Source organism: Paraburkholderia sp. BR10937 (assembly GCF_040965695.1).
Classification (GTDB): Bacteria; Pseudomonadota; Gammaproteobacteria; order Burkholderiales; family Burkholderiaceae; genus Paraburkholderia.
Genome location: NZ_JBFRCL010000014.1, coordinates 115,343 through 171,340 on the forward strand (window position 1 = coordinate 115,343; position 55,998 = coordinate 171,340).

The 55,998-nt window shown below is 60.0% G+C and carries 45 protein-coding genes and 5 pseudogenes (1 of these 50 running past the window's edge); 32 read left to right on the forward strand and 18 right to left on the reverse strand.

Annotated elements, in window-relative coordinates:
• The 3 genes from AB4Y44_RS14130 to AB4Y44_RS14140 form a co-directional block, all read left to right on the forward strand.
• On the forward strand, positions 1–547 hold the 3' portion of the coding sequence (locus AB4Y44_RS14130) for a chloride channel protein (RefSeq protein WP_368699942.1). 797 nt of this gene lie to the left of the window's left edge; 547 of the gene's 1,344 nt are visible here — the last part of the coding sequence; its start codon lies off the left edge, out of view; the stop codon is at positions 545–547.
• A gap of 210 nt (positions 548–757) precedes the next feature.
• On the forward strand, positions 758–1,687 hold the full coding sequence (locus tag AB4Y44_RS14135) for an NAD(P)-dependent oxidoreductase (RefSeq protein ID WP_368699943.1): 930 nt from the start codon (positions 758–760) through the stop codon (positions 1,685–1,687).
• Between the two features lie 163 nt (positions 1,688–1,850).
• Positions 1,851–2,009, forward strand: a complete 159-nt coding sequence (locus tag AB4Y44_RS14140) for a hypothetical protein (protein ID WP_368699944.1) — start codon at positions 1,851–1,853, stop codon at positions 2,007–2,009.
• Positions 2,010–2,038: 29 nt separating this feature from the next.
• On the opposite strand, the gene AB4Y44_RS14145 is transcribed toward AB4Y44_RS14140, so the two are convergent.
• Together AB4Y44_RS14145 and AB4Y44_RS14150 are read right to left on the reverse strand one after the other, a co-directional pair.
• Positions 2,039–2,233: a hypothetical protein gene (locus AB4Y44_RS14145; RefSeq protein ID WP_368699945.1), complete on the reverse strand. Its 195-nt coding sequence runs from the start codon at positions 2,231–2,233 to the stop codon at positions 2,039–2,041.
• A gap of 150 nt (positions 2,234–2,383) precedes the next feature.
• Positions 2,384–3,037, reverse strand: a complete 654-nt coding sequence (locus AB4Y44_RS14150; protein WP_368699946.1) for a hypothetical protein — start codon at positions 3,035–3,037, stop codon at positions 2,384–2,386.
• Between the two features lie 439 nt (positions 3,038–3,476).
• On the opposite strand from AB4Y44_RS14150, the gene AB4Y44_RS14155 reads away from it, so the two are divergent.
• The 8 genes and pseudogenes from AB4Y44_RS14155 (at position 3,477) to AB4Y44_RS14190 (ending at position 9,660) form a co-directional block, all read left to right on the forward strand.
• Positions 3,477–3,974 (forward strand): transposase, encoded by a 498-nt coding sequence (locus tag AB4Y44_RS14155; RefSeq protein ID WP_368699947.1) that lies wholly within the window; start codon positions 3,477–3,479, stop codon positions 3,972–3,974.
• A complete protein-coding gene (gene tnpB, locus AB4Y44_RS14160) occupies positions 3,950–4,306 on the forward strand; it encodes an IS66 family insertion sequence element accessory protein TnpB (protein ID WP_368699948.1) in 357 nt (118 codons plus the stop codon). Before AB4Y44_RS14155 ends, tnpB begins: the two co-directional genes overlap by 25 nt.
• A gap of 81 nt (positions 4,307–4,387) precedes the next feature.
• A pseudogene (locus AB4Y44_RS14165) lies at positions 4,388–5,697 on the forward strand (IS66 family transposase); the annotation flags it as partial.
• Positions 5,698–5,778: 81 nt separating this feature from the next.
• Positions 5,779–5,916 carry a transposase domain-containing protein gene (locus AB4Y44_RS14170; protein WP_368699981.1) on the forward strand — a complete coding sequence of 46 codons (138 nt, stop codon included), beginning with the start codon at positions 5,779–5,781 and terminating at the stop codon, positions 5,914–5,916.
• A gap of 114 nt (positions 5,917–6,030) precedes the next feature.
• A pseudogene (locus tag AB4Y44_RS14175) lies at positions 6,031–6,339 on the forward strand (DDE-type integrase/transposase/recombinase); the annotation flags it as partial.
• Positions 6,340–6,912: 573 nt separating this feature from the next.
• Positions 6,913–7,656: an acetoacetyl-CoA reductase gene (gene phbB, locus AB4Y44_RS14180; protein ID WP_368685496.1), complete on the forward strand. Its 744-nt coding sequence runs from the start codon at positions 6,913–6,915 to the stop codon at positions 7,654–7,656.
• 1,046 nt (positions 7,657–8,702) lie between these two features.
• Positions 8,703–9,425: an OmpW family protein gene (locus AB4Y44_RS14185; RefSeq protein WP_368699949.1), complete on the forward strand. Its 723-nt coding sequence runs from the start codon at positions 8,703–8,705 to the stop codon at positions 9,423–9,425.
• Positions 9,426–9,498: 73 nt separating this feature from the next.
• Positions 9,499–9,660 (forward strand): hypothetical protein, encoded by a 162-nt coding sequence (locus AB4Y44_RS14190; protein WP_368699950.1) that lies wholly within the window; start codon positions 9,499–9,501, stop codon positions 9,658–9,660.
• A gap of 436 nt (positions 9,661–10,096) precedes the next feature.
• Here the strand turns inward: AB4Y44_RS14190 and AB4Y44_RS14195 are convergent.
• Positions 10,097–10,524, reverse strand: a pseudogene (locus tag AB4Y44_RS14195) (molybdopterin-binding protein).
• Between the two features lie 189 nt (positions 10,525–10,713).
• On the opposite strand from AB4Y44_RS14195, the gene AB4Y44_RS14200 reads away from it, so the two are divergent.
• From AB4Y44_RS14200 to AB4Y44_RS14210, 3 genes are all read left to right on the forward strand, one after another.
• Positions 10,714–11,607, forward strand: a complete 894-nt coding sequence (locus AB4Y44_RS14200) for an extracellular solute-binding protein (RefSeq protein ID WP_368699951.1) — start codon at positions 10,714–10,716, stop codon at positions 11,605–11,607.
• Positions 11,608–12,224: 617 nt separating this feature from the next.
• Positions 12,225–13,121 carry a LysR family transcriptional regulator gene (locus AB4Y44_RS14205; RefSeq protein WP_368699952.1) on the forward strand — a complete coding sequence of 299 codons (897 nt, stop codon included), beginning with the start codon at positions 12,225–12,227 and terminating at the stop codon, positions 13,119–13,121.
• A 195-nt stretch (positions 13,122–13,316) separates the two neighbouring features.
• Entirely contained in the window at positions 13,317–14,462 is a 1,146-nt protein-coding gene (locus tag AB4Y44_RS14210) for a porin (protein ID WP_368685493.1), read from the forward strand.
• A 431-nt stretch (positions 14,463–14,893) separates the two neighbouring features.
• Here the strand turns inward: AB4Y44_RS14210 and AB4Y44_RS14215 are convergent, their stop codons facing one another.
• The 4 genes from AB4Y44_RS14215 to AB4Y44_RS14230 form a co-directional block, all read right to left on the reverse strand.
• On the reverse strand, positions 14,894–16,381 hold the full coding sequence (locus AB4Y44_RS14215) for an MdtP family multidrug efflux transporter outer membrane subunit (RefSeq protein WP_368699953.1): 1,488 nt from the start codon (positions 16,379–16,381) through the stop codon (positions 14,894–14,896).
• On the reverse strand, positions 16,378–18,330 hold the full coding sequence (locus AB4Y44_RS14220; RefSeq protein ID WP_368699954.1) for an FUSC family protein: 1,953 nt from the start codon (positions 18,328–18,330) through the stop codon (positions 16,378–16,380). Before AB4Y44_RS14220 ends, AB4Y44_RS14215 begins: the two co-directional genes overlap by 4 nt.
• Positions 18,331–18,443: 113 nt before the next feature.
• Positions 18,444–19,502, reverse strand: coding sequence for a multidrug transporter subunit MdtN (gene mdtN / locus AB4Y44_RS14225; protein ID WP_368699955.1), 1,059 nt, complete (start codon positions 19,500–19,502; stop codon positions 18,444–18,446).
• Positions 19,503–19,690: 188 nt separating this feature from the next.
• Entirely contained in the window at positions 19,691–20,026 is a 336-nt protein-coding gene (locus AB4Y44_RS14230) for a YtcA family lipoprotein (RefSeq protein ID WP_368685488.1), read from the reverse strand.
• Positions 20,027–20,237: 211 nt separating this feature from the next.
• Here AB4Y44_RS14230 and AB4Y44_RS14235 point away from each other — a divergent pair, with 211 nt between their 5' ends.
• The 4 genes from AB4Y44_RS14235 (at position 20,238) to AB4Y44_RS14250 (ending at position 24,411) form a co-directional block, all read left to right on the forward strand.
• Positions 20,238–21,500, forward strand: a complete 1,263-nt coding sequence (locus AB4Y44_RS14235; RefSeq protein WP_368699956.1) for a PucR family transcriptional regulator — start codon at positions 20,238–20,240, stop codon at positions 21,498–21,500.
• A gap of 444 nt (positions 21,501–21,944) precedes the next feature.
• Complete coding sequence (locus tag AB4Y44_RS14240) at positions 21,945–22,961, forward strand: YncE family protein (RefSeq protein WP_368699957.1); 1,017 nt, start codon at positions 21,945–21,947, stop codon at positions 22,959–22,961.
• 8 nt (positions 22,962–22,969) lie between these two features.
• Positions 22,970–23,932 (forward strand): sterol desaturase family protein, encoded by a 963-nt coding sequence (locus AB4Y44_RS14245; RefSeq protein ID WP_368685485.1) that lies wholly within the window; start codon positions 22,970–22,972, stop codon positions 23,930–23,932.
• Positions 23,933–24,183: 251 nt separating this feature from the next.
• The gene (locus tag AB4Y44_RS14250) at positions 24,184–24,411 is read left to right on the forward strand and encodes a hypothetical protein (RefSeq protein WP_368699982.1); all 228 of its coding nucleotides are present in this window, start codon (positions 24,184–24,186) and stop codon (positions 24,409–24,411) included.
• On the opposite strand, the pseudogene AB4Y44_RS14255 reads toward AB4Y44_RS14250, so the two are convergent.
• A pseudogene (locus tag AB4Y44_RS14255) lies at positions 24,392–24,601 on the reverse strand (IS630 family transposase); the annotation flags it as partial. The gene AB4Y44_RS14250 and the pseudogene AB4Y44_RS14255 sit on opposite strands and share 20 nt — an antisense overlap.
• Positions 24,602–25,510: 909 nt before the next feature.
• Between AB4Y44_RS14255 and glcD the strand changes: the two are divergent.
• The 4 genes from glcD to AB4Y44_RS14275 all read left to right on the forward strand — a co-directional run bounded on the left by glcD (position 25,511) and on the right by AB4Y44_RS14275 (position 31,150).
• Entirely contained in the window at positions 25,511–27,010 is a 1,500-nt protein-coding gene (gene glcD, locus AB4Y44_RS14260; RefSeq protein WP_368699958.1) for a glycolate oxidase subunit GlcD, read from the forward strand.
• Positions 27,010–28,065: a glycolate oxidase subunit GlcE gene (gene glcE, locus AB4Y44_RS14265; RefSeq protein WP_368699959.1), complete on the forward strand. Its 1,056-nt coding sequence runs from the start codon at positions 27,010–27,012 to the stop codon at positions 28,063–28,065. Before glcD ends, glcE begins: the two co-directional genes overlap by 1 nt.
• Positions 28,066–28,084: 19 nt before the next feature.
• On the forward strand, positions 28,085–29,320 hold the full coding sequence (gene glcF / locus AB4Y44_RS14270) for a glycolate oxidase subunit GlcF (RefSeq protein WP_368699983.1): 1,236 nt from the start codon (positions 28,085–28,087) through the stop codon (positions 29,318–29,320).
• A 189-nt stretch (positions 29,321–29,509) separates the two neighbouring features.
• Entirely contained in the window at positions 29,510–31,150 is a 1,641-nt protein-coding gene (locus AB4Y44_RS14275; RefSeq protein WP_368699960.1) for an L-lactate permease, read from the forward strand.
• Between the two features lie 33 nt (positions 31,151–31,183).
• Here the strand turns inward: AB4Y44_RS14275 and AB4Y44_RS14280 are convergent, their stop codons facing one another.
• Positions 31,184–31,918 (reverse strand): FadR/GntR family transcriptional regulator, encoded by a 735-nt coding sequence (locus tag AB4Y44_RS14280; RefSeq protein WP_368685481.1) that lies wholly within the window; start codon positions 31,916–31,918, stop codon positions 31,184–31,186.
• A gap of 285 nt (positions 31,919–32,203) precedes the next feature.
• On the opposite strand from AB4Y44_RS14280, the gene AB4Y44_RS14285 reads away from it, so the two are divergent.
• From AB4Y44_RS14285 to pyk, 3 genes and pseudogenes are all read left to right on the forward strand, one after another.
• Positions 32,204–32,515 carry a hypothetical protein gene (locus AB4Y44_RS14285; protein ID WP_368699961.1) on the forward strand — a complete coding sequence of 104 codons (312 nt, stop codon included), beginning with the start codon at positions 32,204–32,206 and terminating at the stop codon, positions 32,513–32,515.
• A 282-nt stretch (positions 32,516–32,797) separates the two neighbouring features.
• Positions 32,798–33,043 (forward strand): annotated as a pseudogene (locus AB4Y44_RS14290) (MOFRL family protein); the annotation flags it as partial.
• Positions 33,027–34,493 carry a pyruvate kinase gene (gene pyk / locus AB4Y44_RS14295; RefSeq protein WP_368699962.1) on the forward strand — a complete coding sequence of 489 codons (1,467 nt, stop codon included), beginning with the start codon at positions 33,027–33,029 and terminating at the stop codon, positions 34,491–34,493. The pseudogene AB4Y44_RS14290 and the gene pyk, both read left to right, overlap by 17 nt.
• 137 nt (positions 34,494–34,630) lie before the next feature.
• On the opposite strand, the gene AB4Y44_RS14300 is transcribed toward pyk, so the two are convergent.
• Together AB4Y44_RS14300 and AB4Y44_RS14305 are read right to left on the reverse strand one after the other, a co-directional pair.
• Complete coding sequence (locus AB4Y44_RS14300) at positions 34,631–35,299, reverse strand: hypothetical protein (protein ID WP_368699963.1); 669 nt, start codon at positions 35,297–35,299, stop codon at positions 34,631–34,633.
• Positions 35,300–35,622: 323 nt separating this feature from the next.
• On the reverse strand, positions 35,623–37,647 hold the full coding sequence (locus tag AB4Y44_RS14305; protein WP_368699964.1) for an FUSC family protein: 2,025 nt from the start codon (positions 37,645–37,647) through the stop codon (positions 35,623–35,625).
• A gap of 511 nt (positions 37,648–38,158) precedes the next feature.
• On the opposite strand from AB4Y44_RS14305, the gene AB4Y44_RS14310 reads away from it, so the two are divergent.
• The 5 genes from AB4Y44_RS14310 (at position 38,159) to AB4Y44_RS14330 (ending at position 44,073) form a co-directional block, all read left to right on the forward strand.
• Entirely contained in the window at positions 38,159–39,106 is a 948-nt protein-coding gene (locus AB4Y44_RS14310) for an NAD(P)-dependent oxidoreductase (RefSeq protein WP_368685475.1), read from the forward strand.
• Positions 39,103–39,336, forward strand: coding sequence for a rubredoxin (locus AB4Y44_RS14315; protein WP_368699965.1), 234 nt, complete (start codon positions 39,103–39,105; stop codon positions 39,334–39,336). The genes AB4Y44_RS14310 and AB4Y44_RS14315 overlap by 4 nt, the downstream gene beginning before the upstream one ends.
• Before the next feature lie 236 nt (positions 39,337–39,572).
• Complete coding sequence (locus AB4Y44_RS14320) at positions 39,573–40,493, forward strand: LysR substrate-binding domain-containing protein (RefSeq protein ID WP_368699966.1); 921 nt, start codon at positions 39,573–39,575, stop codon at positions 40,491–40,493.
• Between the two features lie 259 nt (positions 40,494–40,752).
• Positions 40,753–41,700 carry a cupin domain-containing protein gene (locus AB4Y44_RS14325; protein WP_368699967.1) on the forward strand — a complete coding sequence of 316 codons (948 nt, stop codon included), beginning with the start codon at positions 40,753–40,755 and terminating at the stop codon, positions 41,698–41,700.
• Between the two features lie 693 nt (positions 41,701–42,393).
• Positions 42,394–44,073, forward strand: a complete 1,680-nt coding sequence (locus AB4Y44_RS14330) for a peptidoglycan D,D-transpeptidase FtsI family protein (protein ID WP_368699984.1) — start codon at positions 42,394–42,396, stop codon at positions 44,071–44,073.
• A 19-nt stretch (positions 44,074–44,092) separates the two neighbouring features.
• Here AB4Y44_RS14330 and AB4Y44_RS14335 read toward each other — a convergent pair whose 3' ends face one another.
• The 6 genes from AB4Y44_RS14335 to AB4Y44_RS14360 form a co-directional block, all read right to left on the reverse strand.
• A complete protein-coding gene (locus tag AB4Y44_RS14335; RefSeq protein WP_368699968.1) occupies positions 44,093–44,350 on the reverse strand; it encodes a MoaD/ThiS family protein in 258 nt (85 codons plus the stop codon).
• Positions 44,351–44,389: 39 nt separating this feature from the next.
• Positions 44,390–44,941: a molybdenum cofactor biosynthesis protein MoaE gene (locus AB4Y44_RS14340; RefSeq protein WP_368699969.1), complete on the reverse strand. Its 552-nt coding sequence runs from the start codon at positions 44,939–44,941 to the stop codon at positions 44,390–44,392.
• Positions 44,942–44,983: 42 nt separating this feature from the next.
• Complete coding sequence (gene moaA, locus AB4Y44_RS14345; protein WP_368699970.1) at positions 44,984–46,087, reverse strand: GTP 3',8-cyclase MoaA; 1,104 nt, start codon at positions 46,085–46,087, stop codon at positions 44,984–44,986.
• A gap of 436 nt (positions 46,088–46,523) precedes the next feature.
• Positions 46,524–47,510 (reverse strand): cytochrome d ubiquinol oxidase subunit II, encoded by a 987-nt coding sequence (locus tag AB4Y44_RS14350; protein WP_368699971.1) that lies wholly within the window; start codon positions 47,508–47,510, stop codon positions 46,524–46,526.
• Positions 47,511–47,555: 45 nt separating this feature from the next.
• Positions 47,556–48,950 (reverse strand): cytochrome ubiquinol oxidase subunit I, encoded by a 1,395-nt coding sequence (locus tag AB4Y44_RS14355; protein ID WP_368699972.1) that lies wholly within the window; start codon positions 48,948–48,950, stop codon positions 47,556–47,558.
• Between the two features lie 71 nt (positions 48,951–49,021).
• Positions 49,022–51,349, reverse strand: a complete 2,328-nt coding sequence (locus AB4Y44_RS14360; RefSeq protein ID WP_368699973.1) for an FdhF/YdeP family oxidoreductase — start codon at positions 51,347–51,349, stop codon at positions 49,022–49,024.
• Positions 51,350–51,546: 197 nt separating this feature from the next.
• Here AB4Y44_RS14360 and AB4Y44_RS14365 point away from each other — a divergent pair, with 197 nt between their 5' ends.
• Positions 51,547–52,971, forward strand: coding sequence for a PLP-dependent aminotransferase family protein (locus AB4Y44_RS14365; protein ID WP_368699974.1), 1,425 nt, complete (start codon positions 51,547–51,549; stop codon positions 52,969–52,971).
• Between the two features lie 74 nt (positions 52,972–53,045).
• Positions 53,046–53,393 carry an ArsR family transcriptional regulator gene (locus AB4Y44_RS14370; RefSeq protein WP_368699975.1) on the forward strand — a complete coding sequence of 116 codons (348 nt, stop codon included), beginning with the start codon at positions 53,046–53,048 and terminating at the stop codon, positions 53,391–53,393.
• A 675-nt stretch (positions 53,394–54,068) separates the two neighbouring features.
• On the opposite strand, the gene AB4Y44_RS14375 is transcribed toward AB4Y44_RS14370, so the two are convergent.
• Positions 54,069–54,998 (reverse strand): LysR family transcriptional regulator, encoded by a 930-nt coding sequence (locus AB4Y44_RS14375; protein WP_368699976.1) that lies wholly within the window; start codon positions 54,996–54,998, stop codon positions 54,069–54,071.
• Between the last annotated feature and the right edge of the window lie 1,000 nt (positions 54,999–55,998).

Below are 55,998 nucleotides of genomic sequence, written 5' to 3' on the forward strand. Positions count from 1 at the left end.
GCGTCTGCCTGCTCTCTCGGTGCTCAATTTCGCGGTGATCGGTGTTCTCGTCATCTACTACCCGCAGTTGGCGGGCAATGGCAAGGGCCCGGCAGCCCTCGCGTTCGACAGCCATCTCACCATCGGACTGGCAGCCACGCTGCTCGTGCTGAAAGTGGCAATCGAAGCGTCGAGTCTGCGCGCGGGCGCCGAGGGCGGCCTGCTCACGCCTGGGCTTGCGAATGGCGCGTTGCTTGCCATCGTGCTGGGCGGACTGTGGAACATGCTCTGGCCGGGAACCTCCGCAGGCAGTTTCGCCATGGTCGGAGCGAGCGCCTTTCTCGCCGCCTCCATGCAAATGCCGCTTACGGCAATCGTGCTCATGCTCGAGTTCACTCGCGTGAATCAAGATGCGCTGGTTCCGATGCTCCTGTGCATCGTGGGCTCGGTATCGACATTCAGACTGATGTCGAAAGCGCTGGCCGGGAGCGCGAGTCCGGCGTCTAAGAGCCAGGGTGCGAGCGCGAAGTCCGCGCTCGAAAAGGCGCCTGTGCTTCACAACGAATGAGCAGGGCGACGCATATGCGCATCCGCTCGGGGGGCGCCGGTTCTCCCATGCCTGCAAAACAGTCTTGTCGGGCCGGACTTTCGGACGCGGCCTGCCTTTGACAACATATTCCGTAGCGGCACGATGCGGCTGACATTCGCGCGAACGGGCGGTGGAGTTCAGGGCGAATCCCGCGGGACGAGCCGACCTCAATTTGTTTTGGAGTATGAAATGATTATGGTTTCAAAGCATGATTCCCAAGACGGAAACGTCGAGTCCGCAGCGAGCGCACCGGCCACGGTGGGCGTGGTGGGCGCCGGGAGGATGGGCGCGGCGTTCGCCGGCAATCTGATCGAGGACGGCTTGTCCGTGGTGGTGTTCGACCGCAACCGGGCATGCGCCGAGGCGGCGGTGCGCGGCAATGCTGTGGCGACTGACGACTGGGCAGCGCTCGCGGCATGCGACGTGATCATCAGCATGGTGCCTGACGACGATGCGGCGAAGGAAGTGGCGGCGCATCTCTCGACGGTGCTCGCCAAGGGAGCCGTGCACATTTCGATGAGCACGATCAGCCCCGACGCGGCGGGCGCGCTTTTTGACCTGCATCGCGAGCACGGTCAGGGATACGTGTCGGCCCCCGTTCTGGGCAACCCGGATCTCGCCAAGGCGCGCAGGCTCTATGTGCTCGCCGCTGGTGAAGACGCAACGCTCGCGCGTTGCATGCCGCTGCTCGAACGGCTCGGCCAGCGCGTCTTTCTGCTGGGCGAGCAACCGGGGCTAGCGAATGCGTTCAAGCTCGCAGGCAACGTACTGACCGCAGCCACGATGCAGAGCATGGGCGAGGTGCTCGCGTTCCTTCGCAAAGCGGGCATCGATCAAAAAGCGGCCTTTGACGTGCTGACCGAGTCGCTGTTCGACGGCAAAGTGCACAAGGCTTATGGCGGAAAGATCGTCGATGAGCGGTATTCCCCGCCGGGCATGACCGTGCCCCTCGCAGTCAAGGATTTGCGCCTCGCGCTGAGCCATGCCGAAAAGGTGGGGGCACCGATGCCCGTGGCGAGCGTCGTGCGCGATCGCCTCGTGGCGGTTTCGGCGCGCGGCTGGGACGCGCTCGACTGGTCGGCGCTTGGTAAGCTGGCTGCGTTCAGCGCCGGCCTCTGAGCCGACGCCGCGGGCTGCGGTGTGGCAGCCGCACGACTCGCACCCGCGACGGCTGGGGCGGCGCCGTGCGGCTTGCCGCCCGCAGCCCCGCCCACGAACGCGGGTGAGGGGCATGTGGCAGCCAACGGCGCGGCACTGATGCTTCCAACGAATTTGCAAGATCATGGATACGAGAAGCCCGGCGCACCCGCTGGCCGTGCGGATGTGGATCATCTGCGGCTGGGTGCTTGCCGTCAATGGAATTGATCAGGTTCGCGTCAAATTGCGGAAGCGGAAGCGTTGCGAGACGATCCGGCTAGCAGCGACGTTTATCGACAGGTGATTCCACGTTTGGGCAACGCGCTGGTGCCGTCACACCGCAATGTTGTTGTGCCGCAGGGAACGCGCCCCCTGACGCACGGCGAGCACGAACAGAATCCCGATGGTGCTGCCGAGCGCGACATCGATGAGGCGTGCGTCCGCGCGGAGCCAGGCGTGGCCCGAAATGACGATCGCGGCTGCATGCATCGCACACCCCACGCCGAACGCCACCGCGATGGAAAGCAACGAGCTCCAGTGCGATCGCGATCTCGATCGCATTGGCGAGCGCGTGGCTATGCGGCAAAAGCATCGCCACCATCACGCCCGCCGGCACACCGACAATGGTGCCCGCCAGGCGGTCACGCCACTTTAAGCGCGCCGATTTCCAGTCACCTGTCACAACACTGGAGGCTGACAGACGAACCACTCCTGATAGGACATCGGATGCCATGCCACCAAGGCGGACGCCAATCCCACCGCGAGCACCCCGGCAACGATCGCCTCACGCCGCCCCGGTGAAGGCGGCTCGCTGACCAACCATAGCGCCAGCCAGCCGTGCTCGGAGCGTGGTTCACGCTGCATGGCGTAGCTGACGATCGAGGCGACAATGACGGGCAGCGTTGCGGCCAGCGCGTAGGGCATGGCCGCTATGCCGGCGTTCAGATACGCTTGGCCATGCGCCTCGCGCGCCGTTTCGCAGCCGAAGTACATGACAGGAATGAACGCAAAAAAGCCGGTCCAGCGCATCTCGCTGCCACCGGCGAGCAAGCTCGCACATGCGGCCGCAAGCAGCACAAAGACGCCGATATACGCGGCGGGTGTGCCATAAGAGGCGTTCACGGCCACGAAGGCCACGCCAATCGCGAACGCGTAGAGCACGGCACCAAGCGGCGCCAGACGTCCGCGCTCTACCGCCACAAACGCAGACACAGTGACGACCAGTACGCTCAGCCATTTGGTGTCACCCGTCACCCGCTCGACGACAAAAATCGGCACGAGCAACGCGGCTGCGCGTAACAACATATTCCAGTTAATCAAACGACTCAGCATTTCCCGACGTATTTCTGTAGCGATGGGAGTGCCGCCAGGCGTCCGTTGATTCGGTCGCTGCAACGGTACCTTGCAAACGGATTCGGTGCCCTGGCGCGTGGCAGTACGTGACTCGGGTAGCGCAGCGGGCGCCGAAACGTCGGTCGAGGTTGACGCAGGAAACGCAATCGTGAAGTTGCGTTTTGCGCTGTTTCATGCGCCCACGCTCCCAAATTGTGAGCTTGTCTGCGTCTCGCCGCCCTCGATCCAAATGCCCGCCGGTGGCTTTGACATATACCGCCGTGAGGCTGAAAGGGATGTCGGCATTGAGCGTGCCGAACATTCGAAGGCGGTCCCGCAACGGCGATCAAACGTAAGCGGTCGAGCAACGACGCCCTTCCAATGAGCGGCTGAAGGTCTGAACCTAAGTGTCCGCGTGGACACATGCACTCAGACCGCAATGAACGAGAATCGAGACCTTCGCAGCAGGCTGGTGGTTGGCCAGAAACGGGATGGACGTCGCGAATTCAATGAGGATGCTGTTCGGGAACTGGTCACCTTGTGCCTGAAGCCGGGCGTGTCGATCGCGCGTGCCGCTATGGACCACGACGTCAACCCGAACCAGTTGCGCCGATGGATCGCACGGTATCAGCCACAGATCCTGCACGGTTCCCGGGAGCCGGACCCAATGGTCGTCGACGGCGTGTCGATCGACATTTGCGCGCCGCCAGTCAAGGATTCCGCGAAGGCAAATACCTTACCGGCGTTTGTGCCCGTCGTCCCAGCCCCACTGTTGTCGTCGATGGCGTCTACTCCGATTCCATCGATGACGATCGCGCTGCACGTTCGGTTACCTAACGGTGTCGAACTCAGCTTCGACGAGGCTGGCGTGGAGGAGATCACGACGATCATCCAGCTGCTCGGGAGGCTGCCGTGTTCCGGTTTGACGAAGGCCTGAACGTCTATCTGCACCGCGATCCCGTCGACTTCCGATTCGGGATGAACAGCCTGTCAATTCTCGTGGAGCAGGCAATGGGCCTCAACCCGATGGATTCTTCGCTCTACGTGTTCACGAATAGACGTTGCGATCGTATCAAGATCCTGGGTTGGGATCACAACGGATTCTGGCTATTACTCAAGAGAATTGAGGAACAGGACCGCTTCGTGTGGCCCGACAGCAGCACCGGGGTCGTCACGCTCGACGTGGAGCGCTTGCAGTGGCTACTAAAGGGCGCCGACGTTGCCGCGCTTCGGCGACATCCGCGACGACACTATGCGCGTGTGAGTTGAACATGACGTCGGCGTCCCGGTCCAAGCAACATGCCGATCAACGTCACCCTATCTGCGGACGAGCTCAAGGCACTCCTGGCGATGCGCGAGGAGCACGCCGCGCTTCAGCGGGAACGTGACGAACTGCGCAGCTCGCTGCTCCTCGTGACAGCGGAGCGCGATCTTGCCGAGGAACGACTTCGCGCTTACCGACGCGAGTTGTTTGGCGCAAAGAGCGAAGCCCGGGATTCCGATCAGCTCGGCCTGTTCAACGAAGCAGAAGTGCTCGGCGCGGGCCGCATGCCCGCCCACGAAGACACGCCGGAATCGACGGTCTCGGCACACATGCGCAAGAAACGTGGCCATCGCACTCCGCTCGATCCCAATCTGCCGCGCGACGTTGTGCGGCACGAATTGCCCGAAGCCGAGCGTTTCTGCATGAACGACGGACATGCGCTCGTCGAGTTTGGCGTGGAGATCAGCGAGCAGCTCGACGTCATTCCAGAGCAGCTCCGCGTGATCCAGCACCAGCGCATCAAGTATGCGTGCCCCTGCTGCGATCTCGGTATCAAGGTCACGCCGGCGCCGGCACGCATCATCCCTCGCGGACTCCTGAGCGAATCCGCGCTCGCATGGATAGCAACCGGCAAGTATCAGTTCGGGATGCCACTCTATCGTCAGGCCGGCCTGCTGCGTCGATTCGGCGGCGACATCTCGTCGAACACTATCGCTGCCAGCATGGTCCGCGTCGGTCTCGCGGCGCAGCCCGTGATCAACCTGCTGCGCGACACGCTGCTTGACGCTGGACTGATCTATTGCGACGAGACGACGCTCCAGGTGCTGAAAGAGGAAGGCCGCCGGCCACAAACGACGAGCTACCTGTGGGCGCAGATGACGGGTTCGGGTGTGCCGATCCGTTGCTTCACCTATACACCGGGGCGCGGCACAAAGCTCGCTGACAGGTTGTTCACTGGAAACCGGTCAGGCGCGGTCATGATGACCGACGGGTACGAACCCTACAACGAAATCGCCAAGCGCTACCAGCTCGTGCACCTTGGATGTTGGGTTCACGTGAGACGGTACTTCATCAAGGCAGAAGATAGCGTGCCCAAGGCGGCTCGAACACCCGGCCTGCTTGCGACGCGCTTCCTCAGATTGATCGGCAAGCTGTTTGCCGCCGAAGCACGGAGCGAGACGTGGTCTGCGCAGCGACGACAGCGGTTGCGACGACGATACAGCGCGCGCGTGCTCGATGCAATCCACACGCTGATGATCGAGCAGTCACCTGGTGTCGTCCCCAAAAGTCTACTTGGCAAGGGGCCACCTATCTGCGCGCGCAATGGCCAAAGCTGATCCGTTACATCGAGAACGGTGATTGGGCTGTTAGCAACAATCCTTGTGAAAATGCGATTCGCCCATTCTGCCTGGGACGCCGCTCCTGGCTGTTCAGCGACACAGTTGACGGCGCGAACGCAAGCGCAAACCTCTATACCTTGGTCGAAACGGCAAAGGCCAACGGTATCGATCCCTACCGCTACCTCACGTGGCTGTTCCAGCGTCTGCCTCTAGCGAAGACGGCCGATGACTATGACGCGTTGCTGCCTTGGCGTATGCCCGTCGATCTCCGCTGACTCGTACCAATTCCCCATACCTCACGCCTTCGACCGTCTCACTCTGAGAGACGTCGTTCGTGGACCGCATACGATCAAACAGCCCATGCATGCCGCGCGTGGGGGTGGCGCGCCATCACGCTGCGCAGCTATGCCACCTCACACCGCGCGGTGCGTGAGATGAAGGAAGACGGCCTCATGCCTGAAGACACCGAGGTTCGATCGTCGAAGTATCTCAATAATCTGATCGAACAAGACCATCACAACATCAAGTCCCGGATGTCTGTCATGCTCGGCTTCGAACGTTTCAGAAGCGCAACGATTGTGGCGGCCGGCATCGAGTTGATGCAACGCATTCGCGAAGACCAGTTCAACCTTGAGAAGCTCGGCCACAACAATTCCGCTGCACCCGTAATTTGCAATGCGGTCCTTTCGATTCGATAAGAATTCGCCTACGCCGTTCGCGCAATTGTCTTTTGCGACTAAGGGTCTACTGACTGGCGTCGGAAATAGATATTTTTGCGAAGTCGCCTTTATTCGCACGGGAAGCATCCAGCGCCGGGAGCCTGAATGCCCGTAAGACGCTATGTCACATTGTTTTCGGAAATCTTGATAATCGGGTCCGCTGCAAGCGATTTGCATGGCGCCTTAACGGGTAAGTCAATGTAATAAAAGACGCATAAAACAAGGGTTTTTACTTGATACGATTTTTTCATTGTCGAACGGATTCTTGAGCAACCACGTTGGTACGCGGTGCATACGATTTTTTCCAGCTTCGCTGTGGAACGACGGCGACATGCGCATGGCGCTCGCGCTCGAGCACGACTGAGCCGTTTTGGATCAATGGAGGGTTTGCCCGCCAAGATTCGCGCAGATTAGCCGCACACAACAAGCAGCGCAATCTTGGTCGCGACGTCTTCGCGTAGCGTGCGAGGACGCCTGGCCATCTGGGACGTGGCCGCCGCAGAACTAGGTGCCATGTGACTTGTCGTAATTTTTCTCTCGCGGATAAAAACGATGACTATTCGTATTGCATTGGTAACGGGTGGAATGGGTGGTCTCGGCGAGGCTATCAGCGTGCGGTTGAACGACGCCGGCTACAAAGTCGTCGTCACGCACTCGCCGGATAACGCAGGCGCAAAGGAGTGGCTGGCCAGAATGAAGGAAACGGGCCGCGACTTCACCGCATACTCCGTCGACGTCGCCGACTACGACTCGTGCCAGCGCGGCGCGCAGAAGATACAGAATGAGTTCGGCGGTGTCGACATTCTGATCAACAACGCCGGTATCACGCGCGACATGACCTTCAAGAAGCTCGACAAGGTCAACTGGGATGCGGTTCTGCGCACGAACCTCGATTCGGTCTTCAACATTTGCAAGCCGATGTGCGAAGGTATGGTCGAGCGCGGTTGGGGGCGTATCATCAATATTTCGTCTGTGAACGGCTCGAAGGGTTCCGTCGGCCAGACCAACTATGCGGCAGCGAAGGCCGGGATGCACGGCTTCACCAAGTCGCTCGCGCTGGAAGTCGCCCGTAAGGGCGTGACGGTGAACACGATCTCACCGGGCTATCTTGCGACGAAGATGGTCACCGCGATCCCACAGGACATCCTCGATACGAAGATCCTGCCGCAGATCCCGATGGGCCGCCTCGGCAAACCGGAGGAAGTCGCCGCGCTTGTGCTGTTCCTGTGCTCGGAGGACGCGGGCTTCCTGACCGGTGCGAATATCCCCATCAACGGCGGTCAGCACATGCAGTAATCACGGGTGTGCGGCCTTGATGTCAGAGAGGACGTCAAGGCTGGCTTTTCAATGTTGCGCACATTCTCACGGCCTCATGATGTCCCCTTGCGCGCGGCGTAATTACACAGGCACTGCTGCTAACTTGGGGAATGGGGATGGCTGAAACGTGGATCGGTCTTGCGATCGGCATTTCGACACTCGCCGTCGCGCTGCCCATGGCGCTTGCTCTCGGCTGGCACGAAAGATACCGGGCGCGGGTGTTCAGGAATCTCAGGAGTGAGGTGTCTCCTCGCGTGGAGTCAGCGGATCCGCATCGGTGAAGGATTACGCAGGGCAATCCGTCTATTGCGCGGGGTGATGCGGTCATGGTGCGGGGACGCGGGCGAGATCAGAAATGTGAAGATCACGACCGGACGGGCTCGCCACCATGCCGATTTCACCGTTTCGTTCGGGTGTGTCCCATTGGCGTCGCTTCACACCATAGCGGACCGGTTGCGTGTCATGACGTGGGTGACGGGTGACGGGTGACGGGTGCCGGGTGCCGGGTGCCGGCGTGACGCCGGGATGATGGTCGGCTGCAAACAAAATTTCCTGCGTATCTGTCGGCGGCTTGATCGACGTGGACCGGTGGCGGCAGGTGGGGCTTGCATGAGCGAGCAACTGAAGCGAGGCGCGCTCGCGTGGAGCGGCGAAGTGCCAATCTTCATCCGATACATCCGTTGGGAAGGTTCCGAGGATTCCGATATTGATAGGATTACTAATTCGTCAAGCGAATAGAGCCGCTTTGGGGAAGTTTGTCGGGCGCCGTTTCTTTTCATCTGCCCCTTGGAGGGCCACCTCGGTGCCACCGAGAAGAATACGTGCGCACCGGAAACGACAGTTTAAGGGTTTTCATGGGGGTGCCGTAAGAGTTTCGTTCAAGGCATTCCGTCCAAGCCGCTACACAATCTGACACAACGGCGAGCGCGCAGTGCTTCGCGCAGCGAGATGTCGTATCGATTCCATCACGGATCGAGGGAACAGGAATACTCAAAACTTCAAAAACTATCAGGACAACACAAACCGTGAAGCTCAAGCATCTGGTTCTTCTTTTTGGCGCGGCACTGGCAAGCGCGGGCGTTCGTGCGCAATCGGCGGGAAGCAACGTGGTTGGCGCAGGCTGGTTGCGCATCGCGCCTCAGACATCGAGCGATCCGCTCAATGTAGAGGGCATGCCCGTGCCGGGCACGGGCGCGACGGTCGACAATGCGGATACGCTTGGCATCACGATCACTCATTTCTTCACCGACCACATCGCGGTGGAAACGGTTGCCGGCATTCCGCCGAAATTCAAATTCTACGGGACCGGCGGCCTCTCTTCTCCGGCAATCAATCCCCTCGGCGATGTCAAGCAGTGGAGTCCCGCCGTCGTCATGAAATACTATTTCCTTCCGGCGGAATCGAGATGGCGTCCTTATGCGGGCGTGGGGTTCAGCTACATCTGGTTCACCAACGCCCATGTGGGCACCGGCTTCCAGCAAGCGCTGAGCGCTCAGTTCTCGCGTGGCCAAAGTACGTCCCTGCCCACAAGCGCGAAGGTCGACAGCGAATGGTCTGCCGTGCTCAACGCCGGCGTCACCCTGAAGTTCAACGAGCACTGGTCGAGCGCGCTCTCATTCTCCTACCTGCCGTTTGGCACCAAGGCACACCTGACCACCACGCTGCCGAATGGCGGAAGCGTTCACAGCGTGGCGAAAATCACGCTGGACCCGCTGGTGACTCTGTTGTCGGTGAACTACCGCTTCTGAGGCCGCCGTCCAGTTGAAATAGACATGGTGGGCTGTGTCAATAATGTAGTTACCGGGACACAAGGAGACTCTGATGCTGGAAGACGCGCAGGAAGCGCCAACTTCGGCCTACGCCTATCCGCTGCTCATGAACCTGTATACGGCTCCGAGCTTCGAGCTCGCGACAGGAATGAGGTGCGAGTCACCGGATTTCATAGAGGCCCGCAGCAGAGTTACCGGCTGCAACAAGGCCTGATAGAGAGCCGCAGCCCCCATCCTGTCAGTCAGACCGCGCGAGAGCTGTTGCAAAGCGGGACGCGTTCATAGAGAGCCGTACGAGGCGAGAGTCTCACGTACGGTTCTGCGAGAGACTCGAGGTGCAACTCCTCGGGTCTACTCACCAGGATTACATTGAGTGTCGATTTTCCAGAAAAACTTAAGCTCATGAAGCCTGCGAGGAGTCGCACAGATCGGGGCGCGGGTAACAGGCGAGGGAGCCGGAAGACCGTGTCGCCGGCACGCTGGTTGCGCGACTGCGCCAGCTGACAGTAGGCGCTCATCTCGCGAGCCGGGCGAAGAACTCGGCGTCGCGTCTGTTAGGCGCAGCCGGCGCACGCGTCAGGGCGCCGCAGCGCGCGGCGGCTAGCCCATCGAAATCGGAGATTCCGCTCACATACGACCGCAACGGCCCGTCAGTCGTCGGCCCCGACGATCGCACTCGAAGCCTTGAAGAGCCCGCGGCCTGCTTGCCGGCCGCGAGGCCGAGACGATCGACGCTGTCGTTCGTCACGATGGCCGCGATCTGCGCACCGCCCGGGGCCGCGAGTACGACTTCCGCATTCACCGCGTCCTTCGTGAGCGATGAAACCGTGCTCGCCACGCCGTTGCGCGTGGACACCTTGCTCGCGTCGCCGTTGACCATGAAGATCACCGACGATGCCTTCACGAGCGCGAAGACCGGCTTGCCAGCGGCGAGACCCGGCGAAGCGGCGCTGCCATGCGTGATGATCGCGGCGATCTCGAGGCCGCCGTCGGCGCGCAGCGTGACTTCGTCGTTGACAGCGCCGGTCTTGACCGCGCTGATCTGGCCGGAGAAATGGTTACGGGCACTGGTGCGCATTTAGGCCTCCACGGTTTGACCAGCGCATAATGCGCCGGCATCAGCGATTACTGTAAAGCTCGTTCCCTGTCTAGCCGTGTGAGTGTGAGGCGCCCGGACACGCAGCCGAAAATTGGACGTTCGGAAGAGGCGATGAGTGCCGCAGTTCGTCGTAGTATATGGACCTTTATAACGCGCAGGGTATCGAACATGTTTATTCGCAAGCTGGTGGCTTCAGTCGTCGTGACGAGCGGTGTGATGGGCGCGATGGGTGCAAGCGCCAACGCGTTCGCCGACGAATCCGATGTCAACGTGCTCTATGCAGGCTCGCTCGTGAACCTCATGGAAAAGAGCGTGGGCCCCGCGTTCGAAAAAGAAACAGGCCTGCATTTCAAGGGCTACGCAGCCGGCACGAACAAGGTCGCCAATGAGATCAAGGGCAAGCTGCGTCGCGGCGATGTGTTCATCAGCGCGAGCCCGAAGGTCAACGCGAGCCTGATGGGCGAGCCCAACGGCAATCACGTTACGTGGTACGTCAATTTCGCCGAATCGCCGCTCCAGATCGGCTACAACCCGAAGAGCCGTTTCGCCAACGACTTCAAGACGAAGCAGTGGGAGCAGGTGCTGCAGGAACCGGGCATCCGCCTTGGCCGCACCGATCCGAAGCTCGACCCGAAGGGCACCCTAATCGTCGAGCTCATGACGAAGGCCGCGCAGATGTACAACCAGCCTGATCTTGTCGAGAAAACGCTGGGTGCGCCCGAAAATCCCGAGCAGGTGCTGCCCGAGGAAACGCTCGTCGGCCGCCTCCAGTCGGGAGAACTCGATGCGGGCTTCTTCTACTCGACCGAAACGTCCGACCTGAAGATTCCGGCGATCCACCCAGCGCCCGAACTGGAGATCAAGGCGAACTACACGCTCACGATTCTCAACGACGCGCCCAACAGCGCCGGCGCCGCGCGCTTCGTGAACTTCCTGCTCTCGGCAGAAGGCCGCAAGCTGCTCGCCGAGCACGGCGTGGATGTGACGAAGCCTGCCGTCAGTGGCCAGACCCACTCGATCCCGCCGGCGGTGCAAGCCGTAATCCACGCCGCACAGCAATGACGGCGCAACCCGCGCAACGTGCCTCGAGGTCGCTCGGGAGAATGTGCACGCCGTTCGCGGTCTGCCCGTGCGCGCTGTCCGTCGCGAGCATCCCGCAATCGGCCAAGCTGACTGACCAACGTCGGCTGGCACGCGACCTGGTTGGCGGCCGGGGTGTCGGTCTCCTCGCGGGCGGCGCACCGCTTGTTGGCGACATTGCTACCACCCATAGAACAAACACGTTCGGATTTGCGCTCTCTTACCAGAGTCCTGGTTTAGACATCTGTAATTCAAATTGCTTAACGCTCGGGAGGAAGGGTTCGGCCGATTTCGTCCAGCTGTAACTATGGACCCATTCCGGTGCGTTGTGGCCTCTCGGTCCCCTATCCCAATTCTCGCTTGGAGATAACAAGATCGTAATGAGCCGGACCGCGTGCGGTAACGGGGCGCCTGCTATCCTCGCACGGCTTTCTGGACTACCGGTTTTGCACAATGCGAACATCACATAAAGGCCTACATGCAGCGCACAAGCATAACGGCAGCCGAACGGTTCCTCACGGTGGAACTGGCCAACAGCATAGTGGCGTTGTAGAGGTGCCGCTGCGCAGTAACCGCCCGCGCATTCTTGGGGTGGCATCATGAGTCAGCTCGCATCGATACGCATCTTTGCCAAAGTAGCGGAGCGTCTGAACTTTGCCGAAGCGGCAAAGCACATGGGCGTGTCGGCATCCGTCATCACGCGCAGCGTTGCAAAACTGGAGCAGCGACTCGGCGTACGCCTGATCAACCGGACGACCCGCCGTGTGTCCCTTACCGACACCGGCCAGCTGTACTACAAGCGATGCGTGGAATTGATCGGGTTGCTCGACGTCATGGATGAATGTGTCGCCTCGGCAAGCAACGAACCTGCAAAATTGTTGAAGATTGCAGCTTCATCGGCTTACGCCAACTCGGATCTCCCCGACGTGCTCGCCGCCTATCGTCAACGGGAACCGCACACGAGTTTTGAGTTGACGGTGTTCGAAGACATGACTGACATCACAGTCGCGGACTTCGATGTCTGCTTTAGCGCGGAACGTCGGTTGCGCGACTCTTCGCTAATCTGTCGCTCGCTCGCGCAGGCTCGCGATGTGATTGTCGCAAGTCCCGACTATCTCTGCCGGCGAGGAACTCCTCATACCCCGGCTGATCTGGCCGCTCATGACATTCTGCTCGCTTCGGATGCGCCAAGTCGCTACTGGGAATTTCGCAGCACATCCGGTACGCACCGCGTAGTTGTTCGCCCTGCCTTAAACACGCAAAGCCCAGCTTTGATAAAGCGCGCAGTACTGGCCGGCTTAGGAATAGCCCGATTGTCGATCTCGTTGATAAAAGAGGAGCTCCATAGCGGCATGCTAGAAATCTTGCTGCACGACGCAGAGCTCTGTGGCGACGAGCGTACGTTCTGGATTCTGTACTCCGGACAGCTCTATATGGCTACTGCAGTACGTAGCTTCATTGATTTTGTTGTTGATCACTACCGCAAAAACAACTAGGGACGCAAGTCCATGACGGCAATGCCGTCGCGATTCAAGCAACACGGAACCAGTCAATACTGAATTGCTGTGCCGGTGATTTTTGTAGGTCATAAAGTGCGGTGGACCGATGCCTACTTTCCCATGTCGAATACATTCACTCGACAAACTTGGGAATCGGTTCGGAAATCCCATACATTTATGACACTTATATCTATGAAAAGAATGCTTGCCGCCGGAACGGTGCTTGGTCTCGTCGTTGCCCCTGTTGCAGCCCTCGCGCAAAACAGCGTGACCTTGTACGGTGTGATTGATGAGGGTCTGAATTACACTAACAATTCCGCTGGTCATTCGGCCGTACAACTGGAGAGCGGCTTTGCGCAAGGCAGCCGCTGGGGCATTAAGGGTTCCGAAGATCTGGGCGGTGGTACCAAGGCTATTTTTCAACTGGAGAATGGATTCGATGTGAACTCGGGCGCACTGGGCCAAAGCAGTCGCATGTTTGGCAGGCAGGCGTACGTTGGTATCGCTTCGGAAACGCTCGGTTCGTTGACGATGGGCAGACAGTACGACTCTGTCGTCGACTATCTCGCGCCGCTTACGGCCAACGGTAACTGGGCCGGCTATCTGATGGCGCACCCCTACGACAACGACAACACCGACAACTCGTTTCGCCTGAATAACAGCATCAAGTATTCCAGCAAAACCTATGGCGGGTTCTCGTTTGGTGGTCTCTATGGCTTTAGCAATCAGGCCGGCGGCTTTGCGAACAACCGCGCGTACAGTCTCGGCGCCCAATATGTAGGCGGTCCTGTAACGATTGCGGCGGCATTCATGCAGATCAATCAACCGGGTAGCACGGAGGGTGGCTCGCTCGCGACCGACGATACTGCCTTCTTTGCGAACCGCGAGCAAGTTTGGGGCGCCGGCATAAACTATACGGTCGGATCGGCGCTTCTTGGTTTTGTTTATAGCCACACGAGCCTGAACGATGCGACGGGTTCAGCCTATGTCGGCAATTTCGCTAACACGGCCAGCAGCCTTAAGTTTGACAACTTCGAGGTGAACGCGAAGTATCAGTTAGTGAAAAACGCCTTCGTTGGCGCGATGTATAACTACACCATCGGTCACTTCCAAAGTACCGCCGGCGATTCGACGCCGAAATGGCATCAGATCGGCCTGATGGCTGACTACAATCTGTCTGTGCGCACCGACGTGTACATCCAAGGCATGTACCAGCATACGGCGGGTGGTAGTGCAGTGGCCGCGCCGCTCAACACTGCTTTCATTACTGGCGCAGACTCGCCGGCTACGACCTCCAACCAGTTTATCGCTCGTATCGGGATGCGTCACCAGTTCTAAGCTGTGCTGGAACGTGCCGCACGTTCATCCGTGCGGCATGACGTATAACAAGTTATTGTTTCGTACGGCGTGTGCACGTCGAAGGCGCGTCGATTCGCTTCGCAGTCCAAATAGCGATCCATTTTCGCTGTGGTCTCGGACAACACATTCGCGGAACGGCCAATAACTACGGCAATGTGTCCCAAGCGGTGATATTTCGACATAGCCTGCATTACAGCCAACCTGCAATGCCGTTCGGTTTGAAGGTTCACGCACTGTCGCACACACAACTGAACGAGTCACTACATCAAGTGACAAGTCTGCATCAAGTTCACCTACGACGAACACACCACAATTCACGATTGCAATGGCGCTCGAAGGGGCGCACTGGTCGCGCAGCATGGCATGGCCCTGGTCAGGGGGCGTACCGAACGTCGCCCACAGGATCGTCGTCATGGGTGATCAGCCAGAAGGGCGACCGCCTTGGCGTTGTAGCCACCGCCCAGCGACTTCGTGAGCGCGATGTTCTGGCTCAGCCGCTGCGCGTCGATATCGAGCAGGGCGATGCGCTCAAGCACGACCGCCTGGCGCGCGTCCGTGACCGCGAGGCGGCTCGCAACGCCGCGTTGGTACTGCGCCTGCGCGCTCGCTTCGGCGAACGATACCGCCTCGATCTTCTGTGTCTGCAGGTTCGTCTCCTCTTCGAGGTCCTGCAACCTGTTGCCCGTCACGGCCACGTCGCGTACCGCATCGAGCACGGACTGGTTGTACTGCTCGATCAGCGCATTGCGCGCATTGCGCGCGGCATCAAGGTTTGCATTGAGGCGGCCGCCCTCGAAGATCGGCAAATACAGCCCCGGGATCAGGTTGATCTGCTGGCTCGCATGCGTGAACAGGTCGGAGAGATGCAGCGCATTCACGCCAAAGAAAGCCTTGATGTCGAAGCTCGGGTAGAACGCTGCCCTGGCGGCGTCGATGCGGTCGAACGAGGACTGCACGTACCAGCGCATGGCCTGGAGATCCGGGCGACGAGCCAGCAGCTCGTACGACAAGTTAGGCGGCAAGCTGGCCTGCGGCAGGGGCAACGGCATGGGCCGAATCTGCGGGAGATCGTCTGGCCCCGCGCCGAGCAGCGCGCGCAGCGATTCGCGCAACTGCATGATCCGGGCCTGAGCCGCCACGATCTGACGCTGCGTCGCCAGCAGATGCGCACGAGCGAGTTCAGTCTGCGTTTTGGGCTCGAGGCCGCGTGCTGCGCGGGCGGCGTGAGCGTCGACAGAAAACGCCGCCTCGTCCTGTAGCTGGTCGAGCAGGTCGACGAGCTGGGATGTCGTCTGGATACCGTAATAAAGCTGCGCCACATCGGTGGACAGTTCGAGTTCCACGGCCACCAGTTCGGCGCGCCGCGCGTTGCTCACGCCCATCGCGGCTTGCACCTGGGCGCGCTGCTTGCCCCAGATGTCGACGCTCAGGCTGGCGCCGAGGCCGACAATGCCTTCCGTGTACCACGGCCCCGTGGCGCCAATTAGCGGCTGGTCGCCCGAGTACGCGCCGAGGAACCCGTTGGACGACACGTGCTGGCGATCTATGGCTCCTAGCGCCGCGATCTGGAGATTGGTGCCCGCCCGTACCAGATCGATGTCCGACTTCGCCTGAGCGACGCGCGTGCGCGCGATCAGGATCGACGGCGAGGAAGCCAACGCGCGCTCGATGAGAGCGTCCAGCTGCGGGTCCGCGTACGCTCTCCACCATGGACCGGCGGGCCAGTCCCCGTGCGCGAGCTGGATGTCGCTGGCGAGACGGATCTGCTCCGCGGCGACAGGCGCCGGGGCTTTGCTGGCTTCGTGGACCAATGCGCAAGCGGACAAGGCGCAGGCCACGGCGGCGCTTGCGCCCCAGCGCAGACAGCGGGACACAACGGAAACAGAGGATACGGTCATGCTTGCGATGCGTGGGTAGTGAAGGCGCGGTCTGACGAAGCCACGCCCCAGTGGGGCAGCGTCGAAATCTGCGCGGCCAGTTTTGCGGCGCCTGCGACGATGCGCTCATCGGCGCTGTGCGGCTCGGCGATCGGCGCGGGAACGACGAGCGCGGGCGCGCGTACCGATCCAGGCCGGGCAGTCAAGTCGTCTGCGTAGCCTTCCAGCGAGGCGGCACTCGCTTCGCCGAACTGCGTCGGGGTACCCAGGCCGCCCGGTGTCTGTATGGGCAGCGCGCGCCACTCTGCTTCGAATGCGTCGCTTGCCAGCAGGATCTCGCGGGTCTGCGCGAGCACTGCCTGCATGCGTAGCTGGAACATCTCGTGTTGCGCTTCGCCCGGCTGCCAGCCGGGTTCCAGCGCGACACGGGCCGCCATTGCCTCGCAATCGGCGTGTTCAGCCCACAGCAGGGCGGGAATCGCGTCTTGCGGTTGCCGCAGGCGCGCCGCGATGCGGCGCAGCAGGCGCGCGACACGCTGGCGCAGCGCCTCGCCTTCCGCCTCGGGCCACAGCGACGCGTGGATGACTGCGGAGATGGCCACACCCAGCAGAATGCCGAGCATGCGGTCGCGGATTTCTGTGAGATCGGTGGTCGGCCCGAACTGCTCGAGCAGGGCGAGTGCAAACGTGAACATGAGCTGGGTGCCCGCATAGCTGATGTGCTCCGATCCGGCAGCCAGCCACGCGCCGAGTGCGATCACGGGCAGTGAGATCAGCAGCAAGCCGGTGAGCCCGTCGATGTTCGGTACCACCCAGATCACCATGGCGAGCGCGAGCAGGCTGCCCGCGGCGGCTCCAGCGATACGCAATATCGCGCGCCGGCCCGTCGCGCCGAGGCTCGGCTGCGCCACGATCAGCGCCGTCAGCATGACGGTGTGAATGCCCTGCCAGTCCGTGGCGCGGTAAAAGAGGTAGCCGAGCAATGCCGCAAACAACGTCTTCAGTGCGAATTGCGCATACACGGGATTGGAAAAGGCGTCTTGCACGAGCATCCGCTCTTTCTCCGCGGGCGACTCTGCCGGCTCCGGCGCTGTGCAGCGGTCGGCGAAGGCCCGCAGGGCATTGCCGATTTCGAACAGCGCGCCGGGCAGGGGCGCGGCGCGGGAAACGGGCGCCGCGCCGGCGAATACGAAGTGCTCGCCCGTGCGGATGGACTCCGCGAGACGCGCGCAACCGTCGCGCAGCGCGAGGACGATTCCGGCTCCGGCGCTCCCGGCGCTGCCGTCCAGATGCGCCGCCGCTGTGAACAGTCGCGAGACGGTCGCCACGCGGGCCAGGTGAAAGGCCTGTCGGCGCCTGAACTCCGGATCGCGCATCGTCGAAAAGCGCAGCAGTTTCTGCAGCGTAAGCGCGGCGTTCTGGACGCGGCTCGCGTTGGGGCGGGCCACCGAAATGTCGCCGCGTTCGAGCGCTGCGAGGAGCCCGTCGACCGCCTCAATTTGACCGAGCATCGCGTCCTCAAGCTGGCGCGCGGGCTCCGCGGGCAGGAACAGGGTGTTGATCACGAGCGTGACGGCAATGGCATAGGTGTTGGCGACCCACACCCATAGTGAGACGCGAACCAGCGCCTCGGCCTGGTCGGTCAAATCGACGAACGACTGTACGTAGATGACGACGATGCCAACCAGCATGAACGCGGCGCCGACCTTCGCCACGCGCATCAGGTAAGCGCTTGCGAAGAACAGGGCCGCCGAAATCACGATGCGCAGCAGCGGGAAGTCGTACGTCAGCTTGAGCACGACAATGATGCAGCCGATGCCGAGCGTCGTGCCGAGAACAAACAGGATGCCGATCAGGCGCGTCATCACCACGTTCGACTGCGTCACGAAAAACACCGCGATGAGAGAGAGCGCGAGAAACGGCACCTGCAACGCCATGGACACGATGATCACGATTGCGCTGGCCAGCATGCAACGCAGCATCAAGTTCGCCCTTCCCGGGTAGGCGCGAACCTCCTCCGCGAAAAAGCGGGCGAGTCGCGCGAAACTTGTCGGGGACCGGGCGGCGGCATCCATGGCGACGTTCATTGCGCCGGACCGCCTACCGCACGGCTGCGCTCGAGCGTGGCAACGGCCGAGGTGCCAAGGCGGAACAGCATCGGGTCGGGATTGCGCACGGCGATCTTCACCGGGAATCGCTGGGAAACGTGGACCCAGTTGATGCTGCGCTGGACGCGAGGGAGCCCTTCGAGCACGAGGCCGCCGTCGTCGGGCAGCACACCGTAGCCGACCGAATCCACGACACCCGAGAAGCGCTTGCTGGTATCGGTCATCAGGTAGAGGGTGGCTGCCGTTCCTGCGCGCACGTCTTTGAGTTCCGTTTCGCGGAAGTTGGCGACCACGTACCAATGTTCCGTGTCGATCAGCGTAAAGACAGGCTTCAACGGCGATGCGTACTGGCCGACCGTCGTGTGCAGCGACACGATGCGGCCGTCGAACGGCGCGCGAACTTCGGTGAACGCGACGTTCAGCTCGGCAATCGCAATCTGCGCCTGGACCTCGGCGCGCTGCGCGACCAGTGCATCGACGCCGCTCACCGCGGCGTTGGCTTGCCGGGCCTGCAGCGCCGCGGCGTCGAGTTCCGCCTGCGCGGAACGTTGAGCCGTGCGTGCGCGATCGACTTCTTCCGCAGAAACATAACCCTGTCCGAGCAGAGGCTCGGTCCGGCGCAGCGTGTCGGCGGCCTGGGCTGCCACGGCGCGCGCGCGCTCGACCGCAGCCTTCACCGATTCGGCGTTGTATTGCTGCGCGTTTACCGAGCGCTGGGTCAGCTCGATCTGCTTGTCGAGCGCGACAAGGCGCGCGCTTGCTTGAGCGAGTGCGTCTTGATAAGGACGAGGATCGACGCTCAAAAGCAGATCGCCTTTCTTGACGGCCTGATTGTCGTGTACGGGAAGGTCCACGATCCGTCCGCTGACTTCTGGAACCACGTCGATAGTGTCCGCATACACATATGCGTCGTCGGTGCTGGGGGCGTGATCTTTGCGCCAGACGACGATGCAAAGCAGTGCGATGGCGATAAGTGCGATTACCGCCGCGGGCAGCCGTTTCGTGCGCAGCGGTGCGCGAGCGTTGTCAGTCATATGCGATACGCGCAGTCATAGAAAAGAAAAAACCGTCGATGCGAGCGACGAAAAGGCGGTCCCCAGGACGCAGTCAAGGCGCCACAGCAGTAACAGCGATGCTGCAGCGCCGGCGAGGACGATTGCGGCTGCGGTGCACGTGGTATTGCGAAAGGAGCGGGCGTCAGGTGTCATGGGCGAGCGCACCTTCAGCGGGAAAAGAAAATGAGCCAGGCTGCCGTCGCGAAGATGGCGGTCAGGGCCGGATAGCTCACGGCAACGGGCGACAGCGCCCTGCGCAAGTCGCGGCGGCCAAGCTCACGATGCACGATGATCGTTGCCGCGACGCCGCCCACGATGCAGAAAAGCCAGTCGGGAAAGGCAGCGCCAAAGAGCGGTAAGGATGGCGAAATCGCGCATCCGCCCAATGACAGCGATGCGCACGCCGACCAGGCAAGCCGTTTTGCAGTGGAAAGGGTCATGAATGAATCACAGGCATCGCAGACGATGCAAACGCGGTGAAGGGCGGGCCGGCGCGCAAGCAACCCCGTGTGCTGGTCGCGCTGCGGGCGCGGGGGCCGGCAGGCCGATACTCAACAAAAGCGGACATCGGCGGGAAGCCTCTTGTCCCGAGCGCTTATCCTAGGCGGACAAAGGTGCGTGGTAAATTGGCAAACGGCACAGGCCCGGTGGGTCATTTCACGAAACGGCCTACCGCCTCATTCTGTCCCTGTGGTACGCATGCACTGACGACTCATGGCAGGAACCCCTTTGCTCATTACCGCTCCCCGGATCAGCCCGCGACTGCGCGAAGGGTTGACAGCCCTTGCTAACGACCCGCATCTGCCCATCGAGCGTGTGTACGCTTCGCTCATGAAACTGGAGGGCTATGAGGCGCTTCCACCCGCTATCCGCGACGACATATTCCAGTCCGTCGAGCAACTGGCGAGGCTGTGGTTCCGGCTGCTGCTGACCGGGAGCCAGCCCGCGGAACCCGTGAACGCGGAAATCGAGGAATCAGCCCGTCGACGCGTTCACCAAAGCGTGCCACTGCAGGCGTTGCTACGCGCCACCCAGATTGGCGCGCGCGAAGTCTGGCAAGCCAGCGTGGAAGTGGCCGGTGAGGAAGTACACCTCGCCCGCGAGCTGGCGCTGACGGTGGCGCCGTTCCTTTTCGAGTTCTTCGAAGGTATCGCGCAGACCCTCGCGCAAGCATATGTTGAGGAGCAACTCCACCGCGCGAATTGGCGTGAGGCGAATCTTTACCAGCTGCATGCTGCGATCTTCCATTCTCCTGACGATCACGCGAGCTTCATAATGGCGATGAGCGCGCTGGGGCTCGACGCTTCGGTGCCGCGAATCGCGATCGCGCTCGATGCCGGGTTCGAAGCGCTCACGTCAGAAATCCGTCGCCGCGAATCCGAGCGCTACGCGCTTGCCGTGTCGCGTCACTTCCGGATTGAGCGAGAGACGATCGTTCACGTGTGGCATCGTGGACGTGCAATCTTCTGGCTTCCGGGCCAGCGCGGAGATCTGGCTGCGCAGAGTGATCTCGCAGCGAGTCAATGCGCGCAAAACCTCGTGAACGCGGAAGCGCGCCTTCGTGCGGTCGGCGTCGGCTTATTGAACGAAGGAGCCGCGGGATGGGCGGCCTCCGCCAACGAGGCCATTCGCGCGGTGGAGGTTTCGCTGCGCTGCACAAACGGGGCGCGGGTCGCGCGATACTCCGACATCGCACTCGAAGAAACGGTGCGCACGGCAGGCGATGTGACGCGCTATCTCGTCTCGCTCATCGAGCAGATCAGAGCCGACTCGGATCTGCTGGCGACGCTGACCGCGTTCTATGCCAACGGCAGACGCCGCCGCCCTACGGCGGACGCGCTCGGCATTCATCTGAACACGCTCAACTACCGGCTGGAGCGCATTGAAAAGATGCTCGGCGCTTCGCTCGACGACGCGCAGTGGATCGCGCGGCTCGATCTCGCGCTGAAGCTGGCGCACGGCACCGGGCGCGAGTAAGGGCGAAGCAGCGGGCGGTCCTGCCACGACCAACGAACAGTGATTGTCGATCTTGACAAATCTGCTTTGCGCCGTGGGTATATGGGTGCGCAGGACGTTGCTCGTACACTCCACTGAGGGCTTCTCCTCAAACCTTTTTCCCGCGGCGGTAACACCGTCCAACGATGCCTTTACGTGCCTCGTGACTGTGTTCCGCCGAAGTCGTGCGCCATGGCGACGCGAAGTCATTGCTGAGCATCCCATGAAGAATCATCGGGTGAACCGTAGATCGCACCCGCGCCGACTTGTGCAAAAAATAGTCGGATGCGTGGTCTTTATGAGTGGCTTGACGGTCATGGTCTCGTACGTCACGCAACATTTGACCACTCGCGATCGAGGCAAGCTCCATTCCACTTCGGCGGACTTGCCACGAGCAGCAGCCGGGCCGCAACATGAAGGTCGTCTATGAAATTATCCCGTCGCGCCTTACTTCGTCATAGCCTGGCTCTCCCGCTGAGCGCGGGACTTTCCCCCCTTCTCGCACTCCGAACGATCGAGGCCGAAGCTGCGCCAGCATCGCTTGCAATCGTGATGAATTCTGGGGAAGCTAGTGTTTCTGTCATCGATACGGCCTCGCTTCGGGTGATCCGTACGCTCCCGACGATGCGGGAACCGAGTCATTGGGCTCTTTCGCCGGACAGGAGCAAGCTCTATATTGCCGATGCCAGCGGCAATGCACTCTTCATCGTCGATCCGCACACCGGAACGTCGTTGGGCCACAAGATCATTGCGGATCCGTATCAGTTAGGGTTCACACCGGATCGCCGGTACCTAGTCATTAATGCGCTGCGTATCAATTACGTGGACGTTTATCGGGCGGATGACCTGACGCTGGTCAAGCGCTTTTCACCCGGCGAAATGCCGAGCCATCTGGACTTTTCGCCGGATTCCCGCTGGAGTTTCAATTCGATGCAGGAGTCGAGCACGCTAGTATCGTTTGACCTGACGAACATGACGATTCGCTGGAAAGCATACGTCGGTGCGACGCCCGCAGGCGTGCTCTGGCATAACGGCAACGTGCTTGTCTGCGTGATGGGCGAAGACCATGTCGCCGAAGTTGATCCCGCGACGGGCAAAGTACTTCGACGCATAAAGACAGGGGTCGGGCCACATAACGTCTTCGTTACGCCGGATCGCACAACGCTCTATGTCACCAACCGGGTAGGCGGATCGCTGGCCGCACTCGACGCGGTCACACTCAAGCTTCGACGCACGTATGCGTTGCACGCTGGTGGCCCTGACGACCTCAGCGTCGCACCGGATGGCAAAGTGTGGGTGACGCTGCGCTTCCGCGAGCAGGTTGCAGTCCTGGATCCTGTCAGCGGCGACTACACAACTATCGACGTGGGTCGGTCACCCCACGGTATCTTCCTCACCAGTCAATTGAGCCAGCCCGGGCTGATTACGGCCGAACTCCTCTGAGGCACTTCATGCTTGTATTTCTCGATCGTTGGTTCAGTATGATTGCCGGCGACATCGACACCTACATAATGCTGCCCGTGCTCTATCATTTCGGCTGGATGGAGTGGGAGGAGTTGTCCTTTGACTGGGTACTGATCGGCGTCTACGGTTTCTTTGCCGTGGTGGTCACATATGCTGTCTGCTGGCCGCTCGAAGCGTTTTTCCCGATCGAGCGCTGGGAGAACCGCAAGACCGTCGTGATCGATGCTCTCTACACTATCTTTAATCGGGTCGGTGTCTTACCTGTCTTTAGCTTCTTGCTGTTTTATCAAGTTCAGGTATGGGTAAACGCGTTCCTGGTTGCCCATGGTTACATTCCTCCAATGCTCGAGACACTCATCCCGCCGCTTCTCGGGCATCCTGTCATCACCTTCATCGCATATGCGCTGATTCTTGACTGCACGGATTACTGGCGTCACCGCCTGTCGCATATTTCGCGTAGCAGCTATGCGCTCCACGCTTTGCATCACGCCCAACGACAGATGAGTTTCTGGTCAGACGACCGCAACCATGTACTAGACGATATCGTCGCTGGCATTTGGTTTGGCGTTGTGGGCCTCGCCATCGGCATTCCACCTCTGCAGTTCCCGCTGCTGTTTCTGATCATGCGCTTTATCGAAAGTCTGAGCCACGCCAATATCAAGCTCTCGTTCGGATGGCTCGGCGACCGTCTGATCGTCTCCCCGCGATTTCACCGTTTGCACCACGGCCTGCGCGCCGCCGGAAGAAATTCGTGCAATTACGGTGCCGTATTCCCAATCTGGGACATCGTATTCCGCACTGCCGACTTCTCCGACGAATATCCGCCGACGGGTGATCGACGAGCACCGGAGTCGATGGCTACGGGCGGCTATTTTGCGCAGCAGCTAGGCGGGCTGCAATTCTTCGCTCAGGAATGGCGTCGCTCGAGGTCGCGGCGACGCAAGACATGAGGCAGGCTCCATCCCTGACCCAAGTGACTTGTTATGCATCGCCACTGTAGAAATTGAACTCGATTTCATTGGCACTACTAGCGGAACTGCTTCGCGATGTAACGTCTCCGTGGCGCTATCGGTGTGGTGGAAGCGAGAGGTGCAGGGATCAACATGCGAACGGGTGACACGACCGCGCGAACTAGCGCTATTGAACGTAGTCGGTCTTGAAATACTACGGAAATGTCATGAATATCTATCACCGAATCAGGATGCTCGCGGCGGCTGCAGCACTAGGACTGACGGAAGCCGCAACAGCAAATGCGTCGGGCTGCCTGAAGGGCGCGGTCGTGGGCGGTGTAGCCGGTCATTACGCCGGTCACCACGCAGTCGTTGGAGCAGTCAGCGGCTGCATTGTGGGACGTCACATTGCGAAAAGGCGTGCCGAGGAACGGCTTGCACAAGATCATGCAACCGGTGCTAGCGTTCCGTTCCGCTAATTCGCGTACATAGTCTTCGTAGCTTGGCGAGGATCGAATCAGCGGTAGCGATGCTTATGAATGGCTTGCAGTCTTGGTTGTAGTGAGAGACGAATTGATCGATACGCTTTACCAGTTCCCTGAGCGAACCAAACGAGCCACGGCGTATGGCTTTGCGAGTGATCAGCGCGAAGAAGCGTTCGACCTGGTTTGCTCTACGCACTGGAGCATACGCACGTGCACTGGGTTCGTGGATTGATGCGCTGTTCCAGAAAGTTCAATCGTCACGTTGATGTCTCTGGTTTCATTGACATCAACATGCTACGCAAGCATAGATCAGTTAACAACGGAACGGAACGCCAGGTTCCCTTGTTGCCGTGGCCACGCCGCAATTCGCTGCCTCGACGATCGTCACGCCGGTGCTCACTCCGTTGCCCAGAGCGGCTTGTGCGCGCAACCAGACGAGACGAGCGATGCGAGCGTCCAGTAGTGTGTCTGTCTCCGCTAGAGTAGACGTAGCGGGTTCGTTTGATTATCGGCGCGTTAGCGCAATGATCGCGTCCGGCTGCATTTCGTCGATCCATTTGACGTCCCATACATGAACCATCATCCGCGCCACACCGGACCTTTTTGCATGATCCTCGTCTGGCTTGGCTTAGTCACCAAGGCGATCATTGCGCAGCTTGCTTCATGACCTTGGTAGATGCGCGTGCCATCTCTGTATCACGTCGTGGGGCGTTTCAGAGAAGTTACCCCAAAAAAGCAAAACAGATTTGCATAAAGAGGATCTCTGTCCGAGGGGGCATGGAGCGAAAAGCCCGTCTCCTGCGGGACGCATGCGGGTTGTCAGGTGTTCCGCAAATTGATGTTGTTCGAACGTTCGCCTCAGCTTGACCTTGGAAGCATGGACTGGGGGTTTCCACTTGTTGCCCCCTCTCGATCCGCGCGCCTAAGATTTGGTCGAATGGTCGACCAGTAGACCAACGTACCGAAAATCAGTAAGCCGAATCGCGGCGGAAAGTGCTGTCGCATGGCTTGGAGGAGACGTTATGTCATTGCAGACGAGCCCATGTTTAGAGGGCGCGAGTGCGTTGCTTTACCGGCTGGCGGAGACTGCGCAATGAGCTATCTCTACGACGAAAAGATCGACGGTCCCCTGCCGATGATCGACAAGGAGAAGCTGGTAGCGGAACTGCGCAAAGCAATTCCTGATCTCGAGGTGCTGCATGCGAGCGAGGATTTAAAGCCCTTCGAATGCGACGGACTGTCCGCGTATCGCTGCACGCCGCAAGTGGTAGCGCTGCCTGACCGCGTTGAGCAGGTCGAAGCGCTACTGAAATATGCACATCGGCACCGTGTGCCCGTCGTCGCGCGCGGGGCTGGCACTGGCCTTTCCGGCGGCGCGATGCCACTCGAACGAGGCATTCTGCTCGTGATGGCGCGATTCAACAGGATCCTCGACATCGACGTGGCGGCGCTCACTGCGCGCGTGCAGCCCGGCGTGCGCAATCTCGCCATCTCGCAGGCGGCGGCACCGCATAGACTCTACTATGCGCCTGATCCATCATCGCAGATCGCATGCTCGATTGGCGGTAACGTTGCGGAAAATGCTGGTGGCGTCCACTGCCTGAAGTACGGCCTGACGGTCCACAACATCGTGAAGGTCGAACTGCTGACCATTGAAGGAGAGCGGCTCACACTCGGTGCCGACGCACTCGATTCGCCAGGCTTCGACTTCCTCGCGCTGGTCACAGGCTCGGAAGGCATGCTCGGCGTCGTAACGGAGGTGACCGTCCGGCTCTTGCCGAAGGTTCAGGCGGTGAAGGTGCTACTAGCGAGCTTCAACGATGTCGGGCGGGCGGGCGCGGCAGTCGCGAGCATCATCGGAGAAGGGATCATCCCCGGTGGTCTGGAGATGATGGACAACCTCGCAATCCGTGCAGCCGAAGATTTCGTGAAGGCGGGCTATCCCGTCGATGCTGAGGCGATCCTGCTTTGCGAACTGGACGGCGTGCAAAGCGACGTCGACGAGGACGTCGCACGCGTCGACGCGATCCTGCGCGAGGCGGGCGCAACTGAGGTGCGCCTTGCGCGTGACGAAGGCGAGCGTCAAAAGTTCTGGGCTGGTCGCAAAAATGCATTCCCGGCGGTGGGCCGGATTTCCCCTGACTATTACTGCATGGATGGCACAATCCCGCGCCGCGAATTGCCGCGCGTGCTGCAGGGGATTGCTGATCTTTCTGCGGAATATGGCTTGCGTGTTGCCAACGTCTTTCACGCGGGCGACGGCAACATGCATCCGCTCATCCTCTTCGATGCGAACTTGCCCGGTGAAATGGACCGCGCTGAAGCGCTCGGCGGCCGCATCCTCGAGCTGTGCGTGGCCGTTGGCGGCAGCATTACAGGAGAGCACGGCGTAGGACGCGAGAAGATCAACCAGATGTGCTCGCAGTTCAATCTCGACGAGCTGCGCTTCTTTCATGCGGTAAAAGCCGCATTTGATTCGAATGGTCTGCTCAATCCGGGCAAGAACATCCCGACATTGCAGCGCTGTGCCGAATTTGGCGCAATGCACGTGCATCTCGGCAGGTTGCCGTTTCCCGAACTGGAGCGATTCTGATGCAAGCCCAGGACAAAAGTGTCGAGCTAATTGAACAGGTTCGCGAGGCCGTCGCGGTCAAATCGCCGCTCTTCATTCGTGGCGGTGCAAGCAAACCGTTTCCCGGCCGGAAAGTCGAAGCGGCGCCGATTGACACTCGTGCGCATCGCGGCATCGTGAACTATGATCCGACCGAACTCGTCATCACGGTGCGTGCGGGCACGCCGGTCTCTGAACTCGACGAGGCGCTCGACTCAGCTGGCCAGATGCTGCCGTGCGAGGCAGCAACCTTCGGCGGAGTCGCGACGGTTGGTGGCATGGTCGCGAGCGGGCTCGCCGGGCCGCGTAGACCGTGGGTCGGCTCAGTGCGCGATTTCGTGCTCGGTTGTCGGCTGATCACAGGGCGGGGCCGACACCTGCGCTTCGGCGGTGAGGTGATGAAGAACGTGGCGGGCTACGACGTTTCGCGGCTCGTGACTGGCAGTTTTGGATGCCTCGGACTCCTCACTCAAGTGTCGCTGAAGGTACTGCCGAAGCCGCGCGCGACGCGCCATATTCAACTTCAAATCCCGGCTGCTGCCGCGCTGGCCGGATTGACTGAGTGGCGGCGGGCGGGTCTGCCGATCGCCGGCGCATGCCACGATGGTGAGACCTTGCATGTGCGTCTCGAAGGTGGTGTGGAATCCGTGCGTGCCGCGCATGCGCGCCTCGGAGGCACCAGCGTCGACGATTTGTTCTGGCGCGCGCTGCGCGAGCAACGGTTGTCTTTCTTCGATGATCCACGCCCGTTGTGGCGCCTTTCCGTGCCCCCGACGGCACCGCTCATTGAACTGCCTGGCTCCTGCCTTCTCGATTGGGGAGGCGCACAGCGCTGGCTGAAGAGCGACGCGCCCGCCGCAGTGATGCGAGAGTCCGCGCAGCGACTTGGTGGCCATGCAACCGCCTTTACGGACGTCGCTTCGGGCGAAGCGTTCCATCCACTGCCGGCTGCGCTGCTGCGTTATCACCGCGCGCTCAAGCAGCAGCTTGATCCGCATGCGATCTTCAACCCGGGCCGCCTCTACGCGGACTTCTGAACGTCAACGCGTCTCCGCCATGCAAACCAACCTCAGTACCGAAGCAAAGACGCTCGCTCGCGCCGATGAAGCAGAGTCGATTCTCCGCTCCTGCGTGCACTGCGGATTTTGCAATGCAACCTGTCCGACGTACCAACTTCTCGGCAATGAACTCGACGGTCCACGCGGGAGAATCTATCTGATCAAGCAGGTGCTCGAAGGCGAGCCCGTCAGCGAGACGACGCAACTGCATCTGGATCGCTGCCTCAGTTGCCGCAACTGTGAGACGACGTGCCCGTCGGGCGTGAAATATCACACGCTGCTCGATATCGGGCGAGCAGAGGTCGAGCGGCGTGTCGCGCGGCCCGCGAAGGACCGCTTGTTGCGTGAAGGCCTGCGGCACCTCGTGCCTCGTTCGTCGCTGTTTGCGACTGCGCTGAAAGCGGGGCGCGCGCTAACGCCACTGATGCCAGAGGCGGTTCGGCGGAAGATTCCTGCGGCACCAGCAAAAGGGAAGGCGCGTCCGCCCGTTCGCCACGCGAGGCGCATGCTGATGCTCGAAGGTTGCGTGCAGCCTTCGCTCTCACCGAATACAAATGCCGCTGCGACGCGCGTACTGGACAGGCTCGGCATCAGTGTGGCCGCAGTGGCGCGGGCCGGCTGCTGCGGAGCCACCGACTATCACCTGGGTGCGCACGAAGCCGGGCTGAACCGGGCACGCCGCAATATCGACGCGTGGTGGCCGTCGATCGAGGCGGGCGCCGAAGCGATCGTGATTCCGGCGAGCGGCTGTGGCGCGTTCGTCAAGGAATACGCAGACATCTTCAAGCACGATCTTGCATACGCGCAGAAGGCTCAGCGCGTAAGCTCGCTCGCGCGCGATCTGGTCGAAGTACTGGGCGCCGAGCCGCTCGATACGCTGACGCCGCAGGCGGGGCACGCACCGCGCCGAATCGCGTTTCATTGTCCGTGCACGCTACAGCATGCACAGAAGCTCGGCGGCGCCGTCGAAGCCTTGCTGCGTCGGCTGGGCTTTGACATGACCGCCGTGGCAGACGCGCACCTGTGTTGCGGATCCGCAGGCACGTATTCGATTACGCAGCCCGAACTGGCGCGCAGGCTGCGCGACAACAAGCTTGATGCCCTCGAAGCGGGTCGCCCCGACACGATTGTGACAGCAAACATCGGATGCCAGACTCACTTGAATAGCGCAGGCCGCAAGCAGGTGCAGCACTGGATCGAACTCGTGGAGGCGGCTTTGGACGGGCCGGCCTGAACCTCGCGCCCATCGCGGGCATCAACCGGAACGCTGCCGCAGACCCTCCCGGCGCGCGATTATTCCACATTCACAAAGGCAAACCCCAATCTAACGCGGGACAAGACCGGCGGCCTTGTCCTTGCGCCCGTTCGTCATGGCCGCCACATCAATACGTATAGCCCGGCAGGCACGGGCGCAGGAGACAGAATGAATCCGGCAGCCGCTTTACCCTCTGGTGTGGTCTACGCACAGCCGCTCACTCCCGTGGCGCACTCGCTACTATGGTCGTTTCTGATTGCCGCCGTGCCGATTGGCGTCGCGCTCGTCATGCTGGGTGTATTGCGGCGCCCGGCGTGGCAGGCCGCTCTTGTGGGCCTGATTGCTGGGCTCGCAATCGCCATCGGCATATGGGGCATGCCTGCCGGTCTCGCGCTCAATGCAGTCGCGGCTGGTATGTCGCTCGCTCTGATGCCCGTGATGTGGATCGTTTTCGCTGCGCTCCTGCTCTACAACATCGCCGTAAGGTCGGGTCGTTTCGACCAGTTTCGTCAGTGGATGCTTGATCATCTGCCAGACGACAGACGCCTCGTGTTGCTCGTCGTTGCGTTCTCGTTTGGCTGCCTGCTCGAAGGCATTTCGGGGTTCGGCACTCCGGTGGCTATTACCAGCGCGCTGCTTGTCGGCCTTGGCTTTCCGGCACTTGAGGCGCTGAGCTTCACACTCATCTTCAACACGGCGCCGGTGGCGTTCGGTGCGCTTGGCGCGCCAATCACCGTGCTCGGTGCCGTGACCTCGCTTCACTCCGGTGCGCTTGGTGCGATGGTCGGACGGCAATTGCCGTTTTTTGCGTTCCTGCTGCCGTTTTACGTGGTATCAATCTATGGCGGCGTGCGCTCGATTCCGAAGCTGTGGCCCGCGCTCGTAGTATCGGGCGGGAGCTTCGCGATCACACAGTTTGCTACGTCGAACTTTCTTGGCTACCAGTTGACTGATGTGCTGTCGTCAATGACGTCGCTGATCGTGACCATCGCGTTCCTCAAGGTCTGGCGGCCGGAGTGCGATCCTGCCTTTGCGATGTCGCGTCCGGCTGCGCCCGCTCACGGCAGCGCGCGCGTTGGCTTCGGCGGCTGGATGCCGTGGATCGTCGTGTCGTTCGTGGTGATCGTATGGGTACACGCGCAGATCTCGTCGTTTGGCGAGATGAAAGTGCAATGGCCCGGTCTGCACAATGCCGTGTTTGTCACGCTATATAACAAGCCTTACGCTGCCGTGTGGGACTTCCAGCCGCTCGGCACCGGTACGGCAATTCTGGTTGCCACTATCATCACGGCCGTTTGGGCACGTGTCGGTATCGCTGACTTCTTGAGTTGCGTGGCGAAAACGTGGCGGCAGACTCGCATCGCGATCCTGACCGTGATGATGATCGTCGGCCTTGCCTATCTGCTCAACTATTCGGGCATGAGCTATACGCTTGGCATGGGCGTCGCATCGACCGGTGCACTGTTCCCGCTGGTTTCAGCGTCGCTCGGATGGGTGGCGGTGTTCCTTTCAGGCAGCGATACGTCGGGTAACGCGCTGTTTGGCAACCTGCAGGTCGTCGCGGCAAAGCAGCTCAACCTTAGCCCGGTGTTGATGGCGGCGACAAACTCGTCGGGCGGTGTGATGGGCAAGATGATCTCGCCACAAAATATCGCAACTGGGGTGTCGACGACCGAGCTGAAAGGCCAGGAAGGTTTGGTCTTCGCTCGGACCTTCTGGCACAGCATCTTGTTGACCGTGATGCTGGGTGTTCTAGTCTTTCTGCAGCAGCACTTCCTGACGTGGATGATCCCCTCGCTGCCCCAGTGATTGTCAACGGGGGCGCGGGAAACCGCGCCTCATTCAGCGCGTGGCGTTCTCACGGATAAACGCAAGGTGCGTGACAAGAGCGTTGCGCGCGGCTACCGGGTCGTGCTGCTGGATTGCGTCGTAGATGCGTTGATGCTGCGCCATTAAGTGGGAGAGATCCGCGTCGTGTTTCTCGAAGGCCGAGTAGGTTTCTTCGATCGAACGCTGCACGAGATTGTGCAGTCCATGCATCACATGGATGAGTACGACGTTATGCGTGGCCTCCGCAATCTGCAGGTGAAATGCCGCGTCGAGCAGGGGCAACGAGCGCTGTCCTGAGGTGACGGCATAAGGGTCCTTTTGCTGGAACGCGACGTCCAGAGAGTCGAGTGCGGACTTGATGTTCTTGATGTCCGATTTCGTGGCCCGCACTGCAGCAAGCTCGACGGCGACGGCTTCCAGGCCTTCGCGCATTTCGAGGATGTCACCTGCCGCCTTGCGATGGCGAGCCATCAGATGCGCGAGTGGTTCGGCTATCAGTGGGGCGCTCGGGTCGGCAACCACGTAGCCGCCCCCGGTTTTCGCCCGGATCAGCTTACTGCCTTCGAGCCGCAGCAGCGCTTCGCGCAACGACGGCCGCGAGACATTAAGTTGCTGAGCGAGATCCCGCTCAGACGGCAATGATTCCCCCGCGCGTAGCTTGCCGTCAACGATAAGCTGCTCCAGTTGATCGCAGACCGCGTCCGACAGCCGGAACCGTGCCGGGGGGACTATGGGGGTATAGGACATCGGCCTCTCTTCCTCTTCGCGCCTTGGGTTATGCCGTCACAGCCTTGCGGGTCGAGCGCTGTGGCGGCGTTTTCCTCAATTTTCACACAGTTTTGGTGATGCGGCGGGAAGGTGGCTCCTCGTCCAGCTAGTGGGCCGCACACTCCAAATCCGCAGGCAGATGTACTCGTTGAAGTCCGTCCCGCCCTCAGCCTTTGGTTGCCGCGCAGGGCGCGGGAAGGACGGAGGCTTCTACGGCTTGACGGCCGCGTGCCGTCCCTGCCGCATTGATGCCGCGATGCAGTCTTGTCCTGCCTGCGAGAAGGTGAAGCTGCTGAGGCGAAGGTTGGCGCACAGCAAGTCGCTGCGAACGGTGGCTACGGCGGTGTCGCGATCGGCTCGTCGGCCGCCGGACATCGCTTCAGGCTGAAAGACAAGTACGCAAAGCTGTTGCGCGAAATTACGCGTGAGATGAACTTCGGCTGGAACTACGTGAGCGAGCTGCGTTCTAGGTCTGGCAGCGCGAGCGCCGCCTCCTGGGACAAATGTGTGATGACCGCGGCAGTATGGTTCGATGAGATCGATGAGGTCCATTCAACTCAGACTTGCAGTTGCTAGTTGAAGATTCTAGTGCGGCGCGTGACGCAACTGAAGTTCAGCGTGAACAGGTGCGCTCCGGAAGGGGAGGCCGTGCTTTCCGCATTGATGTCCTCCACGTCCTCACTCTGTGGCTGCCACGCCACGCGCGGAAAGGAAGCAGAGTCCCCTACTGCTACACGGCGACGGCAGACGCTCTCGCTCAATACATTTCGTCTCGACATTAAATACGAAAAGGTGCTTGGTGACACTCGGATGCTTTTGCTAACGTGATTCATCGTCGACGGCTTGCACCGTGCTCACGTCGACGGCCAGGACGATGTCGCCGGCGCAGTGCTCACGCCGGACACGCTTGCGCGGGCATGGGCGCTCAACGTCAGTCCGCGGACTAGGTTGGACGATAACGATGGTCATGGTTTCTTTGGCGCGTTGGGCGACGCAGTCGTGTGCGGGCCAACATTGACAAATGTGAACGACTTCCGGGCGATTCTCGTACTGCAGGGAACCGCTCATTCTAATCAGGAGATATCGCATGAAGCGCGACCGTAATGCCAAGATCATCGCCACGCTCGGACCGGCCAGCTCTGACCCGACGACCATACGGCGACTCTTCGAGACCGGGGTCGACGTGTTTCGTCTGAACTTCAGCCATGGCACGCACGACGATCATCGTAACCGCCTGATGGAGATTCGGCGGATGGAAGAAGAGTTCCGCCGGCCGGTTGGCATTCTGCTCGATCTTCAGGGGCCGAAGCTTCGCCTCGGCACGTTCGAGGACGGCGGCGTGCAGCTGGCAGTAGGGGCACGCTTTCGCCTCGATCTCGACGCAGCGCCCGGTAACGCAAGGCGCGCGCCGCTCCCGCATCCGGAAATCTTCCGCGCAATTGGAAGCGGTTCTGAGTTGCTGCTCGATGACGGCAAAGTACGCCTGCGCGTGCAGGAGGTGGGAGATGGTTTTGCTGAAACTGTCGTGCAGGTTGGCGGACGCATTTCCGATCGTAAGGGTGTCAACGTCCCGGGGTCGCGGTTGCCGATCTCGCCGCTCACCCGCAAGGATCGCGAGGACCTCGCATTTGGGCTCGAACTGGGTGTCGACTGGGTTGCACTGTCTTTCGTGCAAAGCGCGGAAGACATCGACGAAGCGCGCGAACTGATTGGGGACCGCGCCTGGATCATGGCGAAGCTCGAAAAGCCGCTCGCTATTGACCATCTTGAGCAGATTGTCCAGCGGGCGGACGGGATCATGGTGGCGCGCGGCGACCTCGGAGTCGAACTGCCTGCCGAGCAGATTCCCGAACTGCAGCGCCGTATCGTGCGTGAGTGCCGACGTGTCGGCAAGGTGGTGGTGGTGGCGACACAGATGCTCGAGTCGATGACGAACTCGCCAGTGCCGACCCGCGCCGAAACGTCCGACGTGGCATGCGCCATCTACGAGGGTGCCGACGCCGTGATGCTGTCCGCAGAGTCGGCGAGTGGCAAGTTTCCGCTCGAAGCGGTGGCGACGATGAACCGGATTGTCGAGCGTGTTGAGCGCGATCCTGCGTATCGGGAGCAAATCGACGCGTCGCATACGCGAGCGGATTCGACGGTCGCCGACGCCATATGCTGCGCGCTGCGCAAGGCGGTCCAGTTGGTCGAGCCCGCAGTTACCGTCACCTATACGAGCTCGGGCTTCACGAGCCTGCGCGCTGCCCGTGAGCGTGCAGCGACGCGTATCGTCGCGTTGACCCCCTCACGCGTGGTTGCACGGCGACTCGCGCTGGCGTGGGGTATCCACGCTGTACCATTCGTGGAGGCGTCCAACGTGGACGAAATGATCGACCTGGCGTGCCAGTCCGCTGTCCACGAGGGATTCGGTCGCGAGGGCGACCTGGTTGCCATCGCCGCCGGCTTGCCGTTTGGGGAATCGGGGACAACCAATCTGCTGCAGATTGCGCGCATTGCACATACTGGGCGATCTGGAGACGCGGTGGTTGCGGCTTCAGCCACTCACGGATGACTTGACGTACCGGCTCCAATCAGGCGGGCTGCTGTCTGGCGCGATCGCCACGCGGACTGGCAACTCGCCTGAGCGCATGGCAGCGACGGCACGTTGCGTACCAAATGTCTTATCTCAGGCGTTGTCCGTCGAAACAGCTATGTTTTTGATTCGGGACGTGCTTCGTTCGTTGCATGAAAACGGCGTGTGTTGCGTTCGATCGAGCTCAGGAGGAGCAACAGCGTCAGCACACTCGCGAGACCGAGAAGCGTTCCCAGCGATGCCCGGAACTGATTGCTCCGGGCATTGGCTGCCTCAATGGCCTGTTGTGTCGACGTTATCCGCTTAATCTTGACCTGGGCGTACTGATTCATAGCTGCTGCAATATAGTGCTCGCGATCATCCCATTCCCACGTCGCTGCGTGCCGATCAGCCTCGGTAACGACATCGGAAAGCTCGTTCAGGAACTGCTGTCGGTCGGCGAAGGGAACGCTGCCTAACCACGCGTCCAGCGAGGCTTGGTTCGCATCATCACCCCTCAGCATTTCAAGGAGTGCCTTTGGCACGGCGAGTCCCGCAGCTCGTGGAACGCTAATCGAAGGTGAGGCGTCGTCCGGAATAGCGTCATTTTCGGATTCCAGGCCAGGGATGGAGGAAAGCACCTCATTGGCCGTCACCGAAAGGTTAGCGTTCGCAGTCGCATGTCCAGGTGTCAGGAGCGAGACGACCACGACTATCATTGCCAGCACGATGCATACAAGTGCGACGAGACACAGTATGCGCGCCAGTCCCAGAACACGCAGTTCCACTTTATCCGCAAGCTTCATTGCAATCCATCACGTTTCTGCTCAGTTATCGGGGCAACGTTTGTAGCGCACGCCCCGACGGAGGAGTATCCCAGTCATGCCGGACCGCGCGTACAGCGCTCGCCGTTCCGAAGGTTCACTTATGCGGACACTGCGCGCAATCCCATCCAGGGAAGTGTGTGTTGCAAAAGTGGGGAAGGCGCTTCGCGCCGTTTTTTGGTCCTCGGACATCATGGCTGGTCGTACATGCGGAAAAGACCGATGCCAGGTATCCGCCGCCTGTTGACGTCTTCCCCGCCCTCAGCCTGCGGTTGCACCGCAAGGCGTGGGAAGGACGGGAATTCCTACTGCGAGACGGCGACGCTGAGGTCGGCAATGCTTCGGTTATCCTTTTGACGCAACGTCCGGAGCTGCACTAGCTGCTGGAGCAGTTCATTCTCGATAGGCCTTAACCGAGAATGACGTGGTATGGTCGGCGGCTGGCCGATGTTTCCGTGACCTTGCGCGCGGACTTGCTCAATCGCTGTCGATAGGACCTGGTGGAATATTGCATTCTTATCCGCGAATGCAGATGAATTCTGTATCACGGCGCCCACGCCCAGTATTCGCCGCAACAACGATAAGGTCGAGAGAATCTTGATTCTCTGACATTTTCGAATTGACCAGTTGAACCGGCACATTGCTTCCGCATGCGAACTAGCTAAGCCGGCCTTGCGCCGGAAGTCTTCGATGTCTGCGTCACTTCCCGGAGATGCGCAGGCCGCGGCGAGGTACGCGAGATTCGCGTCGACGGCGCGCTCGACCGCGCCCTCAAGCTTGTCGCGATCTCCTACCGATCGAATCAACCAGGTGGCTAGCAAAGCGGCTAGACAGCCGAGCACGTTGTTGCCCAGCCGATCAACCGCGTACAGGAATTCATTCGAAGGCTTTGCGAAATCGGCGACAAGAACGAACGAGGGTGTCAGGAACACGACGTACAGGCTGTAGCTGACTCGCCGGAGCCCCATTGTGAGACAGATCAAGGGGAACACTGCAAGAGAGATCGCGAGCGGGCTATGGATCGCGAGCCCGATCATCGCGGCCAGCAATGCGCCAGCGGTGCTGCCGGCTGCCCGCTCCATACTTCTGAGCAGTGTCATTCCGCCCGCCGGCTGAAGCACAAAAAGTGTCGCCATCGTGGCCCAGTAACCAAACGGTATATGAAAACTTCGAACGACTACAAGGGCAGATGTGGTTGCGACGCAAAGGCGTGCCGCATGCCGAAGGCCGGGCGATTGGCGGCGAAGATTTGCGCGAAGCGTTTGGAGCCCGTCACGGGTCGCATCCGTCAACGCATGTATCCAGGTCGTCTCTTTGGAGGAGGACGGAATGCGCAACGCGAGATCCGATACCTTTGATGAAATGAAACGGATCGTCAGCGTGTGATTCAGTGCGCCTTCGATGCGACGTGCAAGCGCCGGCAAGCGTCCGCGTAACTCATGGGGAAACGGTGTAGCTGGCTTCGCGAGCGCCTCGGAAATTCGGGTTAGCAGTCCGGCCAGCGCGTCGAGGCAGCGTGCGACACGTCTGGCTTGCGTGCGCATCGTTTGGCGGTCAGCGCCTGCCAGCGAGGAATTTTCCAGTGCGGTGGCGATGACAATGAGGCTAACGAGGATCCATTCTGCGTCGTCGAGTGCTAGTAGAAGATCGCCGAGAAGTTGGCGCCCTTCCACCCGCGAAGGTGGCGGCCCGATTAGCGCGCTGCGGGCCGCCTCGAGCGACTGCCGGGCCTGGGTCCGGAAATCGGTCGCCCATCGATCCCAGTCGTCCTGGGGGCTGCCAGGGCTGGAGGCGAGCGCCGCAATATCGCAAGCCGCGTCGGAAAGGCGTTGATAAACGAGCCGTACCGCAAAGCGGCTGGGCCCAGACGGATGGATCCGCCAGATGCTAAAGCTGAGCAGAGTCGCAACGAGACAGCCGGTCGCGTAGATGCCCAAGAGCGGCGCACCCTCCTGAAGGCTGTGAATCGGAGAGTCGACCATGACGATACAGATGGTCGCGCTGACCAGTGCGACCTGATAGGCCGCAGGCGCCCATATCGAGGCGAGGCCCGCCGAGAACGAGATCGCCAGCACGGCGGCGCACGCGGCGACGAGACCCGACCCCGCAGCAAGTGCGGTTAGTCCACCGAAGACGGTCGAAAGCACTGTGAAACCGACCATCGAAGAGAAGCGCCGGCGTGGTGAAACGCCAGCGTCGGCGAGGCAGGTCGAGAACGCGCCGATTGCCGCCCACGAAAAGTGATGGTTGTGCAGGAACTCGCCAGCGATGAGCATCGCGGTTGCAGCACAAGCTGCTCTCATTCCTTCAGATAGGCTCGCTTCCTCCATCGCAAACGAAACCATCCAGGAGGGGCGCCGACGGGCGAGGTCTCGAAAGAGAGACCAGTATCGACTCGATAATCGGTGAAACCTGGAAAAGATCATCACGCCCTCAGTATCGTTTCCGCGAGAAGTGTCCGTCGTTACATGGACTCGGGGAGTTAGGTTGGCGCGATTCTAGCCGTTGGCATGCGCACCGCGGGCGTACAGACCATCTGACTTTGGGGCGGTACAGAGTTTGTCTGGTTTATGACCTCAAAAGCATTGAGCGGGGCGCAGCGGTCAAATGCACTCATCTGGAAGCGGTAGCTCCCGGATTACTACGACCAAAGCATGCCCATTTACGCAATACAGACTTCCCAGCGTAGTACTTCTCCGCGCCGTGTCGGGCACCTATTCTGCCGTCTTTCCGCCAAGTATTTGAATACTGCGGCGGCCGTTACTCAGTCACGGCTCGCCGTCGTACAGGATAGTCGCCAGGCGTAACGCAGCCGGACTCTAATAACCGGATGACAGCAACATGAACGCGATGACACCCTCGCTTCCTCCTGGACTTAGCCACGAACTCGAAACTGTCCCTAACGTGGCGGCAGTGCAGCAGGTCGGAGTAGTTGGGCTGGGACGCATGGGTCTTGCGTTTGCCCAAAATCTGATTACGGACGGCTACCAAACAATTGTCTACAGCAGGAGTGGAAAGAACTTGGCCACCCTGAAGACGCGGGGCACCACCGTCGCAGCCGGGTGGGGGGATCTCGCGCAGTGCAGCATCGTCATCAGTATGGTGGCAGACGACGATGCGGCTGAATCAGTGGCTGAGTCGCTGGCGAACGTCCTCCCAACGAGCGCCATCCACATTTCGATGAGCACGATCAGTCCTGGTGCCTCACGTCGGATCGCGCGACTGCACAATCATCTCGGCCAGGGTTACGTTGCTGCGCCGGTCCTCGGTAGTCCGGACCTTGCAGCGTCTCGCGAGCTGTTTGTACTGGCAGCTGGGACGCAGGACTATCTGGCATGCTCGCTACCGATCCTGAACAGGCTGGGAAAGCGCACTTTTTTACTTGGCAATGTCCCGGAGCTCGCAAATACGGTGAAGCTCGCTGCGAACGTGTTGACGGCATCCACGATGCAGAGCATGGGTGAGGTGTTTGCTTTTCTGCAGAAAGCGGGTATCGAGCCTGAAGTTGCATTCACCGTTTTCACGGGGTCCCTCTTTGACGGCAAGGTGCATAAGGCGTACGGCGGAAGAATTGCGGAGCAGCGCTATCTTCCGCCAGGCATGACCACTCGATTGGGACTCAAGGATCTGCGCCTCGCGCTGGTCGAAGCTGAAACGGTTTTGGCGCCTATGCCTGTTGCGAGCGTTGTCCGCGACAGAATGCTTGCCGCGATAGCACGCGGCTGGGGGGACCTCGACTGGTCCGCACTTGGCAAGCTTGCGCAATTCAGCGCTGGAATCGAATCATGAATATCACCTCTTCGCCTGCGGATGAACGTGCAGCAGACACAGCATCGTCGGAGGCAGCGTCTCACTCCAAGATATGGGTCTGCGTCATCTGCGGCTGGATCTACGACGAGCGCTTTGGCCTGCCAGAGGATGGCATAGCGCCCGGAACACGGTTCTCGGATATTCCGGACAACTGGACATGCCCTCTGTGCCAAGTTGGAAAGGGCGATTTCGTTGTTGTTGAATGTTAGACGGCTCTGCGGACTTCGCGATCCCCTTTCGTGATCAGATCTGGGTAGATGATGGCCTCGTCGTATCGACGTACGTTGGGCACGAATCCATCGCGCGGGTCCCTGGCAGCGCAACTGCAAGCGCGCAGAGGCAGCCGACTGATGTGAAAGTGTTGCCCGACCACGACCTTGGCCACAGACGGGAGTCACGCCTCGTCCGCTCCACAAACGACGTCTGCAAGTTTCGAGTATCGGAAATGGATTATTTCGCCGCAGTGCGCGCGTTTCTGCAAGCCGCTGAATTGGGCAGTTTCAGCAAGGCAGCACATCAGATGGATCTCAAGGTGTCGACGGTGTCGCGGTACGTGACTGATCTGGAGTGTGATCTAGGCATCGCGTTGTTCAACCGGTCGACGCGTGGACAGGCACTTACCGAAGGGGGGCGGATCTTTAAAGCTCAAGCGCTGGTCGCGATGAAGGCGCTGGAGGATGCCCGCGAAGCTACCTCGTCGCTCAACGCCAGGCCGAAAGGCGTTCTGAGAGTGGCAATGCCGACATCGTTTGGTCGGCACCATGTCATGAAGCATCTGCCAATATTCCTTGAGCGGTACCCCGATATTTCGGTGGAGGCAGTTGTGTCGGACGAGGCCGTCAATCTCATCGAGACCCAGATGGATCTCGCAATCAGGATTGGCACGCTGCCTGATTCACAACTAATGGCGCGCAAGCTGGCCGCTCACAGGCGGATGCTATGCGCGAGTCCCCAATATCTTACGAGGTATGGTACTCCGTCGTCGCCGTCAGATCTGACTGAACATCGCGTACTGCGATGCATACAAGCAGCGGACGCCAAGTGGACCTTCGTTAATCGGGATCAGAAGGGCGAGAGGGCAGAGGCGAAGGTGAAGCCACACAGTCGCATTCTCGTGAGTGATATCGACGTTCTCCGCGATCTCGCGATAGCCGGATCAGGCATTGCATTGCTGCCGTCGTGGAGCATCAACTCGGCGATTGAGTCCGGTGAGCTCGTAGGCATATTGACGGATTGGGAGGAGAGAGCCACCCGACCCGAGCCCGCAATCTGGGCGGTCTATCCTCCAAAAAAAGTGGTTTCATCCAAAGTCAGGGCCTTCGTTGACTTCTATGTGTCCATTTTTGAACAGGCGCCGCAATGGTAGCGGAAAGTGCGTAGAGCGATGACGAACTATCGATGGGGTTCACCAAGCCTGCATATCAACGATAGCGCCCCTTAACTGTAAGACAAATGGGGAATCGGGAGTTATGCCCTTCGTGCAAAGGTGATTTCGGGGGAGCGTGGTTCCGCGGAACAAGGAGCACTCCTATAGTTGCGTCCAACGCTGCTGGAAACGGTCGATCGTCGTCCACCTCAGCGGATCGCCCTTCAAGCAACCCACCTATTTTTTTGGAGATGATCCAATGCTTGACAAGACCTCTTTCTCGACGCTTCGCCTTCAGGATAATGAAGTTATGCGAGACGCGCAGTATTTCGAGTACACGTCGTCCGCGAATCCGATCGGGGCGAAGCTCATTTCGCGCGTGCCGTATCGTTCGTTCCTGAATTCGCTCTACGACGACGGCCCCACGCGCATCGTGCCGCTGGACCTCTCGACCGAACTCGGTGTCGACTATCCGGCCACGGGTCCCGCCCTGATGGCAAACTTCCTGCGTATCGTTGCAGGTGAAAAGCTGTCGGTGAATCCGAACGCGACCTCGCAGGTGTTCTATGTCCTCGAAGGACATGGCACGGTCGCACAGAAGGATTCGGCGTTCCGTTTCGGCGCGGGCGATTTCTTCTCGCTTCCCGGTGGCGCCGAGGTCGTGCTCGCGGCTGAATCCACTGCGCGCCTGTACTACGTCAACGATGGTCCGCTGCTTTCGTATCTGGGCGTCGACTTCTCGCGTGCTCGCTTTACGCCGACCCTCTATCCAGCCGCGCGAGCTCAGCAGGAACTCGCAAACGTTTCGAACGCACCGGGCGCTGCTCAACGCAATCGCGTGAGCGTTCTTCTCGGTAACACGCACTTCCCGCAGACACGCACGGTGACGCATTCGATGTGGGCAATGTTCGGAGTCGTTGCACCGAAAACGATGCAGAAGCCCCATCGTCACCAGTCGATCGCCCTCGACTTCATCCCCAACTGCAAGCCGGGTGTCTATACGCTCGTCGGCACGGAAGTGGACGCTAACGGCGACATTATCGATCCGGTGCGTGTCGACTGGACGCCTGGTATGGCGTTCGTCACGCCGCCGGGCTACTGGCATGCGCACTTCAACGAGTCCGATGACGTGGCTTACGTCATCCCGCTGCAAGATGCCGGTCTGCAGACGTATCTGCGATCGCTCGACATCCAGTTCGCGCGCTAAGCGCTAGGCGATCGGTCCGGAGATGGCTGCCTGGACGGGGGGCGGCCTTCAACGGACCGATAGCGTCGCCACACCGCGTTATTGACGTCCATGCTCGGCCTCCGCAGTGGCAAGACCATGGTGCCGCGGCCTCCGGTTGGAGATGGTCGGCCCGCACCGCGTTGACGCGAAGCACTAGTTCGACAGTCTGCCTCGTCACTTCTCTACGACGCAAGAATGTCATCTCAAATGCATTTATCAAATAGTCCTCCGCCGGAACCAGGTTGTTCTCATTCTCCAAACACTGATGCGCCGGAGTCTATCGGCAACCTCCTGATGTGGCACCTCGTGGTCTTCGGGGAAGGGAAATCGCTTCACGAGCAACGTAGTCTGATAATGGCCCGAACGGGACTCGATTCGGAAACGCTTGCTACCTGCCTGCAAGATCTACTGGCTGCCGGTCTGATCGTTGCACATTGCGAGCGCGGCGCACCGGGTTCTCTTTCCGCTACACCGCGCGGCGAACAACTCGCCATCGGTATTGGCGGGTAGCAATCGTCACCCCAATTCTTTCAAGAGCGTGCGCCACGACCGTTGGCGGCTCCTGCCAGAAATGAGCAATCCCTTCGTGCCTCGTAAATGACGCGTCGTGTTACTTTCAACGAAAGCCCCCTCCTGAAAGCCACTGGATACCGTGGGCGATCCACTATCGTGATGGGCTTGATCACGATTGCTTTCGCAGCGTGCATCGCGCGTGCCCTTTGGGTTCAGGTGCTTGATAGCCGCTTCTACCAATCGGAAGGTGACGCACGTGTCGACCATGTCATTGACTTGCAAGTCGATCGAGGTCGAATTGTCGACCGCAATGGCCGCGTACTGGCGACGAGCGTCCCCACGATGGCAGTATGGGTCGACGCAAAGGATGTCCCGGACAACGTTGAGCCGGGAAAACTCGCGATGCTTGCGAAATTGCTTGGCATTTCAGAAGAGAGACTGAATGCGGAAATCGATAGCGACAAGACGTTCGTATATCTGAAGCATCAGATCTCGCGCGACGTTGCCAGTGAGGTGGAAGCGCTCGCAATTCCGGGCATTCACGAAATACCAGAGTATAAGCGTGTATACCCCGAGGGTGCGCTCACCGCTCAACTGGTTGGTTTCACGGATACGGAGGGCAAGGGCCAGGAGGGCATCGAACTGGGGGCGCAAAGCAAGCTTAACTCGGTTGACGGGAGAGAACTCGTCGTGCGCGATCGGGTGGGGCATATCGTTAGAGACCTCGGAAGCGTAGAGAGTCCACATCCAGGCGCTGATATCCAACTCGCACTTGACCGCAACATTCAGTACATCGCTTACGAGGCCTTGCAAGACGCGGTAACGTCGAGCCATGCAGAAAGCGGATCGGCGATTGTCGTTGATGGGCGCACTGGAGAGATTCTCGCCCTTGCAAACTTTCCCAGCTACGATCCGAACGATCGGTTTGCACTGCGCGGCGCCACATTGCGCAACCGCGCGGTGACCGACGTCTTCGAGCCTGGATCTATCATGAAGCCGTTAACCGTATCGCTGGCGCTTGATCTCGGTCGGGTCACACCAAATTCGCTTGTACAAACAGACGGTCGATTTTCATTGGACGGTGCGGTCATCACTGATGATGCGAACTTCGGAACGCTAACGGTTGCTCGGGTCATTCAGAAGTCCAGCAACATTGGCGCGTCAAAGATCGCATTGACCATGAAGCCAGAAGAGATGTGGCGGCTTTACTCCGCACTGGGATTCGGTCGCCCACCCAATCTTGGCTTTCCAGGCGCGGCCGCCGGTATCGTGCGGCCATGGAATAGATGGCGGCGGATCGAGCAGGCGACCATGTCATACGGGTACGGTGTGTCGATGTCGCTGGTCCAGCTCGCAGAGGCGTACACCGTATTCGCGAACAATGGACGGCTTCTCCCGCTTACGCTCTACAAGCAGGATGGTTCGACGGTCGAGGGTACACAGGTCTTCACCAAACACACGACCGACGAGATGCGAGTGATGCTCCAGAGCGTCGTTTCAAAGGGGGGCACGGCGCCTGATGCGCAGGTTCCTGGCTATAGCGTCGGGGGCAAAACTGGAACGGCCTATACCGCAACGAGGCACGGCTACGAGAAGAATGAATACCGCGCCTCCTTCGTCGGAATCATTCCGATTCGAAATCCGAGACTCGTAATCGCAGTATCCGTAGATAAACCGCAGGGAGCCAAACACTTCGGCGGCGACGTCTCGGGCCCAGCTTTTGCACAGATCGCGTACGCCGCGATGCATGAACTTGGCGTTGCGCCCGATGAGCCGACACAGAATGCCGCAGGTGACCTTGGTGCGACTCCAAAATTTCCCAGAGCCGCAAGGCCCTAGCGCCCACGGGCCGAGGTATTCAACCACCGGTCACCGGAGGGAAGAAGGCAATTTCGCTGTCCTGGCGCAAGACGAAGGTTGGGGCTACCATTTCGTAGTTGACGGCTATGCGGACCGGTCGGCCATCGCGCAATGCGTCCGCTGTTCGGGCGTCGCGCGAGCCGAGTCTTGATCGAAGACCGTCGATTGTGAGATGCGGTACGTCGATAACGACGATTTCCTCAGTGATGCCGAGTTGTTCGCGAATGCTCGCGAAGTATTTGATAGTGAGCTTCATTTGTACGTTCCGGATACCGTGGGTTCGAAGCGACTCGGATTAGCCCCAGCGCAACGTCGCATGTTCGTCTCGTCTTTTGGCTTCGACCCATTCTGACGTACCATCGCCCCGAATCTCTTTTTTCCAGAAAGGAGCGTGGGTCTTAAGAAAATCCATGACGAACTCGCATGCTTCGAACGCAGCGGCTCGGTGCGGCGCTGCCACAACCACCAATACAACGGCGTGGCCGAGTAGAACGAGCCCAATTCGATGGACGATCTTCACAGCGTCTACTTTCCAGCGTGCGATGGCTTCCTCGACGATACCCCACAGCGACTGCTCGGTCATGCCGGAGTAGTGCTCGAGTTCTAGTGCGACGACGTCGTCGAAATCGCCGCTATTGCGCACGACGCCGATGAAGTTGACGACGGCACCCACGTTTGGGTTGCGCATGATGGGTGCGATTTCTGCTTGGACGTCGATTGGCTGGTGCTGCACGCGTACTTCGAAGCCGGACGCTATGCCGGCGCGTAGCGTTGCTTCTTCGCCGGGACTCTCGGAAGAGGGCGGGGATGGTTGGACGGAAGAAGAAGCGGGGCTAGAGGCCGACATGACGAGTTCTCCAATATCTCTGTATATAGCGCATGCTTCGGCTCAACCACCAACGAGCGACATGCGCACGGTTGGATATGCCTTACCTGTGCGCGGTTTGTGTCGGGTTGCACGTAGCTCTGAATAGCGGTCGTAGCGTTCGCGCCAGCGGGAGCGGAGCACGTCGGCCAGTTGATCGACGGGTCCGCTCTCATCAAGCCACGGCGTGAGATCATAGCCCCGAGCGGCGAAAAGGCAGGTATAGAGCTGGCCGTCGGCGGATACTCGTGCACGCGAGCACGTGCCGCAGAATGGTTGTGAGATGCTTGCGATGAAGCCCACTTCGCCGCTCCCGTCCGCGTGACGAAAATTGACGGCGGTGGTTGCATCAGGCTGCGGCCCGAGCGGGATGAGCGCAAACTCGGATTCGACGATAGCGTGAATTTCCGGCGCAGTGAGCACGTTTGCAGTCGACCATCCGCTCGCGCCGCCGACGTCCATGTACTCAATGAAGCGCACGGCCACGTCGGTATGCCGGAAGTGACGCACAAGCGGCAGAATCTGGCTGTCGTTGACGCCCCGTTCAATCACGGCATTGATCTTGACTGGGGTAAGGCCCACCGCGCACGCCTGCTCGATGCCTTCGAGAATGCGCTGTACAGGTACACGGGCGCCACTCATCTGGCGAAACACCGCATCATCCAATGAGTCAAGGCTTACCGTGACGCGATTTAGCCCGGCGTCTCGAAGCGACCGGGCCCTTTTTGCGAGCAGTGAGCCGTTCGTCGTGAGCGCAATTTCCATCGCGCTGCCGCTCACCGTCCTAAGGCAGGCAAGCCGTTCGACGAGCGACTCAAGGCCACGCCTCAGTAGTGGCTCACCGCCCGTAATTCGGATCTTCTCGACACCAAGCGACGCGAATGCCTTCGCAATTTTCACCATCTCGTCGAACGAAAGGCGCTCCGATGCCCGCAGGAATGGATAGTTTGCGTCGAAGACGTCCGACGGCATGCAATAAGTGCAACGAAAGTTGCACTGATCGATGACGGACAGACGCAGGTCTCGCAACGGACGTGCAAACGTGTCAGAAACGGGAATTGCGGCACTCGCCGGCGCACAATCGCGCGGTGACGTGTCGGCGACAAGGGGCTCTGCGATGGCGTTCACGATCTCTTCAAGATTGAGTTGCGGGCGATGGGAGGAGAGAAGCGGTGACCGCCCGGGCTCGCGCCTGGATAGCCGGGCGATGCTCCCCTGATCGATTTGCCCTCAGTATAGGGCGACGGCTTCGCACCTCGAATGCACAGTCGTCTGCAAAATGCACCAGCACAGTCGGAGGGCATATGTTGTGATGCAATGTTTGGAGCCTGCGCATCATCCAGCGCACAGAGTGGTAGTAAGGCGACTGCGTCGCCGGGGTCGACATGCCTGCCGAGCCCAATGCTGGCAAGGCAGCTTGCCTTTGCGAGCGTATGCTGGCTACCGGGACGCTGTTTCGCGAGGACGCGCAGAACGGTGCAAATCACGTATCGCCTCCAAAAAAATGCCTTCCGTACCGTTTGCATACGGAAGGCGCTGTTGTCGGCCGAATGAGTGGTGACTGCTAGTGCTTGACCGGCACCACCTTGCCGCGGAAAAGATGGTACTGGTAAAGGTTGTAGCCAATCATGATCGGGAACACCATGCCGATACCGAACAGCATGAATGTAAGCGTCGGGCTATCCGAAGCCGCAGCGTCAACTGTGAGTTTGCCCGGCACGATGTAGGGAAACAGGCTGATCGCAAGTCCGGCGAACGAGATCACAAAGAGCAGCGTCGAGCCTACGAACGGGCTGTGCTCGCCGTGCATGCGGATCGAATAGAGCACGTAGACGAACGCCAGAGCAGCGAGAATCGCGAGTGCGATCAGCAGATGAAAAACTCCGTGCTCCTGCCAGCGCGTCACTCCTACAGGACTGAGCTTGAACGTAGCAAACGACACCACGAGAGCAGCGGCTACAGTGGTGAAGACGGCGACCGTAGCGTGGCGTCGCGCCGAGCTTTGGATTGCGCCGCTCGTCTTCTTCACGACCCACGTCGCGCCGAGCAGGCAGTAGCCTGACACGACACCTATCGCGGTCACGGCGACGAAGCCGAGGCTCGAGAGGCCTGGAACGAAACCGGTGAGGATCTTGCCGAGCACGATGCCCTGGGAGATCGCCGCGAGCAGACTGCCGATACCGAATACGCGGTCCCATACCAACTTGCTCGTATGCGCGGCGTGCCTGAATTCGATTGCGGCGCCACGCATGATGAAGCTAGCGATCAGGAACATCACGGGGACGTAGAGATCCGAGAGAATCATGGCGTAAGCCGACGGGAATGCGCCGAACAGCGCGCCGCCGAGTGCCACTAGCCAGGTTTCGTTCGCATCCCAGACGTGGCCAATCGACTGGATCATGAGATCCCGGTCACTTTCCTTGCGACGCAGCAGCGTGAGGATGCCCACGCCGAGATCAAAGCCATCGGTTACCACGTAAAGCACAAGCATAAGGCCGATGATCCCGAACCATGCTTGATTTAACAGATCCTGAGTTGATGCGGCTGTCATGATGAGTTCCTGCATACGGATGCGAATCAGTGGATAGGTTGTCGATCAATATTCGACCGCGTGCGTAACTGCATTGCGCGCTGACTTGGGGGCCGGCATCAGCGTGAGGTCCGGCCCTCGACGCAGCCAGCGACGCGCGAAGACGAAAAACGAGCTAATGAGCACTACGTAGAAGACCGCGAACATGACCATGCTGCCCGTGATCGCACCAGCAGGAATTGCGGAGGCAGCCTGGTCGGTGCGCAGCAGGCCATACACGACCCACGGCTGACGTCCCACTTCACGCACGATCCAGCCGCATTCGACTGCAATGTATGGCAGTGGAATCGCGAGTACCCACGCGAGAAGCAGCTTGCGTTGCGCAAGGAGCGCATCGAGGCGGCCCCGCGACTTGCGCAGCGCATAGACGGTCCAGAAGGCGAGCACCATGAACAGGAAGCCGATTCCGGCCATGGCGCGGAACGCGTAGTAGAGAAGCGGAATCATCGGCGGCTGGTTCTCGACGGGAATGTCTTTCAGGCCCGTCACCTGGCCGTGAAGGCTGTGCGTGCCGAGAATGCTGAGCGCGCCAGGCACTTCGAGCGACCAATCATTGCGTTGCTTCGCGGCATCGGGCCACGCCACGAGCGACCAGCTTGCGCCGGTGCCCGGTGCGTTCGTTTGCCAGTGGCCTTCGATTGCGGCGCCCTTTGCCGGTTGGGTCGCGAACACGTCAACGCCGCTTGAATCGCCGAGCCAGATCTGCACGGGCGCGACGAAGACGAGCAGAGCCAGCGCAAGCTTGAAAGAGCGCACGAAGAACTCTGGATTGCGACGTTTGAGCAGGCAGTACGCCGAAATTCCGGCGACCACCACGAGTCCCGTTTCGAGCGCGGCGAACCACATATGCGACACGCCCCATGCCATATCGGGGTTGAAGATCGCCTTCACGTAGTTGGTGACCACGAGCTTGCCGTCCACAACGGCCACGCCCCTCGGGGTTTGCAGCCACGAGTTCGCCACCATGATCCAGAACGCGGAGAGCGTGGAGCCGAGCGCGACCATTGCCGTTGCGAAGAGGTGTACGCCCTTCGGCACGCGATTCCAGCCGAGCATCATGATGCCGACGAAACCGGCCTCCAGCATGAAAGCCATGGCACCTTCAAAGCCCAGGATATTGCCAAAGAACTGGCCGGTGTATTCGGAGAACGGGCCCCAGTTCGTCCCGAACTGGAACTCCATCGGGATGCCGCTCACAACGCCGACCGCAAAATTCAGGAGCAGCAGCTTGCTCCAGAATCGCGCGTGGCGATACCAGACCACATTGCTCGTTTTGACCCAGAGGACTTCGACAACGAGCAGGAACGCGGAAAGGCTGATGGTAAGAATTGGCCAGAGTATGTGGAATATCGCGGTCATTGCGAACTGGCCCCGCGCCAGATTCAAGGCTTCGACAGACATGATGATCACCAGGCAGATTGAGAACGAGGAAGCGCCTCGCATAAGGCGCAACTTGACTAGTTAGTTAAGAATCAGAATGCGGGCAGGACCGACGGCTCGGACGAGCGGTGCAGTAGCACGGGAATCGACTTGGACGTCGGCGTGTTACAGACGTCGCCAACGCTCGACAGGGGTACGAGCGGGTTGGTCTCTGGGTAGTACGCGCCGATGCAGCCTCGTGGAATGTCGTATTCAACCAGGCGAAAATGGTCTGCACGGCGCTCAAGGTTGTCGTCCCAGACGGTGGTCAAATCCACCCAATCACCGTTCTTGAAGCCCAGCATTTCAATGTCGGCGCGATTGATGAAGACCACGCGTCGCTGGCCGAACACGCCGCGATAGCGGTCGTCCAGAGCGTAGACGGTGGTGTTGTACTGGTCATGCGAGCGCGTCGTCATGAGTGTCATCAGACGTTCGCCGTGCTGCGCCTTGGCGCGCGCGATCGGCGTATCCTGTTGCACCGCGTGCACGATGAAGTTCGCCTTGCCGGTTTCGGTTTTCCAGTCGCGCTCTCGCGAGGCCACGCGCAGATGGAAGCCACCCGGATGCTTGATGCGTTCGTTGTACTGGTCGAAGCCTTCGATCGTCTGCTCGATAGCGTCGCGTACCTTCGCGTAATCGGCCGCGTAGCTGAGCCAGTCGACCTTCTCGTCGCCGAGCGTGGCGTGAGCGATATTCGCGACGATGGCCGTCTCGGACATCAGGTTAGGCGAGGCTGGACGGTTCATGCCGTACGAGATGTGGACCATGCTCATCGAGTCTTCGACCGTCACACCTTGCGCTACACCATTTTGCACGTCGATTTCGGTGCGGCCGAGCGTCGGGAGGATCAATGCATTCTCGCCATGGACGAGATGGCTGCGGTTGAGTTTGGTGGTGATGTGCACAGTGAGCTTGCACGAGCGCAGGCCGTCGAAGGTGCGCAGCGTGTCAGGCGTTGCCATGGAGAAGTTGCCGCCAAGACCCATGAACACTTTGACGTGCCCTTCAATCATGTGCTCGACTGTTTCGACGACGTCGAGGCCGTGTTCACGCGGCGGCTCGAAGTCGAAGGCTTGTCCGAGCCGGTCGAGGAACGCCTGTGCAGGCTTTTCTTCGATACCCACGGTGCGGTTGCCCTGCACATTTGAGTGGCCGCGCACAGGACACAGGCCTGCGCCTTCCCGACCGATGTTGCCGCGCATCATCAGCAGGTTGGAGAGCATGTGCACGGTCTGCACCGAATGCTTGTGCTGCGTGATACCCATGCCCCACGTGGCAATGACGCGTTTGCCGTTCGCGTAGATGCGCGCAAGGCCCTCGATATCCTCGCGCGCCACGCCGGATTCCGCTTCGAGGAGCGGCCAGCTTTCCTTGCGGAGGTCCTCCGCGAAGTCGCTGAAGCCGAGCGTGTGCTGCCTGACGAAGTCGATATCGATCACGCGTTCGGTGCCGTTCGCGAGCGCTTCGTCGTCGAGTTCAATCAGGCGCTTGGCAACCCCCTTGATGAGCGCGAAGTCGCCGCCGAGTTTCGGCTGAATGAACATCGACGCGATTTTGGTGCTGCCGAACGTGATCATTTCGACGGGATGCTGCGGGCTCGTGAATCGTTCGAGCCCGCGCTCGCGCAGCGGATTGACCGAAACGATGACCGCGCCGCGTCGCGACGCCTCGCGCAACTCGCCGAGCATGCGCGGATGGTTGGTCGCCGGATTCTGGCCGAAGATGATGATGGTGTCGGCGATTTCGAAGTCATCGAGCGTGACTGTGCCCTTGCCGATGCCGACCGTTGTCGGCAGGCCGCGGCTCGTGGCCTCATGGCACATGTTCGAGCAGTCGGGGAAATTGTTGGTGCCGTACATGCGTACGAACAACTGATAGAGGAAAGCAGCTTCGTTGCTTGCGCGGCCCGATGTGTAAAACGCGGCCTCGTCGGGTGAATCGAGTTCGTTCAGATGCTTCGCGATCAGGGTGAATGCGTCGCGCCACCCGATGGGCTTGTAGCGGTCGGTAAGCGCATCGTAGACCATCGGGTCGGTCAGGCGACCGTGCTGCTCGAGCTCGTAGTCGGTCTGTTTCATCAGCGACTCGACGGTATACGCTTCGAAGAACTCCGGCGTCACGCGCTTGGTCGTCGCTTCGGCGGCCACGGCCTTCACGCCGTTCTCGCAGAACTCGAACGTCGACGCGTGCTCGCGATCGGGCCAGGCGCAGCCGGGGCAGTCGAAACCGTCCGGCTGGTTCTGTTTGAACAACGTGCGATAGTTGCCACCAGAAACATGCTCTTTAATCAGATTGATTGCGACGTACTTCAGCGCGCCCCAGCCTGCGGCGGGGTGATGATACGCCTCGATTTTTCCCTTTGACTTTGCCTTGCTCATGACCCTGCCTCTGTTTACTTCGCGCCGCAAACTGCCGTTATCTGGAGCCGGCCGCGCACTGCGTGTCGTTATCGAAAGAGTAAAAGTAAAGGTCGGGTTCAGAGGCACACAGAATCCTCCGACTTGCTAGAGTACAGTTGTAAAAGCGGCAGGACAGTAGAACATCTGTGCTGTCTGCGGTTCCAGGAAACACGAAAATGAATCTGTATGAAAAGCTCGCGGACGATCTCGAAGTCATGATCCGCAAGGGCGTGTATCGCCCGGGTGACCGGGTGCCGTCGGTCAGGCAGGCGAGTCAACAGCACCGCATCAGCATCACCACGGTGATTCGTGCGTATGTGCTCCTCGAGAGCCGAGGAGTGCTCGAAAGCCGGCCGCAATCCGGCTACTTTGTGAGTTTGCGTATGGGTCAGGGTGGTCACCGGACAGACGAACTACGCCCGACGCGCCCGATTGCCGTATCGGCTTCTGTCGACATGAGTCGCCTTGTGCTCTCTACGCTGCGCTCAATCGGCACCGACGATGCCATCCCACTCGGTTCGCCATATCCCGAAGCTAGTCTCTTTCCATTCGACAAGCTCAATCGTTACGCGTCAGCGGCGGGGCGCAACAAGGAGTTGTGGGGGGTAGCGTACGCCTTGCCGCCGGGCTCTCCGGCGCTTTTGAGACAAATCGCACGGCGCTACCTCGAAAACGGCATGGTCGTGGACCCTAACGAGATCATCGTGACGGTGGGAGCCACCGAAGCGATTAATCTTTGCCTGCAGGCTGTCGCAAGACCCGGGGACGTTATTGCCGTCGAATCGCCAACGTTCTACGCGATGCTGCACGCTATCGAACGCTCCGGAATGAAGGCGATTGAGGTAGCGACGCACCCCGAGTACGGCATCGAGATTGAAGAGTTGATGGACATCATCAAATCCCAACCGATCGCGGCTTGCATGGTGATGCCGAATTTCCAAAACCCGCTCGGCTTTCAGATGCCTGACGAGCGTAAGCGTGCACTTGTGGAACTGGCTACTGGCGCCGACATTCCAATCATCGAAAACGGCGTCTACAACGAACTGTATTTTGGCGACTCGCACCCCACTACTCTGAAATCGTACGACAAAAAAGGTATCGTGTTGCACTGCGGCTCATTTTCGAAGAGCCTGACTGCCGCGTATCGCATCGGCTGGGCGTTGCCGGGGCGCTATCGCGATGAGGTCGAAAAGCTGAAGTTTCTGAATACGCTGACGACTTCAGTGATTCCCCAACTGGCGATTGCCGAATACCTCGAACGCGATGGCTACGAGCATCACCTCAGGCGCATCCGCAAAACCTTCGCGCAGCAGGCGAATCTGATGCGGGCGATGGTGACGCGTTTCTTTCCAGCGGGCACACGTATGTCAAGTCCGGCCGGAGGGTACGTATTGTGGGTCGAATTGCCGGCGAAAGTGGACTCGATGAAGCTGTATCAGCTTGCTTTGGAGAGGGGCATCACCATCGGGCCTGGTTACATGTTCTCGATCACGGATACCTATCGAAACTTCATTCGACTCAACTACAGTAGTCGATGGTCCGCAGAAATCGAGCAGGCCGTGATTACAGTCGGTAAGCTTGCAGCGGCTTGCGCACGCTGATCTCGGTACGATCAGGTACAGCTGGCCTGTGCGGGAGAAAGCACAGTGTTGCACACCGCCGGAAAGGCACTCACGTGACAGCTACAGTACTAGAATCGCCATTACTGAAACGCGATATGGCGATTATGAGTCTGACTCAACCACCTCAAGACGACGCCTGTGAGCCTTCAATTGCCGTTGTGCTTGAGCAGCTCTGGATGGTTTTTACCGATCGTCATGGCCGGCATTCGTCGATTGCACGGCTCGCCAAGCAGGCGCATTTGCCGATGAGTACGCTTCGACGGACGTTGACTCACCTTAAGTTAGCTGGGCTTGCCGACTTCTCAATCGACGAGGAGGGTAGAGGGTTTGCTACGCTCAGTGCGCAGGGCGTCGACCTGTGCTTCGAGATCGCCCAGATATCCGCTGATGCAGACTCGTAGGGCTTACCTGTCTGCGTTATCAGTTGTGTGGCCCAATAACTCCAAGCCCTGTGCGTTCAGGTTGATCACGATGACTCGAGAGGCTAACCGCAACGTCTCGATTGCCCCAGAGTCAGCCAGTGCACGCAAATAGCGTAGCACTGTAGCGGGCGGCAATTGCGTCTGCTCGACTAGCCAGTCCGTGGTGACTTTTGTCCTGGGCTTCAGCGGACGCGTCTGCCCCTTGGCGATAGCAGTGAGGATCAAGTCCAGCGTAGCGTCGCGGACGGGCGACGGATCAGGCGTTCCATCTGGTCGCACTTGGCGTGACCTCCGGTGACATGCGGGTAAGTAAGTGTGGGGCGGATCGGCATACAGGCCGCCAGGCGCGTGTCGCAGGATATTGCGTCACTAGTGCGCTTCACATGCACAGTTCGTGCGTTAAATCTGAAGTACAGTTGCGAAGGGCCTAGCTTTGCACCAGGGGAGAAACGGGCCAAGCCCGCGATCACGATTCGGGCAAAGTCAAATCCGGAGTGACGTGTTCGAGCAGCGACGAAAGCTAATCTGGCGAACGCCTAGTCGCTATGCCACCGAGTTCGCAAGCCAGGACGTCAACAGATTCGGCTGAATTGAGCCGGGGAGCTCGCCAAGATTGGCGCTCACCGGCTTGTCGTTCGCGTGCAAGTGTCGGTGTCATACCTGCCAATAGGATTGCTCGCCGAAGATCGTGGAGTAGAAGTCAAGAAATGCACGGACTTTCGACGACACGGTTTTTTTGCGTGGATACACTGCCCAGATAGCGGGTTCTGCATGCGTAGCCTGTGCCTCCCATTCCGGGAGGAGGCGCACGAGCGACCCGGCGCGCAATGCTGGGCCAATAGACCAAATGGGCAGCAATGCAATACCGCATCCCGCGGCGGCGAGGTCTAGTATCGCCTCCGTGTCGTCGGCACGTAGGCGTCCTTGGAGTTTGATTTCGATTTCCCTTTCGCGTTTGCCACCCCTTGCCCGCCGCACGAGCAGCCAGGAATCATCACCAGCCAAAGTGAAACGGATAGCCGGATGTGACTGCAGTTGGTCAGGCGAAGCAGGTACACCATGGAGTTTGATGTGGGTCGGGCTGGCGCATACCACACGCTTGTGATCTGCGAGTCGCCGAGCCATCAACTGAGAGTCGGGTAGGACACCGATTCGGATGGCGAGGTCAATACCCGTATCGACTAGATTGAGTACCTCGTCGTTGAGCACGGCATCAATACTGATATCTGGGTATTTCTCGATGAACTCGGGTAGGTGCGGGATAATGTGACGACGGCCAAACGATGTCGGCATTGTTACGCGAAGCAGTCCCGTCGGCGAAGCATTTAACGACGAAGTCATCTCCCTCGCTTCACCGAGTAGACGCATGGCGGTCGTGCTGTGTTCTCGGAATACCCGCCCACCCTCAGTCAATGTGAGGCCGCGAGTTGAGCGGTTGAAAAGCGCGATGCCAAGATCGCGTTCCAGTTCGGCGATGTAACGAGATACTGTCGAGGTCTTGATCTTGAGTTGGTCAGCAGCCTTATTGAAACTACCAAGATCAGCAGCGAGCAGGAATGCACGCACGGCAGAAAAATAGTCCATTGGCGGGGTCCTTATTGACTGTTCTCGCGTCGTATCGAGGGAAGGATCGCTTGGGGAGGGAATGGTTCTGGATAACGCAAGCTACCTATTTTAGCCATTGGAATCTGCCGACAGGCGAATCTATTGGCGACCTATCGAAAACACGGAGTGGTGCCCCCGCGCGTCTCCCCGCCATCGGCCTGTGGCTGCCGCGCGAGGGGTCCTGTTCCGGACCATGCTGCAGTACAACGGGATGACGACGGCGTAGGGTTCGACGAAGTCGATGAAGCGTATTCAACCCCGACCTCTAGCTGCTAATAGCGCAAGAGCCCGAAGGGCCCGGAAGGTCGTGGAATAAGGGAATGCCTGCCTTGAGTGTCCGTACTACCATCGCGACATCAATGCGGTGGAGAACAACATTTTCGCCGCAAGACGTCGCCGTCTAGCAGTAGGCATCCCCGTTCTTACCGCGCCTTCAGCGCGGCCGCCAGAGGCTGGGAGCGCAGGGCGCGTCAAGTGCCACTTTGGTTGCTTGTCCGCATTGGCGCGCCCTACTTACGTTTTGAAAATACGACAATCCGGCCTCTGCGTATCTTTCCCATTCACGCACCTTCTAATTGATGATTCAGAGATCCGGTTGAGCACCGCTGGAGTGTGCGCGAGATGAATGTGGAACCTTAGTCGCCATGTTGCCATGAATCCGGCTAACTGCACCTCACCGCGCATGAGAAATCTGAATTGCGCAAATGGATTTGCCAGCGTTGATCGGAGTTGAGAACATATTGACTGAATCGACCCAAAATACTATGAAGATTGCCAAATGCGGCTTGAAATCATCCTGGACGCATCGCAATCATGGTGACTTTTCCGCTGCGTGTCATCTCGAAATTTTAGGGAAGGTCTGCAAAAGTCCTGGCGTTGAAGTCACGTTGTCCTATCCTGGAAGAACGCGAATTAAAGGAGTTCCTCGATGACACAGCTCGGTCTTGGCCTGGATCTTTCAACGAAACGCACGCGCAAG

Excerpts from the sequence above, each read along its gene's own strand:
- AB4Y44_RS14135 (WP_368699943.1), top strand. The coding sequence starts at position 758 with ATGATTATGGTTTCAAAGCATGATTCCCAAGACGGAAACGTCGAGTCC.
- AB4Y44_RS14140 (WP_368699944.1), top strand. The coding sequence starts at position 1,851 with ATGGATACGAGAAGCCCGGCGCACCCGCTGGCCGTGCGGATGTGGATC.
- AB4Y44_RS14150 (WP_368699946.1), bottom strand. The coding sequence starts at position 3,037 with ATGCTGAGTCGTTTGATTAACTGGAATATGTTGTTACGCGCAGCCGCG.
- AB4Y44_RS14155 (WP_368699947.1), top strand. The coding sequence starts at position 3,477 with ATGAACGAGAATCGAGACCTTCGCAGCAGGCTGGTGGTTGGCCAGAAA.
- phbB (WP_368685496.1), top strand. The coding sequence starts at position 6,913 with ATGACTATTCGTATTGCATTGGTAACGGGTGGAATGGGTGGTCTCGGC.
- AB4Y44_RS14190 (WP_368699950.1), top strand. The coding sequence starts at position 9,499 with ATGCTGGAAGACGCGCAGGAAGCGCCAACTTCGGCCTACGCCTATCCG.
- AB4Y44_RS14200 (WP_368699951.1), top strand. The coding sequence starts at position 10,714 with ATGTTTATTCGCAAGCTGGTGGCTTCAGTCGTCGTGACGAGCGGTGTG.
- AB4Y44_RS14205 (WP_368699952.1), top strand. The coding sequence starts at position 12,225 with ATGAGTCAGCTCGCATCGATACGCATCTTTGCCAAAGTAGCGGAGCGT.
- AB4Y44_RS14210 (WP_368685493.1), top strand. The coding sequence starts at position 13,317 with ATGAAAAGAATGCTTGCCGCCGGAACGGTGCTTGGTCTCGTCGTTGCC.
- AB4Y44_RS14215 (WP_368699953.1), bottom strand. The coding sequence starts at position 16,381 with ATGACCGTATCCTCTGTTTCCGTTGTGTCCCGCTGTCTGCGCTGGGGC.
- AB4Y44_RS14220 (WP_368699954.1), bottom strand. The coding sequence starts at position 18,330 with ATGCTGGCCAGCGCAATCGTGATCATCGTGTCCATGGCGTTGCAGGTG.
- mdtN (WP_368699955.1), bottom strand. The coding sequence starts at position 19,502 with ATGACTGACAACGCTCGCGCACCGCTGCGCACGAAACGGCTGCCCGCG.
- AB4Y44_RS14235 (WP_368699956.1), top strand. The coding sequence starts at position 20,238 with ATGGCAGGAACCCCTTTGCTCATTACCGCTCCCCGGATCAGCCCGCGA.
- AB4Y44_RS14240 (WP_368699957.1), top strand. The coding sequence starts at position 21,945 with ATGAAATTATCCCGTCGCGCCTTACTTCGTCATAGCCTGGCTCTCCCG.
- AB4Y44_RS14245 (WP_368685485.1), top strand. The coding sequence starts at position 22,970 with ATGCTTGTATTTCTCGATCGTTGGTTCAGTATGATTGCCGGCGACATC.
- AB4Y44_RS14250 (WP_368699982.1), top strand. The coding sequence starts at position 24,184 with ATGCTCGCGGCGGCTGCAGCACTAGGACTGACGGAAGCCGCAACAGCA.
- glcD (WP_368699958.1), top strand. The coding sequence starts at position 25,511 with ATGAGCTATCTCTACGACGAAAAGATCGACGGTCCCCTGCCGATGATC.
- glcE (WP_368699959.1), top strand. The coding sequence starts at position 27,010 with ATGCAAGCCCAGGACAAAAGTGTCGAGCTAATTGAACAGGTTCGCGAG.
- glcF (WP_368699983.1), top strand. The coding sequence starts at position 28,085 with ATGCAAACCAACCTCAGTACCGAAGCAAAGACGCTCGCTCGCGCCGAT.
- AB4Y44_RS14275 (WP_368699960.1), top strand. The coding sequence starts at position 29,510 with ATGAATCCGGCAGCCGCTTTACCCTCTGGTGTGGTCTACGCACAGCCG.
- AB4Y44_RS14280 (WP_368685481.1), bottom strand. The coding sequence starts at position 31,918 with ATGTCCTATACCCCCATAGTCCCCCCGGCACGGTTCCGGCTGTCGGAC.
- pyk (WP_368699962.1), top strand. The coding sequence starts at position 33,027 with ATGAAGCGCGACCGTAATGCCAAGATCATCGCCACGCTCGGACCGGCC.
- AB4Y44_RS14300 (WP_368699963.1), bottom strand. The coding sequence starts at position 35,299 with ATGAAGCTTGCGGATAAAGTGGAACTGCGTGTTCTGGGACTGGCGCGC.
- AB4Y44_RS14305 (WP_368699964.1), bottom strand. The coding sequence starts at position 37,647 with ATGGAGGAAGCGAGCCTATCTGAAGGAATGAGAGCAGCTTGTGCTGCA.
- AB4Y44_RS14310 (WP_368685475.1), top strand. The coding sequence starts at position 38,159 with ATGAACGCGATGACACCCTCGCTTCCTCCTGGACTTAGCCACGAACTC.
- AB4Y44_RS14315 (WP_368699965.1), top strand. The coding sequence starts at position 39,103 with ATGAATATCACCTCTTCGCCTGCGGATGAACGTGCAGCAGACACAGCA.
- AB4Y44_RS14320 (WP_368699966.1), top strand. The coding sequence starts at position 39,573 with ATGGATTATTTCGCCGCAGTGCGCGCGTTTCTGCAAGCCGCTGAATTG.
- AB4Y44_RS14325 (WP_368699967.1), top strand. The coding sequence starts at position 40,753 with ATGCTTGACAAGACCTCTTTCTCGACGCTTCGCCTTCAGGATAATGAA.
- AB4Y44_RS14330 (WP_368699984.1), top strand. The coding sequence starts at position 42,394 with ATGGGCTTGATCACGATTGCTTTCGCAGCGTGCATCGCGCGTGCCCTT.
- AB4Y44_RS14335 (WP_368699968.1), bottom strand. The coding sequence starts at position 44,350 with ATGAAGCTCACTATCAAATACTTCGCGAGCATTCGCGAACAACTCGGC.
- AB4Y44_RS14340 (WP_368699969.1), bottom strand. The coding sequence starts at position 44,941 with ATGTCGGCCTCTAGCCCCGCTTCTTCTTCCGTCCAACCATCCCCGCCC.
- AB4Y44_RS14350 (WP_368699971.1), bottom strand. The coding sequence starts at position 47,510 with ATGACAGCCGCATCAACTCAGGATCTGTTAAATCAAGCATGGTTCGGG.
- AB4Y44_RS14355 (WP_368699972.1), bottom strand. The coding sequence starts at position 48,950 with ATGTCTGTCGAAGCCTTGAATCTGGCGCGGGGCCAGTTCGCAATGACC.
- AB4Y44_RS14360 (WP_368699973.1), bottom strand. The coding sequence starts at position 51,349 with ATGAGCAAGGCAAAGTCAAAGGGAAAAATCGAGGCGTATCATCACCCC.
- AB4Y44_RS14365 (WP_368699974.1), top strand. The coding sequence starts at position 51,547 with ATGAATCTGTATGAAAAGCTCGCGGACGATCTCGAAGTCATGATCCGC.
- AB4Y44_RS14375 (WP_368699976.1), bottom strand. The coding sequence starts at position 54,998 with ATGGACTATTTTTCTGCCGTGCGTGCATTCCTGCTCGCTGCTGATCTT.